The organism is Streptomyces sp. NPDC001056 (assembly GCF_053598955.1).
Genome location: NZ_JBSFLI010000021.1, coordinates 54,746 through 110,535 on the forward strand (window position 1 = coordinate 54,746; position 55,790 = coordinate 110,535).

The window sequence follows — 55,790 nt, forward strand, 5'->3', positions numbered from 1 at the left end:
CCTGGACGCGATGGTGGGTCACAGGTCCCGCCGCTACCGCCGCTTCGGCTGGGCGGCCGCGCGCCTGGACGACGTGGCCGGCTGGCCGGGGGCCCGGCTGACCGCCGTCCTCGCGGCCGCGGCCGGACCCGATCCGCGGGGCGCCGTACGGGCGTGGCGCGCGGACGCCCGCAGGCATCCGAGCCCCAACGCCGGTCCGGTGGAGGCCTCCTTCGCGGGCGCCCTCGGCGTGCGCCTCGGCGGCACCCTCTCCTACGGCGGACGCGTCGAGCACCGCCCGGTCCTCAACGGCGCCACCGGACGGGCCGTGCGGGTTCCCGACATCGACCGGGCGGTACGGCTGTCCCGCCGCGTCGGCCTGCTCGCGCTCGGCACCACGCTCGCCGCGCGCCTCCTCGTCAACGGACTGAAGGGACGCGGGAAGTGAACGGTGGTCTCCTCGTCGCCGGCACCACCTCCGACGCCGGCAAGAGCGTCGTGACGGCCGGGATCTGCCGGTGGCTGGTGCGCCGGGGCGTGAAGGTGGCGCCGTTCAAGGCGCAGAACATGTCCCTGAACTCCTTCGTCACCCGCGAGGGCGCCGAGATCGGGCGGGCCCAGGCCATGCAGGCCCAGGCATGCCGGATCGAGCCGACCGCGCTGATGAACCCCGTCCTGCTCAAGCCGGGCGGCGAGCAGAGCAGCCAGGTGGTGCTGCTGGGCAGGCCGGTGGGCGAGATGAGCGCGCGCGGCTACCACGGCGGGCGCCAGCAGCGGCTGCTGGGCACGGTGCTGGACTGCCTGACCGAGCTGCGGAGCCGGTACGACGCGGTGATCTGCGAGGGCGCGGGCAGCCCGGCGGAGATCAATCTGCGCCGGACCGACATCGTCAACATGGGGATCGCGCGGGGTGCCCGGCTGCCCGTGCTCGTCGTCGGCGACATCGACCGCGGCGGCGTCTTCGCCTCCTTCTTCGGCACCCTCGCCCTGCTCTCGCCCGAGGACCAGGAGCTGGTCGCCGGGTTCCTGGTGAACAAGTTCCGCGGCGACGTCTCGCTGCTGGAGCCCGGGTTGGACATGCTCCGGGGCCTGACCGGGCGGCGGACGTACGGCGTGCTGCCGTACCGGCACGGGCTCGGGATCGACGAGGAGGACGGGCTGCGCGTCTCCCTGCGGGGCGCGGTGCGCGAGTCGGTCGTCGCTCCCCCGCTCGGCGAGGACGTGCTGCGGGTCGCCGTGTGCGCGATCCCGCTGATGTCCAACTTCACGGACGTGGACGCGCTGGCCGCCGAGCCCGGTGTGGTGGTGCGGTTCGTGGACCGCCCGGAGGAGCTGGCCGACGCGGACCTGGTCGTCGTCCCCGGCACCCGGGGCACGGTGCGGGCGCTTCGGTGGCTGCGCGAACGGGGCCTCGCCGACGCGCTCGCCCGGAGGGCCGCCGAGCACCGGCCCGTTCTCGGCATCTGCGGCGGCTTCCAGATCCTCGGCGAGCACATCGAGGACGAGGTGGAGTCGCGGGCCGGCGCGGTCCCCGGGCTCGGGCTGCTGCCCGTGCGGGTGCGCTTCGCCCGCAAGAAGACCCTCACCCGCCCGTCCGGGCGGGCCCTCGGCGAGCCGGTCGAGGGGTACGAGATCCACCACGGCGTCGCCCGGGTCACCGGCGGTGAAGCCTTCCTGGACGGCTGCCGGGCCGGCCAGACCTGGGGCACCCACTGGCACGGCTCGCTGGAGTCGGACGGCTTCCGCCGGGCCTTCCTGCGCGAGGTGGCCGCCGCCGCGGGCCGCCGCTTCACCCCCGCGCCCGACACGTCCTTCGCCGCGCTGCGCGAGGAGCAGCTCGACCGGCTCGGCGACCTGATCGAACAGCACGCGGACACCGACGCGCTGTGGCGGCTCATCGAGTCCGGCGCGCCGCGAGGACTGCCCTTCATCCCACCGGGAGCGCCCGCATGAGCACAGTGTTGTTGTTGTCGACCGCCGACACGGATCTGCTGGCGGCCCGGGCCTCCGGCGCCGGCTATCTGATCGGCAACCCCACCCGCGTCGACGTCACCGGGGAACTGCCGCGGCTGCTGGAGCGCGCGGACCTCGCCGTCGTACGACTGCTCGGCGGCAGGCGCGCCTGGGAGGAGGGGCTGGCCGCGCTGAAGGCGTCCGGCGTGCCCGCGGTGCTGCTGGGCGGCGAGACGGTGCCGGACGCGGAGCTGATGGCCGAGTCCACCGTGCCCGCCGGCGTGGTGGCGGAGGCGCTGCGCTATCTGGTCGAGGGCGGACCCGACAACCTGCGCGAGCTGTCCCGGTTCCTGTCCGACACCGTGCTGCTGACCGGCGAGGGCTTCGAGGAGCCGCGCCGGATGCCGGAGTACGGCGTCCACGGCGCGTACGGGGTCCAGGCCGGCCGTCCGACCGTGGGCGTGCTCTTCTACCGGGCCCATGAACTCGGCGGCAACACCGCCTTCGTGGACACCCTGTGCGCGGCGATCGAGGCACGGGGTGCCAACGCCCTCCCGGTGTACTGCGGTTCGCTGCGGGGCGCGGACGCGGGGCTGTACGAGCTGCTGGGCCGGGCCGACGCGCTGGTCGCCACCGTGCTCGCGGCGGGCGGCACGCACGCGTCGGAGGCGTCGGCGGGCGGCGACGAGGAGGCCTGGGACATCGGGGCGCTGGCCGACCTCGACATCCCTGTCCTGCAAGGGCTCTGCCTCACCTCCTCGCGCGCGGCGTGGGACGGGTCGGACGCGGCCCTGTCCCCCATGGACGCCGCGATGCAGGTCGCCATCCCGGAGTTCGACGGCCGGCTGATCACCGTGCCGTTCTCCTTCAAGGAACAGGGCCCCGACGAGGTCCCGGTGTACGTCGCCGACCCCGAGCGGGCCGCGCGGGTGGCCGGGATCGCCGTGCGGCACGCGCGGCTCCGGCACAAGCCGAACGCCGAGAAGCGGGTCGCGCTGGTCTTCACCGCGTACCCGACCAAGCACTCCCGGGTCGGCAACGCGGTCGGCCTGGACACGCCCGCGTCGGCGGTCCGGGTGCTGGACGCGCTGCGGGACGCCGGGTACGCGCTCACCGCGTACCCCTCCGGCGGCGACGAGTTGATCCACCGGCTCATCGAGGCGGGCGGTCATGACGTGGAGTGGCTGACCGAGGAGCAGTTGGCCGCCGCGCCCGCGCGGGTGCCGCTGGCCGACTACCGGGCCTGGTTCGAGAAGCTGGACCCCGAGCTGCGGGCGGCGATGACCGAGGCGTGGGGCGAGCCGCCGGGCGACCTCTACGTGGACGGCGACGACATCGTGCTGGCGTCCCTCCGGTTCGGCAACGTGGTCGTGATGATCCAGCCGCCGCGTGGCTTCGGCGAGAACCCGATCGCGATCTACCACGACCCCGACATGCCGCCCTCCCACCACTACATGGCGGCCTACCGCTGGCTGGAGCACGGCTTCGGCGCGGACGCGATCGTGCACATGGGCAAGCACGGCACGATGGAGTGGCTGCCGGGCAAGGGCCTCGGCCTGTCGCGCGGCTGCGCGCCGGACGCGGTGCTCGGCGAACTGCCGCTGGTCTACCCGTTCATCGTCAACGACCCCGGCGAGGGCACCCAGGCCAAGCGACGCGGGCACGCCACGGTGGTGGACCATCTGGTGCCGCCGATGGCCCGCGCGGACACCTACGGCGACCTCGCCAAGCTGGAGCAGCTGCTGGACGAGTACGCGCTCGTCTCCGACCTCGACCCGGTCAAGGCCCCGGCCGTCCGCGCCCAGATCTGGACCCTGGTCAAGGCGGCCGAGCTCCACCACGACCTGCACGTGGACGAGCAGCCGGACGACGACGACTTCGACGAGTTCGTCATGCACATCGACGGCTATCTGTGCGAGATCAAGGACGTCCAGATCCGCGACGGGCTGCACATCCTGGGCGGCGGCCCGGTCGGCGAGCCCCGCGTCAACCTCGTCCTCGCCGTGCTGCGCGCCGCCCAGGTGTGGGGCGGCCGGGCGAACGCGCTGCCGGGCCTCAGGGCCTGCCTGGCGGCCCGTTTCGGGCTGGTGGAGAAGGAGTTGCTGGCCGAGCCGGGCGCGCCGGTGAAGGTGCCGGTGGAGCTGACGGACCTGGTGGACGGTCCGGCGCGGACGGCCGCCGACGCGATCGACCTGCTGGAGCAGTTGTGCCGCCGGGTCGCGGAGGGGATGGAGGAGCGGGGCTGGGAACGCCCGGCCGTGCGGGACGTCGTACGGGACGTGCTCGGCGGTGTCGAACCGGCGGAGGCGGTGGCCGTGCTGGAGTTCGCGTGCGACGAGGTCGTACCGCGCCTCGCGCGGACGACGGACGAGATCGGGCACATCCTGCGGGCGCTGGACGGCGGTTACGTCCCCGCGGGCCCTTCCGGCTCACCGACGCGCGGCCTGGTGAACGTCCTGCCGACCGGCCGCAACTTCTACTCCGTCGACCCCAAGGCGATTCCCTCCAGGCTGAGTTGGGAGGTCGGGCAGTCGCTCGCGGACTCGTTGGTGCAGCGGTATCTGGCCGACACCGGCGCGTACCCGAAGTCCGTCGGCCTGACGGTGTGGGGCACGTCCGCGATGCGTACCCAGGGCGACGACATCGCCGAGATCCTCGCCCTCCTCGGCTGCCGCCCGGTCTGGGACGACGCCTCGCGCCGGGTGACGGGCTTCGAGGTGGTCCCCCTGGACGAGCTGGGGCGCCCCCGCATCGACGTCACGGTCCGCATCTCCGGCTTCTTCCGGGACGCGTTCCCGCACGTGGTCGGGCTGATCGACGACGCGGTGCGCGCGGTGGCCGAGCTGGCGGAGCCGGACGAGTCCAACTACGTACGGGCTCACGTACGGGAGGACAGCGCCGGGCACGGCGACCGGCGCCGGGCGACGGCCCGCATCTTCGGCTCCAAGCCGGGGGCGTACGGCGCGGGGCTGCTGCCGCTGATCGACGCGCGGAACTGGCGGAGCGACGCGGACCTCGCCGAGGTGTACGCCGTCTGGGGCGGTTACGCGTACGGGCGGGGTCTGGACGGGCGGCCGGCGCGCGGCGACATGGAGACGGCGTTCCGGCGGATCGCGGTGGCGGCGAAGAACGTCGACACCCGCGAGCACGACCTGGTCGACGCCGACGACTACTTCCAGTACCACGGCGGCATGGTCGCCATGGTGCGGCATCTGACGGGGACCAACCCCGAGGCGTACGTGGGCGATTCGGCCGTGCCGGACCAGGTGCGGACCCGCACGCTCGGCGAGGAGACGCACCGCGTGTTCCGGGCGCGGGTGGTCAACCCGCGCTGGATGGCGGCGATGCGCAGGCACGGCTACAAGGGCGCCTTCGAGATGGCGGCGACCGTGGACTACCTGTTCGGGTACGACGCCACGGCGGGCGTGGTCGACGACTGGATGTACGAGCGGTTGTCGGCCGAGTACGTCTTCGACCCGGAGAACCGGGACTTCATGAAGAAGTCCAACCCGTGGGCCCTGCGGGGCATCACCGAGCGGCTCCTGGAGGCGGCGGACCGGGGCCTGTGGGCCGAGCCGGACGCGGACACGCTGGAGCGGCTGCGCGCCACCTATCTGGAGCTGGAAGGCGACTTGGAGGGCGACGACCAGTGACCACCCCCTTTCCTTTCACGGCCGTTGTCGGCCAGGACGATCTGCGGCTCGCGCTGCTGCTGAACGCCGTGTCCCCGGCGGTCGGCGGCGTGCTGGTGCGTGGCGAGAAGGGCACCGCCAAGTCGACGGCGGTACGGGCCCTGTCGGCGCTGCTGCCGCAGGTGGCCGTGGTGCCCGGGTGCCGGTTCTCCTGTGACCCGGGATCGCCGGACCCGGCGTGCCCCGACGGTCCGCACGAAGCGGGGCCGGGCGGCGAACGGCCCGCGCGGATGGTCGAGTTGCCCGTCGGCGCCTCGGAGGACCGACTGGTCGGCGCGCTGGACATCGAGCGGGCGCTCGCGGAGGGCGTGAAGGCGTTCGAGCCGGGCCTGCTGGCCGACGCGCACCGGGGCATCCTGTACGTGGACGAGGTCAACCTCCTGCACGACCACCTGGTCGACCTCCTGCTGGACGCCGCCGCGATGGGTGCCTCGTACGTGGAGCGCGAGGGCGTCTCCGTGCGGCACGCCTCGAAGTTCCTGCTCGTCGGGACCATGAACCCCGAGGAGGGCGAGCTGCGGCCACAGCTGCTGGACCGCTTCGGACTGACCGTGGAGGTCGCGGCCTCGCGGGAGCCGGAGCAGCGGGTGGAGGTCGTACGACGGCGGCTCGCGTACGACGACGACCCCGGCGGGTTCGCCGCGCGGTGGGCCGGCGAGGAGGCCGCCGTACGGCAGCGGATCGTGGCGGCACGGGAGCTGTTGCCGCGGGTGCGGCTGGGCGACGGGGCGCTGCGGCAGATCGCGGCGACCTGTGCGGCCTTCGAGGTGGACGGCATGCGCGCCGACATCGTGATGGCGCGTACGGCGACGGCGCTGGCCGCGTGGGCCGGGCGGACGGACGTGCTCGCGGAGGACGTACGGCAGGCGGCGCTGCTCGCGCTGCCGCACCGCAGGCGGCGCAACCCCTTCGACGCGCCGGGCCTGGACGAGGACAAGCTGGACGAGACGCTGGAGCAGTTCGCCGGGCAGGACGGCAAGGACGGCGAGGACGGGGACGGCGACGACGATCCCGACGGACCCGGCGGGGGCGGGCGGCCGGCGCCCGAATCCGGTCCCGAGGGCGGCGGGGACGCCGCGCAACGGCCGGAGGCCGGTGAGGGCGGGGAACCGCAGCCGGCCGGCGGGGGCGAGCAGTCGGCCGTACGCGCCGCCGAGCCGTTCCGGACCAAGGTGCTCAGCGTGCCCGGGATCGGGGAGGGTGCCGCGGGGCGGCGGTCGCGGGCGCGGACCGAGCACGGGCGGACCACCGGGGCGCGGCGGCCCCGAGGGGCCCTGACCAAGCTGCACCTGGCGGCGACCGTGCGGGCGGCGGCGCCGTACCAGCGGGCGCGGGGGCGGTCCGGGCCCGGACTGGTGGTCCGCCGGGACGATCTGCGGCAGGCGAGCCGGGAGGGGCGCGAGGGGAACCTCGTGCTGTTCGTCGTGGACGCCTCGGGGTCGATGGCGGCGCGGCAGCGGATGGGCGCGGTGAAGGGTGCCGTGCTGTCGCTGCTGCTCGACGCCTATCAGCGGCGGGACAAGGTGGGTCTGGTGACCTTCCGGGGTTCCGGTGCGCAGGTGGCGCTGCCGCCGACGTCCTCGGTGGACGCGGCGGCGGTACGGCTGGAGTCGCTGCCGACGGGCGGTCGTACGCCGCTCGCGGCCGGGCTGCTCAAGGCGCACGAGGTGCTGCGGGTGGAGCGGCTGCGGGATCCGGCGCGGCGGGCGCTGATGGTCGTGGTCACCGACGGCCGGGCCACGGGCGGTCCCGAGCCGGTGGCGCTCGCCGGGCGGGCGGCTCGGTTGTTCGCGGCCGAGGGGGTCGCCTCGGTGGTCGTGGACTGCGAGTCGGGTCCGGTGCGCCTCGGGCTCGCCGGGCGGCTGGCGGGTGAACTGGGCGGGGCGCCGGTCACGTTGGACGAGCTGCGGGCGGACTCGATCGCCGGTCTGGTGCGGGATGTGCAGGGGACGTCGAGGAGGGTCGCGTAATGCCGCAGGGACAGCCGAGTGTCGTACCGGACGACGGACTGACGACGCGTCAGCGCCGTCAGCGTCCGCTGGTCGTGGTGCACACGGGCATCGGCAAGGGGAAGTCCACCGCCGCGTTCGGGCTCGCGCTGCGGGCCTGGAACCAGGGGTGGCCCATCGGGGTGTTCCAGTTCGTCAAGTCGGCGAAGTGGAAGGTCGGCGAGGAGAACGCGCTGCGGGTGCTCGGCGCCTCCGGCGAGGGCGGGTCGGTCGCCTGGCACAAGATGGGCGAGGGCTGGTCCTGGGTGCAGCGGGACGCGCAGATGGACAACGAGGAGAAGGCGCGGGAGGGCTGGGAGCAGGTCAAACGGGATCTGGCGGCCCAGACGTACCGGCTGTACGTGCTCGACGAGTTCGCGTACCCGATGCACTGGGGGTGGGTGGACACCGACGAGGTCGTGGAGGTGCTGCGGAACCGGCCCGGCACCCAGCATGTGGTGATCACCGGACGCAACGCGCCGGCTCGGCTCGTGGACCTCGCGGATCTCGTGACCGACATGTCCAAGGTCAAGCACCCCATGGACGCGGGGCAGAAGGGCCAGAAGGGCATCGAGTGGTGAGGCCGTCGGTGCCCCGGCTGGTCATCGCCGCGCCGGCCTCCGGCAGCGGGAAGACCACGGTGGCCACGGGGCTGATGGCCGCGTTCGCCGCGCGGGGGCTCGCCGTGTCCCCGCACAAGGTGGGGCCGGACTACATCGATCCCGGGTATCACGCGCTCGCGACCGGGCGGGCCGGGCGGAACCTGGACGCGTACCTGTGCGGGCCGGAGCTGATCGCTCCGCTGTTCCTGCACGGGGCGCGGGGGTGCGACATCGCCGTGGTCGAGGGGGTGATGGGGCTGTACGACGGTGCGGCCGGGGAGGGCGAGCTGGCGTCCACCGCGCACGTGGCCAAGCTGCTGCGGGCGCCGGTGGTGCTGGTGGTGGACGCGTCGTCGCAGTCGCGCTCGGTGGCGGCGCTGGTGCACGGGTTCGTGTCGTGGGACCCGGAGGTGCGGGTCGGGGGCGTGATCCTGAACAAGGTGGGGTCCGACCGGCACGAGGAGTTGCTGCGGGAGGCGCTGGACGCGGTGGGGGTGCCGGTTCTGGGGGTGCTGCGGCGGGCTCCGCTGGTGGAGACGCCGTCCCGGCACCTGGGGTTGGTTCCGGTCGCCGAGCGGCGGGCTCTCGCGGTGGACGCCGTCTCGGAGATGGCGGCGTTGGTGTCCCGCGGCTGTGATCTGGCCGCGCTGGAGCGGCTGGCGCGTGCCGCGGGTGCCGTACCAGGGGCCGCCCCCTGGACCCCCGACTCGCCCGCCCACGACCACCCGTCCCGGTCGGCTCGGTCGGCTCGGTCGGCTGAAAGGCCGGAGGAGAAGTCGGCTCGGTCGGCCGAAGACGCGAAGCCGCGCGTCGCCGTCGCCGGTGGCTCCGCCTTCACCTTCTCCTACGCCGAGCACGCCGAGCTCCTCACCGCCGCCGGCGCCGAGGTCGTCACCTTCGATCCCCTGCGGGACGAGGAACTGCCCGAACACACCGCCGGGCTGGTCATCGGTGGCGGGTTCCCCGAGGTGTACGCCGCCGAGCTGTCGGCCAACGAGCCGCTGCGGAAGGCCGTGGCCGAACTGGCGCTGTCCGGGGCCCCGGTGGCCGCCGAGTGTGCCGGACTCCTCTACCTCTCCCGGGAGTTGGACGGCCGGCCGATGTGCGGGGTGCTGGACGCCGGCGCGCGGATGGCGGAGCGGCTCACGCTCGGGTACCGGGACGCCGTGGCCCTCGGGGACAGCGTCCTGGCCGGCGCGGGGACGCGGATGCGGGGGCACGAGTTCCATCGCACCGTGGTGGAGCCGGGCGCGGGGGCCGTGCCCGCCTGGGGGATCCGGGGCCGGGAGCGGCGGGTCGAGGGTTTTGTACAGCGGGGCGTGCACGCGAGTTATCTGCATACGCACTGGGCGTCCGAGCCCGGTGTCGCCCGTCGGTTCGTGGAGAGGTGCCGGACGTCATGAGCAGCAGGCTGATCGGGGTCGGGGTCGGGCCGGGCGACCCGGAGCTGGTGACCGTGAAGGGGGTCAACGCGCTGCGGGCGGCCGAGGCGGTCGTCGTACCCGTGATGGACACGGGTGAACGCGGGCGGGCCGAGGCGACCGTGGCGCACTACGTGCCCGGGGAGCGGATCGTCCGGGTGGTGTTCGCGCTGAACGAGCGGACCGACCGGGCGCGCCGGGAGGCCGCCTGGGACGCGGCGGGCGCGCGGGTCGCGGAGCTGCTGGGGCGGCACGGGTCGGTCGCGTTCGCGACCATCGGGGACCCCAACGTGTACTCGACGTTCACGTACCTCGCGCAGACCGTCGCGGAGCTGGTGCCCGGGGTCGTCGTGGAGACCGTGCCGGGGATCACCGCCATGCAGGACCTCGCGGCGCGTTCCGGTGCCGTGCTGACCGAGGGCACCGAGCCGCTGACGCTGGTGCCGGTGACGGCGGGCTCGGCGGTGCTGGAGGAGGCGCTGGCGGGGCCGGGGACGGTCGTGGCGTACAAGTTCGGGCGGCAGGCCGCCGAGGTGGCCGGGGCGCTGGCGCGGACCGGGCGGCTGGAGGACGCCGTGTGGGGGTCGGCGCTGGGGCTGCCGGAGGAGTCGGTGCGGCCGGCCGCCGAGCTGGACGGTTCGCCGTTGCCGTACCTGTCGACGCTGATCGCGCCCCCGCGGCGGGACCGCGGGCGGGGCGGGAAGCTGTGAACCGCGCGTGGCCGCCGGCGCGGTCAGCCGGAGACGCCGACCACGAGCCAGATGAACGCCGCCCCGGCCACCGTGCACAGCAGGGTGGAGCGGGCCGGGTGCTCGTGATGGGCCTCGGGCAGGATCTCGGCGGCGGCGAGGTAGAGCAGGACGCCGCCGAAGAGGCCGAGATAGCCGCCGAGCACCGGTTCGGGGATGTGGAAGAAGACGGTCGACAGCGCGCCCACCAGGGGTGCGCAGGCGTCGGCGAGCAGCATCCCGAGGGCGCGGCGGCGGGCGTTGCCGTACAGGCTGGTGATGGTGAAGGTGTTGAAGCCGTCGGCGAAGTCATGGGCGATCACGGCGAGCGCGACGGCCGTGCCCATGCCGCCGCCGACCTGGAAGGCCGCGCCGATCGCGACGCCGTCCATGGCGCTGTGGCCCACCATCGCGCCGGCCGCGGTGAGGCCGACCTCGGGCGCCCGGTGGTGGTCGTGCTCGTCCCCGCCGTGGGCGGCCTGGCGCGCGGCGAGGGTGCGTTCCACGAGGTGGGCGAGGAGGAAGCCGGCCACGAAGAGCAGCAGGGCGGCGGGTACGCCGAAGATCTCGCGGTCGGCTGCGCGCAGTGCCTCCGGCAGCAGGTCCAGGCCGACCACGCCCAACATCAGACCGCCGGCGAGTCCCAGGACGAGATGCCGACGGTCGGTCACTCGCTGAGCCGTCCAGCCGCCGGCCAGCGTCATCAGGAACGCGCCGAGCGCGACGAAGACCGCCATAGGCACTTGCTATCCGATGAAGGCGCCTTCGCGCACATCGGGTACCTCGCATATCGCCTCGCATCCTGACATTTCACCCCGCTACTGCCGTGTGCTTTCCGTACGAGAGGACTTTCCCGATGGCCGACGCCGCCACCGACGCCACTGCCGACGCCCTTGCCGACGACACCGCGGCCGACGGCACTCCTGTGGACGTCTCCCCCGGCAAGGTGACCTTCGTCGGCGCGGGTCCCGGCGCCGCCGACCTGCTGACCTTCCGGGCCGCGCGGGCGATCGCGGCGGCGGACGTGGTGATCTGGGCGGCCAGCCTGGTCCAGGCGGAGGTCCTGGAGCACGCGCGCGCGGACGCGGAGGTGCTGGACTCGGCGGCCATGTCCCTGGAGGAGGTCGTCGCCGTCTACCGGCGGGCGCGCGCCGAGGGCCTGAAGGTGGCGAGGATCCACTCCGGCGACCCGGCACTGTGGGGCGGCACGCAGGAGCAGCTGGACCGGTGCGCGGAGATCGGCATCGCCACCGAGGTGGTGCCCGGGGTGTCGTCGTTCTCCGCCGTGGCGGCGCTCGCCCAGCGCGAGCTGACGATCCCCGAGGTCGCGCAGTCCGTGGTCCTCACCCGGCTCGGCGGCGGCAAGACGCCGATGCCGCCCGGGGAGGAGGTGCGCGAGTTCGCCCGGCACGGCACCACCATGGCGGTCTTCCTGTCGGCGGCGCGCAGCGGGCAGCTGGTGCGGGAGCTGCTGGAGGGCGGGTACCCGACGTCCACGCCGGTGATCGTCGCCCACCAGGCCACCTGGCCGGAGGAGCTGGTCGTGCGGTGCACGGTCGGCACGCTGGAGGAGACGGTCAAGGAGCACCGGCTCTGGAAGCACACCCTGTTCCTGGTCGGCCCGGCGCTGGACGCCCGGGGCACCCGCTCGCACCTCTACCACCCGGGTCACTTCCACGGCTTCCGCAAGGCCGACCCGGCCGCCCGGCGGGCGCTGCGCGAGCGAGGGGCGGGCAAGTGATCACCGTCGTCGGTACGGGGACGGGGGCGCCGCTCCCCGAGGACGTCACGGCGGGTGCCGCGCTCGTCGTCGGCGGGCGGCGGCACCTGGACTCGGTACGGCTGCCCGCCGGGGCCGAGCGGGTCGTGCTCGGCCCGCTGGCGCCCGCCCTGGACACCGTCGCCGAGTACGTCGCCGAGGGGCTGCCGGTGCTGGTGCTGGCCTCCGGGGACCCCGGCTTCTTCGGGATCGTCCGCGCGCTCGCCGAACGCTTCGGCGCCGAGCGTCTTTCGGTGCGCCCCGGGGTCTCCTCGGTGGCCACCGCGTTCGCCCGGCTCGGGCTGCCCTGGGACGACGCGGTGGTGGTCAGCGCCCACGGCAGGGCCCTGCGCACCGCCGTGCACGTCTGCCGCGCCCACCCGAAGGTCGCCGTGCTCACGGGACCGGGCGCCGGTCCCGCCGAACTGGGCGCCGCGCTGGCCGACCGCGACCGGCTGCTCGTCGTGGCGACGGCGCTGGGCGACCCGTCGCGGGAACGGGTGGAGCGGGTGACCCCCGCCCAGGCGGCGTCCCGCGACTGGGGCACGACGGTGAGCGTGGTCCTGTGCCTGGTCCCGGGGCCAGGGCTGGGGCTGACGACAACTCCGGCGGGGGCGGCCGACCCGGAACGGGCAGACGACCCCGTGCGGACAGCCGACCCCGTGCAGGCCGTCGGCCTGGTACCGGCAGGTGCCCCGGCGCAGACGACGGACCCCCTACGGACGGCCGACCCGGGGCGGACAACCGCCCCGGCACGGACAACCGACCCGGCACAACCCGTCGGCACGGCACAACCCGTCGGCCCGGCGCGGACAGCCGGACCGGAACGGGCGGTCGACGCGCCGCCTGCGGGCGGCGCCGATCAGATGCCCGGTCCGGGTCGGTCGCCCGGCCCTGAGCAGGCGTCCGCCCCGCGAGGGGGAGCCGATCCGCTGCCGACGACCGATCGGACGCGGACACCCGCCCCGGGGCGGACGACCGCCCCGCACGAGGCGATCGGCCCCCTCCCCGCAGCCGACCCGACGCGGACGCCCGTCCGGGGACAGACGACCACCCCCGTCCGGACGCCCCGCCTCCGCCCGGCCGTCGGGCCCCTCCGCGCTCTCGCCGGGGCGGCGCCCGGCCCCACCCGGTGGGCCCTGGAGGAAGCCGCGTTCGCCCACCGGGACTCGATGATCACCAAGTTCGAGGTGCGGGCGCTCGCGCTGGCTCGGCTCGGGCCGCGGCTCGGGGACCTGGTGTGGGACGTGGGGGCCGGGTCCGGGTCGGTCGCGGTGGAGTGTGCGCGGCTCGGCGCGGCCGTCGTCGCCGTCGAGAAGACCGCGGCGGGGGTGGCCCTGATCAAGGAGAACGCCCGCGCCCACGGCGTCGAGGTGGACGTCGTGCACGGCACCGCGCCCGAGGCGCTGGCCGGGCTCGCCGACGACCCGGACGCGGTGTTCGTCGGCGGCGGGGGGCGCGAGCTGCCCGCCGTGATCCGGGCGTGCGCGCCGCGCGCGCGGCGGACCGTGGTCGTGGCCATGGCCGCCCTGGACCGGGTGCCCGCGGCCCGCGAGGCGCTCGCCGCCGCCGGGTTCGGCTGCGACGGCGTGCTGCTGCATTCCTCGCGGCTCGCCCCGCTGCCGGGCGATGTGACCCGGCTCGCGGCGACCAACCCTGTGTTCCTGCTCTGGGGCGTCAGAACCCCTTTTCCCACCGAAGGAGTTGACCAGTGATCGGCCTGATTTCCGCCACCGCGGCGGGGGCGGCGGCACGGGACCGGCTGGCCGCGGCCTGGCCGGACCGTACCCGGGTGTACGAGGGCCCGGTCGGGGAGGCGGTGCGGGCCGCGTTCGCCGAGTGCGAGCAGCTGGTGTGCTTCCTCGCGACGGGCGCGACGGTACGACTCCTCGCGCCGCTGCTCGCCGGCAAGGCGGCCGACCCGGGCGTGGTCTGCGTGGACGAGGCCGGCCGGTTCGCGGTGTCGCTGCTCGGCGGACACGCCGGCGGCGCCAACGAACTCGCCCGGGACGTCGCCGGGTTGCTCGGCGCCGAGCCGGTCGTGACCACCGCCACGGACGCCGCCGGACTGGCCGGCCTGGACACGCTGGGCCTGCCCTGCGAGGGCGCCGTCGCCGCCGTGTCCCGGGCCCTGCTGGACGGCGAACCGGTCGCGCTCGTCACGGAGTCGGCGTGGCCGCTGCCGCCGCTGCCGGTCTCGCCGCAGGGGTCGTACACGATCCGGCTCACCGACCGGGACGTCCGCCCCGGCCCCCGGGACGTGCTGTTGCGGCCGCCGTCCCTCGTCGTGGGGGTCGGCGCGTCCAAGGGCGCGCCGGTGGACGAGGTGCTCGGTCTGATCGAGAGGACGCTCCGGGAGGCGGGTCTGTCCCCCCGTTCCATCGCCGAACTCGCCACCGTGGACGCCAAGTCGGCCGAGCCCGGCATCCTGGGTGCCGCCGAGCGGCTGGGCGTGCCCGTGGTGACGTACTCCGCCGAGGAGCTGGCGTCGGTCGAGGTGCCCAACCCCTCCGCCGCGCCCCTCGCCGCCGTCGGCACACCCTCGGTCGCGGAGGCGGCCGCGCTGCTGCGGGGCGGTGAACTCCTCGTCCCCAAGCGGAAGTCGGACGCCTCCCCGGCGATGGCGACCTGTGCCGTGGCGCGGCGCCCGGGGCGCGGGCGGCTCGCGGTGGTCGGGCTCGGGCCCGGCGCCCGGGACCTGCTCACCCCGCGCGCGACGGCCGAGCTGCGCCGGGCCTCGGTGCTGGTGGGGCTCGACCAGTACGTGGACCAGATCCGCGATCTGCTGCGTCCCGGCACCCGGGTGCTGGAGTCGGGGCTCGGTGCCGAGGAGGAGCGGGCCCGCACCGCCGTCGCGGAGGCCCGGCGCGGGCACGCCGTGGCGCTGATCGGCAGCGGGGACGCGGGCGTGTACGCCATGGCCTCGCCCGCGCTCGCCGAGGCGTCCGACGACATCGACGTGGTGGGGGTGCCCGGGGTGACGGCCGCGCTGGCCGCCGCCGCGATCCTGGGGGCGCCGCTGGGCCACGACCATGTCTCCATCAGCCTCTCCGACCTGCACACGCCGTGGGAGGTCATCGAGCGGCGGGTGCGGGCCGCGGCCGAGGCGGACCTCGTGGTCACCTTCTACAACCCCCGTTCGCGGGGCCGCGACTGGCAGCTGCCCAAGGCGCTCGGCATCCTCGCCGGGCACCGGACGCCGTCGACGCCCGTGGGTGTCGTACGCAACGCCTCGCGCCCGGACGGGTCGAGCCGGGTCACCACCCTCGCCGGGCTCGACCCGGCGACGGTCGACATGATGACGGTCGTCACCGTGGGGAACACCGCGACCCGCACGGTCGCCGGGCGCATGGTGACGCCGCGCGGCTACCGCTGGCAGGCCCCATCGGCAAGCGGCTCCGCGGCGGGCCGGGAGGAGGCCCGGTGAACCGGATCGTGCACCCCATCGAGCAGGAGTCCTTCCGGCGGCTGCGCGCCCGCCTGGACACCTCGCGCTTCCCGCCGCTGACCCGCGCCGTGGTGGAGCGGGTCATCCACTCCGCCGCCGACCTGGAGTACGCGGACGACCTCGTCCTGGCGGAGGCGGACCTGGTCCCGGCGCATGCCGCGCTGCACGCCGGGGCGCCGGTCGTGGTGGACGTGGAGATGGTCGCGGCCGGCATCACCCGGCGGCGGACCGTGTGCCGGCTGAAGGACGCCACGTCCGGCCCGGGGCTCACCCGTTCGGCGCACGCGGTCAGGCTCGCGTACGAGGAGGTCGGGCCCGGTGCCCTGTGGGTGATCGGCTGTGCGCCGACCGCCCTGGAGGAGCTGCTGACCCTGGACGCCGCCCCCGCGCTCGTCATCGGCCTGCCCGTCGGCTTCGTCGGCGCGGCCGAGTCCAAGGCCGCGCTGCGCGCGAGCGGGCTGCCCGCCGTGAGCAACGTGTCCGAGAAGGGCGGCTCGGCGGTCGCCGCCGCCGCGCTCAACGCCCTGCTGTACCACCCGATCCCGTCCGAGGAGACCCTGTGACCACCCCGCCCGCCCTGCTGATCGCCGGCCACGGCACCCGTGACGACGCCGGAGCCGAGGCGTTCCGCGCCTTCGTACGGGAGCTGGGCCGCCGCCGTCCCGACCTGCCCGTCGCGGGCGGCTTCATCGAGCTGTCCCCGCCGCCGCTCGGCGACGCCGTGGCCGAACTGGTGGAGCGGGGCGTGCGCCGGTTCGCCGCCGTGCCGCTGATGCTGGTGTCCGCCGGGCACGCCAAGGGCGACATCCCGGCCGCGCTGGCCCGCGAGAAGGAACGGCACCCGGGCATCTCCTACACCTACGGCCGCCCGCTCGGCCCGCACCCGGCACTGCTCGACGTGCTGGAGCGGCGCCTTGAGGAGGCGCTCGGCGGCCAGGACCGGTCCGGGGTGACCGTGCTGCTGGTCGGCCGCGGCTCCACGGACCCGGACGCCAACGCCGAGGTGTTCAAGGCGGCACGGCTGCTGTGGGAGGGCCGGGGGTACGCCGGTGTGGAGACGGCGTTCGTGTCGCTCGCGGCGCCGGACGTGCCGAGCGGCCTCGCCCGGTGCGCGGCGCTGGGGGCGCGCAGGATCGTCGTGCTCCCCTACTTCCTGTTCACCGGCGTCCTGCCGGACCGGGTGCGGCGGCAGACCGAGGAGTGGGCGGCCGCGCACCCGGATCTGGAGGTGCGCTCGGCGGACGTCATCGGCCCGGAGCCGGATTTGCTGGACCTGGTCCTCGAACGGTACGAGGAGGCCGTCGAGGGCGACCTGCGGATGAACTGCGACTCGTGCGTGTACCGGATCGCGATGCCGGGGTTCGAGGACAAGGTCGGGCTGCCGCAGCAGCCGCACTTCCACCCGGACGACGACGATCACGGGCACCACCACCACGGCGGGCATGCCCACGACCATGCGCACTGAGCACTGCCCCGGGCCCGACCTGCGGCATCACGGGGACGCCGAGGTACGGGACGACGGCGCGGCGCTGGTCGACCTCGCCGTCAACGTACGGTCGGACACGCCGCCGCAGTGGCTGCGCGCCCGGATCGCCGAGTCCCTGGCCTCCCTCGCGGCCTACCCGGACGGGCGGGCCGCCCGCGCGGCGGTGGCGCGGCGCCACGGGCTGCCGGCCGCGCGGGTGCTGATGACAGCGGGGGCGGCGGAGGCGTTCGTGCTGCTCGCCCGCGCGCTCAAGATCCGCCGACCGGTCGTCGTGCACCCGCAGTTCACCGAGCCGGAGGCGGCGCTGCGCGATGCCGGGCACACGGTGGAGCGGGTGCTGCTGCGGCCGCGGGACGGCTTCCGGCTGGATGCGGCGCTGGTGCCGGAGGAGGCCGATCTGGTGGTGATCGGCAATCCCACGAACCCCACGTCGGTCCTGCACCCGGCCGAGGAGATCACCCGACTGGCCCGTCCTGGACGGGTGTTGGTGGTCGACGAGGCGTTCATGGACCCGGTGCCGGGTGAGCGGGAGGCGCTGGCCGGGCGGACGGACGTGCCCGGTCTCGTGGTGCTGCGCAGCCTGACCAAGACCTGGGGGCTGGCGGGTCTGCGCATCGGCTATGTGCTGGCCGAGCCCGGGATCATCGAGGAGTTGGCGCGGGCCCAGCCGCTGTGGCCGGTGTCCACGCCCGCGCTGACCGCCGCCGAGGCGTGCGTGTCCCCGCGCGCCCTGGCCGAGGCGAGGCACGCGGCGCACCACATCGCCGTGGACCGGGCCCATCTGATCGCGGGCCTGTCCGCGCTGGCGTCCCGCGGGGTGCGGGTGGTGGAGCCGGCCGAGGCGCCCTTCGTGCTGGTCCGCGTCCCGGAGGCGGCCGCCGTACGACGACGGTTGCGCGACCTCGGCTACGCCGTGCGCCGCGGGGACACGTTCCCCGGGCTCGGCGCCGACTGGATACGGCTCGCCGTCCGCGACCGGGCCACGACGACCGGCTTCCTGGCCGCGCTGTCCACCGCGCTGGGCTGACGAGGCGCCGGAGAACCGTTCACGGCGTGGCCTTCGGACGGGTGAGCCGGTCGGCCGCCCGGCCCCTCCCCTCGCCCGCCGCCGGCCGAGCGTATGGACGGGTACGCCGCTGGTGAGGGGCGGGAGGCGGCGCCGCGTCCGGGACGACAGCACCCCGCGACGCGGGCCCCCGGCCCGCCCCTCCCCCCTGCGTCAGCTCCTGCGGCGGCGCGCCATCATCACCGCGCCCCCGCCCACCGCCAGCAGCGCCACCGCGCCGCCCGCGATGTACGGCGTCGCCGGATCGCCTCCCGTCTCCGCCAGGTCGGCGTCCGAGGCGCCGCCCTGCGGCTTCACGTCGGAGGCCGGGGCGTCCTTGGAGGTGGTGCCGGACCCGGGGTTCGCGCCGGACCCCGGGTCGTGGCTCTGGACCGGGTGGCCGGCGGGCGGGGCCATCGGGGACTCGCACGTGGCCTTGGCCAGCGTGACCGTGCCCTCGACGTCCGCGACGTTGAGCTTCAAGGGGTTGACGGAGACCTTGAGCTGGAGCGCGGTCGCGGCGGCCGTGCGGGACGTCGTGCTGTGCTGGGCCAGGTCGAGGCGGACCTCGCCGACGCCGGGCACCTTGACCTCGGTCGGGCCCCCGGCGGTGACCGTGACGCGGCGGCCGAGGACGGTGACCGTGCCGAGGATCTTCGCGTCGGCGCTCGGCGCCCTGCCGACCGCGCAGGTGGCCCGCGCGGTGACGGTGTCGACCTCGATCAGGGACAGCAAGGGCAGGCCGGGGACGTGCAGCTTGGCGTGGACGAGGCGGACGGAGCCCTCGGCGCGCCGGTCGGTGACGGTGGCCCGGGACTGGGCCACGTCGGCGTCGAGGACCGTGAACGGGTTGCCGTTCGCCACCCCGTCGAGGCGGGCGGACAGGGCGGTCCTGTCGGCGCTCTGCGGTGCTTCGACCTCGTTGAGTGAGACGGCGAGCGGGACGTCGACGGACTTGTCGAGCAGGGACACGTCGAGCCCGGCGTGCAGGACGGCCGCGGTGGCACGGCCGGGGTTCTCGGTCGCGTGCGCGGCGCCCGCACCCAGGACGGCGGGCGCGGTGGCCAGCGCGGCGACGGTCGCCGCGGCGGCGAGACGGCGTACGGGCAGGCGGAAGTTGGTGCTGTTCAAGGCGGCGGGACCCCCCACTTGGAACTGCTTGGGACCCGTCAACCTTGTCGTCAGTGTGGGTGAACGGTCAGCAAACCAGGGTCACTTCACTCAAACGTGGAGATTACGCACACCTCTTCGAATAATCGTGCACACGCGTTCCCCCCGCACGCCGCGGGCCCCGCTCGCACCTCCCCTTACTCGACGATCTCCCCGTTCAGCACCACCCGGCGCGGCGCCGCCAGTACCCCCACGTCCGCCCGGGGATCACCGTCGTACACCACGAGGTCGGCCGGTGCCCCCTCCTCCAGGCCGGGGCGGCCGAGCCACGCGCGCGCGGACCAGCTCGTCGCCGCGAGGGCCTCGATCGGCGGGATGCCCGCCGTGACCAGTTCGGCGACCTCGGCCGCGACCAGTCCGTGCGGCAGCGAGCCGCCGGCGTCCGTGCCGACGAACACCGGGATGCCGGCGTCGTACGCGGAGCGCACGGTGTCGTAGCGCCGCTCGTGCAGCCGGCGCATATGGGCCGACCAGCGCGGGAACTTGGTGTCGCCGCCGGCCGCGAGCTGCGGGAAGGTGGCGATGTTGACGAGGGTCGGGACGATGGCGACGCCCCGCTCGGCGAACAGCGGGATCAGGTCCTCGGTGAGGCCGGTGGCGTGCTCGACGCAGTCGATGCCCGCCTCGACCAGGTCGCGCAGGGAGTTCTCGGCGAAGCAGTGCGCGGTGACCCGGGCGCCGAGCCGGTGGGCCTCGGCGATCGCGGCCTCGACGGCCTCGCGGGGCCAGCAGGGCGAGAGGTCGCCGAGGTCGCGGTCGATCCAGTCGCCGACCAGCTTGACCCAGCCGTCGCCGCGCCGGGCCTCCTGGGCGACGTAGGCGACGAGGTCGTCCGGTTCGATCTCCCAGGCGTAGTTGCGGATGTAGCGGCGGGTGCGGGCGATGTGCCGGCCCGCCCGGATGATCTTCGGCAGGTCGGCGCGGTCGTCGATCCAGCGGGTGTCCGAGGGCGAGCCCGCGTCCCGGATCAGCAGGGTGCCCGCCTCCCGGTCGATGAGCGCCTGCTTCTCGGCGGTGTCCGCGTCGACCGGGCCGTGCGCGTCGAGGCCCACATGGCAGTGGGCGTCCACCAGTCCGGGCAGCGCCCACCCCTGGACGGTCCGGACGTCCCGGGCCCCGGCGGGACGGTCGTACGACACCCGGCCGCCGACCACCCACAGCTCGTCGCGTACGTCCTGCGGTCCGACGAGGACCCTGCCCTTCACATGCAGCACCGGCTGATCGCTCATACCGGCACCTTAGAGGGCTACGCCCGGTCGGTACCCGCCCGGTCCGCGACCCCCTCCTCCACCTCGGCCATCGCCGGGTCGAGGAGGCGGGAGAGGAAGTGGCGGGTGCGCTCGTGCCGCGGGGCGCCGATGACCTGCTCGGGGCGGCCGTCCTCCACGATCACACCGCCGTCCATGAAGACGACCCGGTCGGCGACCTCGCGGGCGAAGGTCATCTCGTGGGTGACGACCATCATCGTCATGCCCTCCCGCGCGAGCCCCCGCATCACCGCGAGGACGTCGCCGACCAACTCGGGGTCGAGGGCGGAGGTCGGCTCGTCGAAGAGCATCACCTCGGGGCCCATGGCGAGCGCGCGGGCGATGGCGACGCGCTGCTGCTGGCCGCCGGAGAGGGCGGACGGGAAGGCGTCCGCCTTCTCGGCGAGGCCGACGCGGGCCAGGTTCTCGGCCGCGACGCGGGCCGCCTGCGCCTTGTCGCGCTTGAGGACCCGGCGCTGGGGCAGCGTGAGGTTCTCGGTCACGCTGAGGTGCGGGAAGAGGTTGAACTGCTGGAAGACCATGCCGATGCGGCGCCGGACGGCGTCGATGTCGACGTCCGGATCGGTGATCTCGGTGCCGCCGACGAAGACCCGGCCCTCGGTCGGTTCCTCCAGCAGGTTCACGCAGCGCAGCAGCGTGGACTTGCCGGAGCCGGAGGGGCCGATGACGCAGACGACCTCGCCCTGGCCGATCTCCAGGTCGATGCCGCGCAGGACGTGGTTGTCGCCGAAGGACTTGCGCAGGCCCTGGACGCGGATCTCGGGGGTGGTCACCTGATCTCCTTGAGGGCCTTGGTTTCCATACGGCGTACGACGAGGCTCAGCGGGACCGTGATCAGCAGATAGCACAGGCCCGCGACCAGGATCGGCGTGGAGTTGGCGGTCTGGCTGGCCAGGTCGTTGCCGAACTTGGACAGTTCGCGCTGCTCCAGGGTGACCCCGAGGAACAGCACCAGCGAGGAGTCCTTGAAGAGCAGGACGAGTTCGTTGGTCAGCGGCGGCAGGATGATGCGGAACGCCTGCGGCAGGACGATCGAGACCATGGCCCGCGCGGGCGAGAAGCCGAGCGAGCGGGCCGCCTCCGTCTGCCCCTTGGGCACGGCCTGGATGCCCGCGCGGATGGTCTCCGCCATGTAGGCGGCGGAGACCAGTCCGAGCGCGACGGCGACCTTGCCGTAGGTGCCGCCCGGGTACTGGACGTCCGGGAAGGCCAGGGGCACGCCGACGCCGACGAAGATGAAGATCAGCAGCGCCGGCAGGCCGCGGAAGATCTCGATGTAGACGCCGGCGAGCCAGCGGTAGGGGCCCACGGAGGACAGCCGCATCAGCGCGATGACCATGCCGAGGGCCAGGCCGACGACGAATCCGGACAGCGTGTACAGCACGGTGTTCTTCAGGGCGACCGTGATGAGGTCCGGGAACAGCTGCCTGGCGATGCCGGGCTGCGCGAACTGGTTCTGCAGCCGCCCCCAGTCCGCGGTGAGCGCGAAGGCGATCACCGCGGCGGCGAGGACGGCGTACTGGGCGCCGCGCGAGAGCCTTCGCTTCTGCGTGCGCGTCAAACCCGTGCGTTTCGGCTGGACGCCGGTGTCCGTGTCGGCCATGGGGTCAGGAGCCGGCCGGGGAGGCGACGGAGGAGTCGTACGGGCCGATCCACTTCTCGTAGATCTTCTTGTAGGCGCCGTCGGCCTTGGCGTCCTTGAGGGCCTTGTTGACGGCGTTCAGCAGGGGCTTGTTGCCCTTCTTGACCGTGAAGCCGTACTGCTCGCCGGTCTTCAGGTTGTCGACGACCTTGAACCTGTCCGCGTTGGCCCTGTCCTTGAGCCAGCCCTGGACCACCGGGTAGTCGATGACGACGGCCTGGACCTGGCCGGTGCGCAGGCCGTTGAGGACCGCGTCGGAGGAGGCGAAGGAGACCGGGTCGAGGCCCTTCTTCCTGGCGAAGTCCTCGCCGGTGGTCTGCGCCTGGGCGCCGACCTTCCTGCCCTTCGCGTCGGCGAGCGAGCCGATCCCGCTGTCCTTGCCGACCAGTACGGCCTGGGTGGCCTCGAAGTACGGGTCGGAGAAGTCGACGTTCTTCGCGCGCTCGGCGGTGATCGTCATACCGGCGGCGGCGAGGTCGCACTGGCCGGAGTTCAGGAAGGCGCCGGTCTTGAAGTTCTCGAACGGCGTGTCCACGATCTGCTGCTTGACGCCGAGGTCCTTGGCGACGAGGTCGATCAGAGAGACGTCGAAGCCCTGCACCTTGCCGTCGACCACCGACTGGAACGGCGGGTAGGGCAGGTGGGTGCAGGTGGTGAGCTGCCCGGCCTTGGCCAGGTGCACGCCGCCCGCCGCGGTCGCGCCGCTCCCCGAGTCGCCGGAGGAGCAGCCCGCCACGACGAGCACGAGACCGGCGGTCGCGGTGGTGGCAGCCAGAAGACGGGTCCGGCGTCCGAGGAGGGTTTTCATGGGGGAGGACTCCTGTGGGGGGAACGATAGGTTCCGATTATAAGGAAATGTTTGGGTCTCTCAAATCAAACCCATGGGCATGAGGCCCCTGGACCTAAGATCGGGGGGAGTGGACCCCCGTGAACCCTGCGAAGAAGAGAGAACACCGCCGTGACGCACCCCTTCCTCGACCTGCCCCCGCTGACCGCGCGACGCTTCGCCGCGATCGAGGACCGGGTGGCCCGGCTGCTGGACACCCGGCAGGACGTGCTGATCACCCAGGGCGAGGCGCTGCTGCCGCTGGAGGGCGCGATCCGCGCGGCCGCCGGTCCGGGCACGGTGGCGCTGAACGTGATCACCGGTCCGTACGGGCAGACCTTCGGCAACTGGCTGCGCGACGCCGGCGCGACGGTGTACGACATCTCGGTCCCCTTCCACACGGCGGTGCGGGCGGAGCAGATCCGCGCGGCGTTCGCCGAGCACCCGGAGATCGACTTCGTCTCCCTGGTGCACGCGGAGGCCGCGACCGGCAACACCAACCCGGTCGCGGAGATCGGTGAGGCGGTACGGGAGCAGGGCGCGCTGTTCTATCTGGACGCGGTCGCCTCGGTGGGCGCGGAGCCGGTGCTGCCGGACGCCTGGGGCGTGGACCTGTGCGTGATCGGCGCGCAGAAGGCGATGGGCGGCCCGGCGGGCGTCTCGGCGATCTCGGTCAGCGAGCGCGCGTGGGCCCGGATGGCGGCGAACCCGAACGCGCCGCGCCGCTCCTACCTCTCCCTGCTGGACTGGAAGGAGCGCTGGCTGGACGCCGGCCGCACCGCGCTGCCGCACGCCCCGGCCCAGCTGGAGATGCTGGCGCTGGACGCCTGCCTGGAGCGGATCGAGGCGGCCGGCCTGGACGCGGTGACGGCCCGCCACCGGCGTGCGGCGCAGGCCACCCGGGCGGGCGCACTGGCCCTGGGCGGCGGCCTGGAGCCGTACGTCCACGAGGCCTCGGACGCGGCTCCGGTGGCGACGACCCTGCGGGTGCCGCCGTCGCTCACCGCCTCCGACCTGGCGGCCACCGCCCTGGCCGCCGACTCCGCCCTCCCGCTGGCCGCGGGCGGCGGCGCCCTGGCCAAGGAGATGGTCCGCGTCAACCACTACGGCCCCGACGCCACCGAGGCCGCCGTCCAGTCCTGCCTGGCGGCACTGGGCGCGGCCCTCGCCGAACAGGGCGCGACGGTGGACCCGGCGGCCGCGCGGCAGGCCGCAGCCCGAGCCTGGCGGTAGCCGCCACCGGCCCCCGACGAACACGACGGCCCGCGCCGGACGGCGCGGGCCGTTGTCACACCCGGCTGCCATGCTGCCCCCATGACGACGGAACACAGCCCGCAGCGGCAGACCCTCCCCGACGGCCGGCCCGTTCCCCTGCTGACCGGCGCCGAGCGCCCCATGCTGGAGAGCTGGCTGGACTTCCACCGGGCCACGCTGGAGCTGAAGTGCCGCGGCCTGGACGACGGGCAGGCGCGGGCCGCCTCGGCGCGGCCGTCGGAGCTGACCCTGCTGGGACTGGTGCAGCATCTCGCCGAGGTCGAGCGGACGTGGTTCCAGCGGGTGCTGGGGGACCTGGACCTGCCGCCGGTGTTCGACGAGGAGTCGGGCTACGCCCTGGACCCGGCGCGCGGACTTGAGGAGGCGCTGACCGTCTGGCGGCACGAGATCGCACGTGGACGCGAGTTGTGCGCCGGGCGGTCGCTGGAGTCCACCGGGCGGATCGCCGACGGACCGATGGCCGGGGCGGAGGTCAGTGTGCGCTGGGTGCTGATCCATCTCATCGAGGAGTACGCGCGCCACAACGGGCACGCCGACATTCTTCGTGAACGAATCGACGGTGCCACCGGAGCTTGAATTCAATTTAGTTTCACAATTCCCGCCAATTTCCCGGACGACAGCTTCCCATACTCTTCTGCCCGCTTTTCTCGCGACTAAACGGGGCAGTTTTCCGGGAGATTTCTGACGGTTTCACACCTGTGACGCACTCCACAAACTGTACGCTTTGCCATGGTTTGCCACAGGTCATTTCCGGCATATCGCGCCCCATCCGTCGCCACACGGGAACCGTGGTCGTGCATTTCTTAATTCGGCTCGCTAAATTCGTGCCGCATGACTGCCGCACCCGCAGACCTGCTCATCGACCAGCCGGCGATGGCGGACGGAGCCACGCTCTGGCGCCTCGCCAAGGACTCGAAAACCCTCGATCTCAACTCGTCCTACAGCTATCTGCTGTGGTGCCGGGACTTCGCCGGCACCTCGGCGGTGGCGCGTGGTGCGGACGGCACGCCCGTCGGTTTCGTCACCGGGTACGTGCGGCCCGACCGCCCGGGCACCCTGCTCGTCTGGCAGGTCGCCGTGGACGACGCCCACCGCGGCCGGGGCATCGCCGCCGCCCTGCTGGACGGGCTGACCCGACGCCTCGCCGCCGAGCGCGGTGTCACCGACATGGAGACCACCATCACGCCCGGCAACACCGCCTCCGAGCGGCTGTTCACCTCGTTCGCGCAGCGGCACGGCGCGCACCTCACCCGCGAGGTGCTGTTCCCCGCCGAGCTGTTCCCGGACGGCCCGCACGACTCCGAAGTCCTCTACCGCATCGGACCGTTGACCGATTCCCCCGCCCACTGAGGAGCGCATCACCGTGACCATCACCCAGCCCGACCTCAGCGTCTTCGAAACCCTGGAGTCCGAGGTGCGCAGCTACTGCCGCGGCTGGCCCACCGTGTTCGACCGCGCGCAGGGCAGCCGGATGTACGACGAGGACGGCCACGCGTACCTCGACTTCTTCGCCGGCGCCGGATCACTCAACTACGGCCACAACAATCCGGTACTGAAACGGGCGCTGATCGACTATCTGTCCCGGGACGGGGTCACCCACGGCCTGGACATGTCGACCACGGCCAAGCGCTCGTTCCTGGGGACCTTCCAGAACCTGGTGCTGCGCCCGCGCGACCTGCCGTACAAGGTCATGTTCCCGGGCCCGACCGGCACGAACGCCGTGGAGTCGGCGCTCAAGCTGGCCCGGAAGGTGAAGGGCCGCGAGGCCATCGTGTCGTTCACCAACGCCTTCCACGGGATGTCCCTGGGCTCGCTCGCGGTGACCGGCAACGCCTTCAAGCGGGCCGGCGCCGGCATCCCGCTGGTGCACGGCACCCCGATGCCGTTCGACAACTACTTCGAGGGCACCGTCCCGGACTTCCTGTGGTTCGAGCGGCTCCTGGAGGACCAGGGCTCCGGCCTGAACAAGCCCGCCGCGGTGATCGTGGAGACCGTGCAGGGTGAGGGCGGCATCAATGTGGCCCGGCCCGAATGGCTGCGCGCGCTCAAGGAACTGTGCGAGCGACAGGACATGCTGCTGATCGTCGACGACATCCAGATGGGCTGCGGCCGCACCGGCGCCTTCTTCTCCTTCGAGGAGTCCGGGATCACCCCGGACATCGTCACGGTGTCGAAGTCGATCAGCGGCTACGGCCTGCCGATGTCGCTGTGCCTGTTCCGGCCCGAGTTGGACGTGTGGGAGCCGGGCGAGCACAACGGCACCTTCCGCGGCAACAACCCCGCGTTCGTCACCGCCACCGCGGCCCTGGAGACCTACTGGACCGACGGCTCGGCCATGGAGAAGCAGACCCGCGCCCGCGGGGAGCAGGTCGAGCAGGCGCTGATCTCCATCACGGAGGAGAACCTCGCCGACGTGAGGGAGTACCGCGGGCGCGGGCTGGTGTGGGGCATGGAGTTCCACGACAAGGACCGTGCCTCGCGCATCGCACGGCGGGCCTTCGAGCTGGGACTGCTCATCGAGACGTCCGGCCCGGAGAGCGAGGTCGTCAAGCTGCTGCCCGCCCTCACCATCACCCCGGACGAGCTGGACGAGGGCCTCAGCGTCCTCGCCCGCGCCGTCCGGGAGACCGTCTGAACCGCGGCGTCCGCCCACGGCGTCCGACCAGGGCGTCCGAACCCGAACGCCTGAACCCGAACGTCTGACCAGGAGGAAGCACCACCGTGATCGTCCGATCGTTCAAGGACATCGAAGGCACCGACCGGCACATCAAGTCGAAGTCGGGCACCTGGGAGAGCAAGCGGATCGTCCTGGCCAAGGAGCGGGTCGGCTTCTCCGTGCACGAGACCATCCTGTACGCGGGCACCGAGACGGCGATGTGGTACGCCAACCACATCGAGGCCGTCGTCTGCACCCGGGGCGAGGCCGAGCTGACCGACCGCGAGACCGGGAGGACGTACACCATCACGCCCGGCACCATGTACCTCCTGGACGGGCACGAGCGGCACACGCTGCGCGTCAAGGAGGACTTCCACTGCATCTGCGTGTTCAACCCGCCGGTCACCGGACGGGAGGACCACGACGAGAACGGCGTCTACCCGCTGCTCACCGAGCCCGAGCCCGAGGAGGTGTGAGAAACCATGACCACCGCCACCGTGAAGGACCTCTACCCGACCCGTGGCACCACCGAGGTGACCGTCCCGCGCCAGGACCCGGTCGTCTGGGGCTCCCCCCGCACACCCGGCCCGATCGCGACGGCCGACCTCCAGGCCTACGAGCGTGACGGCTTCCTCGCCGTCGACCAGCTGATCGGCCCCGCCGAGGTCGAGATCTACCGGCAGGAGCTGGACCGGCTGGTCACCGACCCGGCGATCCGCTTCGACGAGCGCTCCATCGTGGAGCCGTCGTCCCAGGAGATCCGCTCGGTCTTCGAGGTGCACCGGATCAGCGAGGTGTTCGCGGGCCTGGTGCGCGACGAGCGCGTGGTCGGCCGGGCCCGCCAGATCCTCGGCTCGGACGTGTACGTCCACCAGTCGCGGATCAACGTCAAGCCGGGGTTCGGCGCGAGCGGCTTCTACTGGCACTCGGACTTCGAGACCTGGCACGCCGAGGACGGTCTGCCGAACATGCGCACGGTGTCGGTCTCGATCGCGCTGACCGAGAACCACGACACCAACGGCGGTCTGATGATCATGCCCGGATCGCACAAGACGTTCCTGGGCTGCGCCGGCGAGACGCCCAGGGACAACTACAAGAAGTCGCTGCAGATGCAGGACGCGGGCACCCCGTCCGACGAGGCGCTGACCGAGCTGGCGGGCGAGTACGGCATCAAGCTGTTCACCGGCGGGCCCGGCTCGGCCACCTGGTTCGACTGCAACTGCATGCACGGCTCCGGCGACAACATCACGCCGTTCCCGCGCAGCAACGTCTTCATCGTGTTCAACAGCGTGGAGAACGCCGCGGTGGAGCCCTTCGCCGCGCCGGTGCGCCGGCCGGAGTTCATCGGCGCGCGGGACTTCACTCCGGTGCGCTGAACGCCGTGACCGGGTGAGCCGAGCAGCACCCCGACCACCGGGCCGGGGCCTCCACGTGTGGGACGGGAGGCCCCGGCCCGGTCATGTCCGGGCGCGCTCAGCCGGACAGCGCGTCGAGCAGCCGGTCCACGTCCGCGGCCGTGTTGTAGAGGTGGAAGGACGCGCGCAGATTGCCCGCGCGGTCGGAGACCTCGATGCCGGCGCGGCTCAACTCCGCCTGCTTCCGGCCGAGTCCGGGCACGGAGACGATCGCCGAGCCGGGCGCGGGCAGCGGCTCGTGCCCGAGCCGGGCGAGCCCCTCCCTGAAGCGGTCGGCGAGGGCCAGGTCGTGCTCGTGCACGGCGGCCACGCCCAGTTCCTCGATCAGCGTGAGCGAGCGGTACACCCCGCTGTAGGTGAACAGGCCGGGGCTGACGTCGAACCGGCGGGCGGAGTGGGCGAGTTCGGCGACCGGGCCGTAGCAACTGGACCAGGGATCCTCGGCCGCGACCCAGCCCGCGAGCAGCGGGGTCAGCTCGCCGAGGTCCTGGGGGACCACGAGGAAGGCGGCGCCGTGCGGGCCGAGCAGCCATTTGAAGGTGGTGGAGACGGTGTAGTCGTAGCCGTCCGCGTCGATGGGCAGCCAGCCGGCGGCCTGCGAGAAGTCGACGTAGGTGCGCGCCCCGTGGGTGCGGGCGGCCTCGCGCAGGGCGGGCAGGTCGGCGACCCGGCCGTCGGCGGACTGCGCGGCGCTGACCGCGACCAGCGCGGTGCCGGGGCGCACGGACTCGGCGAGCCGTTCCAGCGGTACGGCGCGCACCTTGAGGTCGCCGCGGACGTGGAAGGGGTTCACCACGGAGGTGAAGTCGTCCTCGGCGGTGAGGACTTCGGCGCCCGCGGGCAGGGCGGCCGCGATCAGTCCGGTCTGGGCGGCGACGGAGGGACCGGCCGCCACCCGCCCGGCCGGGACGCCGGCGAGGCGGGCGAAGGCGGCGCGGGCGTGTTCGACGTCCTCGAACAGCGGGTCCAGCGGGCGGCCCTCGGCCCGGATCGCCATCGCCTCCTGGAGGGCGGTGAGGGTGCGGGCCGGGAGCAGGCCGCTGGTCGCGGTGTTGAGGTAGGTGTTCTTCGGGCGGAACTCGGCGCGGACGAGGCTCTCGAAGGTCTCCATGAGCCCACTGTGCGGGCCGGGGAGGACCGCGTCCATTGCGCGTTTCTACGGGAACGACCCAAGGGGTTCTTATACGACGCCGCCGACCTGGCATTTCACCCTACGGCTTGCCACCCGGGCGTTCCGTCCGACGACCTCCGGAGCGGGAGTTCCATCCTGCGACCTCCGCCCCGAGGGCTCCGCCCGACGCCCTCCGCCCGGGGGGGCTCGCTCCGACGGCCTCCACACCGGGGTCCCGACCCGGGACTCGGTCCCGCAGTCCCGGCCTGGCGGCGCAGTCCCGCCGACCCGACCCGCGGCTCAGCCCCGCGGTCCCGACCCCGCGGCTCACCCCCGTGGCTCAACCCCGCGGCGGGACCGCGCAGCCGTCGGGGCCGCAGGCGTCGGCGTCGCCCTGGTCGACCAGCCGGAGCGGGGAGCGCTCGCCCCATGCCTGGGTGAGCGCCTGGGTGAAGACCTCGGCGGGCTGGGCGCCGGAGACGCCGTACGCGCGGTCGAGGACGAAGAAGGGGACGCCGGTCGCGCCGAGCCGGGCGGCCTCGCGCTCGTCCTCGCGGACGGCGTCGGCATAGGCCTCCGGATCGGCGAGCACCGCGCGTACCCGCTCGGCGTCGAGCCCGGCCCCGACGGCCAGCTCGACCAGCCGTTCGTCGCCCTCGGCGAACACGGACCGCTCCTCGGCGAAGTTGGCCCGGTACAGGGCCTGGATCAGCGCGTCCTGGCGGCCGTGCTCCTTGGCGAGGTGCAGCAGGCGGTGCATGTCGAAGGTGTTGCCGTGGTCGCGGCCCCGGGTGCGGTAGTCCAGGCCCTCGGCGGCGGCCTGGGCGCCCAGGTTGTCCTCCCCGGCCTCGGCCTGCGCCTCACTCATGCCGTACTTCCTGGTCAGCATGGTGAGCACGGACTCGACATCGCCCTTGGCGCGGCCCGGGTCCAGCTCGAAGGAGCGGTGCACCACCTCGACGTCGTCACGGTGCGGGAAGGCAGCGAGCGCCTTCTCGAAGCGGGCCTTGCCCACGTAGCACCAGGGGCAGGCGATGTCGCTCCAGATCTCGACGCGCATGTCTTCGGCTCTTTCCGGGTCGTACGGGTGCGGAGACGATCTCCGCCGAGTACGTGAACGTTCAAATGCCGGTGGTCATTCCCGTCCCGGCGGCACCGCGTACCGCAGGAACAGATGGTGGTCCCCCTCGGCCGGCGGGTTCTCCGGATCCGGCACCCATCCCTGCCGGGCGTAGAAACCCTGGGCCCGCCGGTTGTCCACATGGACGTCGAGCACGGCCGTCCGCCGCCCCTCGGCCCGCCACTCCCCCACGCAGGCCGCGTGCAGGGCCGTACCGACGCCGCCCCGCCAGCGGTCGGGGTCGACGTGGAACTGGAACAGCTTGACGGTGTCCGCGCCGGCTCCGTCCGGGGTGCGGAAGGAGGCGATGCCGACCAGCCGCCCGTCGAGCCGGGCGCACAGCACCCGCCCGTCCGGGCGCTCGATGGAGCCCCGCCACGCCTCGACCCAGTCGAAATCCGCCTGCGGCACCCCGTCGGGGTAGTACGTCGAGCGGGCCCGCAGGTGCAGCTCGGCGATGGCCCCGGTCTCGGCGGGCAGCGCGGCGCGGATCTCCAGGGCGGCGTCGTCGTCTCGTGAGCTGATCATGCGACGGAGGACGTCTGTGCCGTTCCGGCGGTTCCTACCGCTCCAGAACCCCGTTGTACCGCCGGGGGATTCCGAGGGTGTTGTCGTCGCGCAGCTCCGGGGGCAGCAGGGGCTGCGGGGTGTTCTGGTAGGCGACCGGGCGCAGCCAGCGCTCGATGGCCGTGCCGCCCACCGAGGTCGAGGTGGAGGTGGTGGCCGGGTAGGGGCCGCCGTGGTGCTGGGCGGGGGCGACGGCGACGCCGGTCGGCCAGGCGTTGACGACGACACGGCCCGCCAACGGGGTGAGCTCGGCGAGGAGTTCCACGCCCCTGCCCGCTCCGGCGGCCTCCTCGGCGGAGAGGTGGACGGTGGCGGAGAGGTTGCCCGGGAGGCGGGACAGGAGCGTCGTGGCCTCCGTCTCGTCCTCGTAGCGGGCCACCACGGTCACCGGGCCGAAACACTCCTCCAGCAGCAGGTCGTACGGCCCTTCGGAGGCGAGCCTGCGCGCCGGCACCGTCAGGAAGCCCGCGCTGACCATGTGGTCGCCGCACGCGCCCGGCGTCACCGGGCACTCCACGCCCGGGAGTTCGGCGCGTTCGCGCACCCCCGCGACGAAGGCGTCCCGGATACGGTGGTCGAGCAGGACCCCGGCCTCGGTGGAACTCACCGCGTCCGTCAGGGACTTCAGCACTCGATCCCCGGCCGCACCGGAGGGGACCAGCGCCAGGCCGGGCTTCACACAGAACTGGCCGACGCCGAGGGTCATCGAACCGGCGAGGCTGGCCCCGATCTCCTCCGCGCGCTCGGCGGCCGCCTCCTCGGTGACCAGCACCGGGTTGAGGGAGCCCAGTTCGCCGTGGAACGGGATCGGCACGGGACGCGCGGCGGCCGCGTCGTACAGGGCGCGCCCGCCGCGCAGCGAACCGGTGAAGCCCGCGGCGGCGACCAGCGGGTGCCGGATCAGCTCCACGCCCGCGTCGAAGCCGTGCACCAGGCCGATGACGCCCTCCGGGATGCCGTGCCCGGCGGCGGCCCGGCGCAGCACCTTGGCGACCAGTTCGGACAGGGCGGGGTGGTCCGGGTGGGCCTTGACGACGACCGGGCAGCCGGCGGCCAGCGCGCTCGCGGTGTCGCCGCCCGCGACGGAGAAGGCGAAGGGGAAGTTCGAGGCGCCGTAGACGGCGACGACGCCGAGCGGCACCTTCCAGCGGCGCAGGTCGGGCACGGGCGGGGTGGCGGTGGCATCCGGGTGGTCGATGACGACGTCCAGGAAGGCGCCCTCCTCGACGATGTCCGCGAAGGCCCTCAACTGGTAGGCCGTGCGGGCGAGTTCACCGGTCAGCCGGACCGGTCCCAGCGCGGTCTCGGCGTCGGCGGTCTCCACCAGGCCGTCCCGGGCCGCCTCCAGGCCGGCGGCGGCGGAGCGCAGGAACGCGGAGCGCACGGCGCGCCGGGCGAGGGCGCCGCGCGCGGCCTGCGCGGCCCGGACGACCGCGTCCACCTCCTCGGCCGTGGCCTCCACCGCGACCTGTTCCCGGCGCTTCCCCGTACGCGGGTCGACACTCCAGACTGTTGCTGCTGCCACCGCGGGTCCCTCCCATAAGGCCGCACTCGACCAGGTCAGCCTCAGCGGCGTTCTCTATACTGAACGCCGTCTGCGGTGCTGAACACTCTGCTCGGAGACTGTATATCTCAGGTCCTCGTCGAATCGAAGGGGTCAAGGGCGATGACGGCAGGCGAGGCGGGCGGCGGGGCACAGGTCAAGTCCGCGGTACGGACGGTCGAACTGCTGGAGTACTTCGCCGGCCACCCCGGCATGCACTCCCTCGCGGCCGTCCAGGAGGCCGTCGGCTACCCCAAGTCCAGCCTGTACATGCTGCTGCGCACCCTCGTGGAGCTGGGCTGGGTGGAGACGGACGCGACGGGCACGCGGTACGGCATCGGGGTGCGGGCGCTGCTCGTGGGTACCTCGTACATCGACGGCGACGAGGTGGTGGCCGCCGCCCGCCCGGCCCTGGACCGGCTCTCCGACGACACCGCCGAGACCATCCACCTGGCCCGGCTCGACGGCACCAACGTGGTCTACCTCGCCACCCGCCAGTCCCAGCACTATCTGCGCCCCTTCACCCGGGTCGGGCGCCGGCTCCCCGCCCACTCCACCTCGCTGGGCAAGGCGATCCTCGCCACGTACACCGACGAGCAGGTGCGCACGCTGCTGCCCCGGACGCTGCCCACGCTCACCGAGAACACCCTCACCGACCGGGAACGGCTGATCGAGGAGCTGCACCGGGTGCGGGAGCAGGGCTTCGCGGTCGACCGCGAGGAGAACACGGTGGGGCTGCGCTGCTTCGGCGTGGCGATCCCGTACCGCACCCCGGCCCGCGACGCCGTCAGCTGCTCGGTGCCGGTGGCCCGGCTGACCCCCGCCCACGAACAGACGATCAGGGACGCGCTGTTCGACGCGCGGGACCGGCTGACGCTGGCGACGCGCAGGCTCTGAGCGCGGCGCTGCGGCCGGGCGGTCGTGCCGTCGTAGTCTCGGGCCCCATGGAGATCGTGCTGCGGACCGTCGAGGACGAGGATCTGCCGGTGTTCTTCCGGCAGATGACCGACCCGGTGTCCCTCCGGATGGCCGCGTTCGGCCCCGAGGACCCGACCGACCAGACCGCCTTCGAGGACCGTCTCAAACGCATCCGTACCTCCCTCGCCGTCCTGCGCACCGTGCTGGCCGACGGGCGGGTGGCCGGCAGCGCGGCGGTCTACGGCGAACCCGGCGAGCGCGAGGTGACGTACTGGATCGACCGCGCCTACTGGGGCCGGGGGGTGGCGACGGCCGCGCTGCGCGCCCTGCTCACGGAGGTCCCCGAGCGGCCGCTCTACGCGCGGGCGGCGGCCGACAACGCCGCCTCGCTGCGAGTCCTGGCCAAGTGCGGCTTCCGCGAGTCCACCCGCGCCCGGGACTTCGCCAACGGCCGGGGTGAGGAGATCGAGGAGGTCGTGCTCGTCCTGGACGTCTGAAGCGCGGCAGGAGCGGGACCGCCCAGAATGAGCGGAAGATGAGAAATCCGGGCGTAGGGGAACGTCCTCCCCCGTCCCGAACGTCTTCCGTGCGGGATGAACAAGACGATCAGGCGGGCGTCCGTCTTCACGCTGCTGCTCGTGCTCGCCCTGCTGGCGAGGGCGACCTGGGTGCAGTTCTACGACGGCCAGGCCCTCGCGGACGACACGAACAACCGGCGCAACGCGATCGAGACGTACTCGCGGCCGCTCGGGAACATCATCGTGGCCGGGAACGCCATCACCGGCTCGGCGCGCACCGAGGGAGGCGACCTCGCGTACAAGCGGACGTACACGGACGGCGAGCTGTACGCGGCGGTGACCGGCTACGCCTCGCAGGCGTACGCGCCCACCCAGCTGGAGGGCATCTACGCGGACCTGCTCAACGGCACGGACCCGGGCCTGCGGACGGTGATGGACACCCTCACCGGCAAGCGGGCCGACCCCGGCGACGTGGTCACCACCATCGACCCGGCGGTGCAGAAGGCGGCCTACCGCGCCCTCGGGGACAAGAAGGGCGGGGCCGTCGCCATCGACCCCAGGACGGGCCGCATCCTCGCCGCCGTGTCGACACCGTCGTACGACCCCTCGGTCCTCACCGACGCCAACACGGCCGGCGCCGACTGGAAGCGGCTCAACGCGGACCCGGACAAGCCGCTGACCAACCGCGCGCTGCGCCAGCCGCTGCCGCCGGGCTCGACGTTCAAGCTGGTGGTGGCCTCGGCCGCGCTGGAGAGCGGGCTGTACAGGAACGTGGACGAACACACCGACAGCCCCGACCCGTACCGGCTGCCGGGCACGGTGCGCGACCTGGCCAACGAGAACCCCTCGGCGCCGTGCCGCGACGCCTCGATCCGGGTGGCCCTCCAGTACTCCTGCAACAACGTCTTCGCCAAGATGGCCGTGGACCTCGGCCAGGACAAGGTGCGGGCCATGGCGGAGAAGTTCGGTTTCAACGACGACCACCAGGACGTGCCGGTGCGCGCCTACACCAGCGTCTACCCGTCGGGCATGGACAGGTCCTCGACCGGGCTGACCGGCATCGGCCAGTACGACGTCACCGCGACCCCGCTCCAGATGGCCATGGTGTCCGCGGCGATAGCCGACGGCGGCGAGCTGGCCTCCCCGCACATGGTTTCCCGGACCGTCGACAGCGGCGGCGACGTGGTGCACGACTACGACGGCGACGCCGGCACCGAACGGATCGTCAGCTCCGAGACCGCCGCCCAGCTCCGGTCCGCCATGGAGACCGTGGTCAAGGACGGCACCGGCACCAACGCCCTGATCGACGGGGTGACCGTCGGCGGCAAGACCGGCACCGCGCAGCACGGCGAGAACAACAGCAAGACGCCGTACGCCTGGTTCACCTCGTTCGGCACGTCCGACAGCACCGGCAAGGAGGTGGCCGTCGCGGTGATGGTCGAGCAGTCGGACGCGGCGCGCTCGGAGGTCAGCGGCAACGGGCTGGCGGCGCCGGTGGCGCGGGCGATGATGGTGGCGGCGCTGAAGCGCTGAGGGGGCCGAAGGGGGCGTCGGCCCTGCCGTCCGGCCTGCGCCGCCTGCGCCGCCTGCGCCGTCGATGTCCTCCGCAACGCCCGACCCCCGCCACGGCGCCGGAGTGCGGCCGGTGGCGGGGGCGGGAGACGTCAGAGGGTCTCAGCGGACCCCGGACAGGTTCGAGTGGCCTCAGCCGACGAAGTACGTCGGGTTCGGAAGCTTGTACGTACGGCCCGAGTAGCCGCCGTCCAGGTCCGAGTACTGGTCGCCGAAGTCGGCGATGATCTTGTAGCCGAGGTCGTCCTCGATGTGCTTGCGGGTACCGGCCTTGTACTGGACGGTCGTGCACTTCCAGTCACCCGGGGCGGCGCAGTCCTCCAGGTAGGCCGGCGGGTTGGCCTTGTCCTTGAGGAACATGTGGCCGGCGTCGAGGTTGACGTCGGCGCCGACCTTCTTCAGGTTGGTGACCGCGGCGTCGCGCTGGGCCTCGGTCAGACCCGAGTTGTAGAAGACCGTGACACCCATGGACTGGGCGTACTGGACCAGCTCGGGGCTGCCGAACACGGCGGGACGGTCGGCCCGGTTGACGTAGTCGTTCCAGGTGGCCGAGCTGTAGCCGTAGTTGTTGCGCTTCTCGTAGTCGAGGCTCAGCAGCAGCGTGTCGTCGATGTCGAACATGACGGCGGGCTGCTGGTGGTGCGCACGCGCGGTGTGGGCGGCCCTGGCGATGTACTTCCGGGCGTCCGCGTCGATCTGCGCCAGGTCCTTGGCGTAGGGGCTGTCCGGGGACGCCTGGTAGACGCCGTTGCCGTCGACGGTGGTGCCGTAGTAGGTGTCGATGTCCTTCGTCAGGAGCCCGATGTTGTAGGGCTCGTGGGTGGAGTTGGCCGTCGACTGACCGGCCGTGGCCGCGCCCGCGCCGTACAGGGCGGCACCGGCGACGACGCAGGCGGCGCCGAAGGCGGCCGCTCTGAGGGACTTCCGCATGGATTCTCCGGATCTGGTGGCTGGAGTGAGTTACCAGGTCACGGATTGTCTACGCGCATAACAAGCCGTACCGCGAGGCCTGTTATCCGATCGATACGCGCGTCTTTTTCCGGCCAAGTCCGCACACCACGGCGGAACTTCTGGTTCCGGTACGGGAATGACGGCATCTCGGGATGTTTCGCTCGGGGGCGGGACCGGAGAGGACCGGCCCAGCGGCGCCGCCAGGGCGGCAGCCGGGCCGTGAGCGGGACGGGGACCGGGCACGGGGGCCGTGGACGAGCAGGGAGGAGATCCGCTCCCCGTCGGCGTGGCACCCGGGCGGACAACGGGAGCGGCAGGCGTCGCCGGCGAAGGCGAGGCCCACCGCGTGCAGGAGGGCGAGCCCGCCGGGCGGGGCCGCGAGGGCGGTGGCGACGGCCGGGGCCCCCAGGCGCCGCGCGGTCCCGCTCCGCGCGGTTCACCGGGGCCTGAACCGACGCGATGTGCTGTGCCGGTACGGTCCGGCGAACCGGCGCCGGGGGTACGGCCACACGGACGCGGGCCCTCGCGCGAAAGCCGTCGGGCTACTCGTCCCCGGCCCCGCCCGCTCGTCCGCCCTCGCCCGCGCAGCCGCTCCCGTCGCCGCTCCACGCCAGGATCTCCGCGGCGCCCCGGCGGACGGCCGCCCGCGGGTCTCGGGCGAGCCGTGCGCAGACCGCCGCGACCGCCGCCGCGTCCGGCTCCCCACCGGCTCCCGCGAGCGCGTCCCACATCCCGGTCCGCAGCCAGTCGGCCTGGTTGTCATCGGCCTCCGGCACGGCGCGCGCGAGCAGTCGCAGGGCGTCCACCGTGCCGGCCCGGACCAGGGCCTCGGCCGTCCGCCGGGTCACCGCGGTGTCGGCGGCGTCCAGCAGCAGCCTCGCCAACGCCTCTGCGGCTTCCGGTACTTCGGCGCTGCGCGCGAGGTCGCGTCCGGCGCGGGCGCGGCGCGACCACGAGGCGGAGCCGGCCTCGGCGAGGGCCGCGCGCAACGCGTTCGTCGTCTCCTTCTCCGGCACGGACGAACCATCTCACGCACCGGGCGAACCGCTCACACCCGGGTGAACCCCTCAGGGCGGAAGCCGAGCTTCTCAGGAACTCCCGGGCGAGTACCTACGGGGCGACCGGCCTACGGCCCGGTAGTCATCGGTGAATAGGGCATCCGACCGATCCGCGCGGACCCTCCTCAGACCCACGATGACGTGGTATGACGACCTCCCCGACCGTGCTCCGTGTGCTGCGCGACCGCAACGCGGGCCGGTATCTGACCGGCCTGGTGGTGAACGCCTTCGGCAGTTCCGCGCTGTGGCTGGCCTCCGGCATATGGGTGAAGGACCTCACGGGGTCCAACGGCCTCGCGGCTCTGTGCCTGCTCGCCCTGTGGGCCCCCACGCTGGCGGGCCCGGCCCTCGGCACCCTCGCCGACCGCTTCCGCCGCAAGCCCCTGATCATCACCGTGAACCTCGCCGTCGCCGCCCTGCTCCTCAGCCTCTTCGCCGTCGACTCCCCCGCCCGCCTGTGGCTGCTGTTCACCGTCCTCTTCCTGTACGGCACCGCCGACGCCGTCACCGGCGCGGCGGAGTCGGCCCTCGTCACCGCGGTCGTCCCCGCGGCCCTCCTCGGCGACTTCAACGGGCTGCGGATGACCATCACGGAGGGTATGAAGCTCGTCGCCCCGCTCACCGGCGCGGGCCTGTACGCGGCCTTCGGCGGCCCGGCCGTGGCCGCTCTCGACGCGGGCAGCTTCGCCGTCACCGCCGCGCTGTGCGCCCTGCTGCGCGTGCGCGAGGAGCGGCCGGCACCCCCGGACCGCGGTGGCTGGCGCCGCCGGACCGCCGAGGGCGTCCGGTACCTGTGGCGGCACGACGGCCTGCGCCCCCTGGTCCGGGCCGGCGGCACGACGCTGATGCTCACGTCCCTCGCCAGTGCCGCGCTGTACGCCGTGATCGACCGCCTCGGCCACTCCCCCGCCTATGCGGGCGTGCTGTACGCCGTCCAGGGCGCGGGCTCGGTGACGGTCGGGCTGCTCACCGGCCCCGCGCTGCGCCGGCTCGGCGAACGGCGGTTCGCGGCGGCGGGGATCGCGCTGACCGGTCTCGCGGTGATCACGCGGGCCGTCCCCTGGGACGTGGTGGCGCTCGTGTCCTCCCTGGCGGCCGGGCTGGGCCTGCCCTGTGTGCTGATAGCCGCGCTCACCGCCGTGCAGCGGGAGACTCCGGGCCCGCTGCTGGGCCGGGTGACGGCCACCGCGAACACGCTGATGTACACGCCGAACGTCATCGGGCTCGCGGCCGGCGCCGGACTGGTCGAACTGGCGGGCCCCGGGCTGCTGCTGCCCTGCTACGGCCTCGCCATGCTGGCGACCGCGGCCCCGCTCGTTCAGCGCGCCGCCAGCGCCTCGCGCACCGCCGCGAGATCCTCGTCCGATGCCAACCCGGCGTGATACAGCCGCAGTTCGGTCGCGCCGGCCGACTTCGCGCGGGCCGCGTCCGCGGCGAGGGTGCGGGGGCTGCCGCCCATCCCGGTGACGATGCCGAAGTTGGCCGCCAGCACGGTCCGTTCGCGGGCGTGCGCGGCGAAGGGTGCCAGCAGGTCCGTATCGCCGGTGCAGGGGACCACGACGCCGTCGGCCACGGAGAGGATGTGCGCGGGGTCGACGCCCGCGTTCGCGCCACAGTGCTCGGGGACGGGGTCGGCGTGCAGCAGGACCTGGAACCCCGCGGGCGCGGCGGCGCGCACGGCGGCCACGGCCTCCTCCTGGAGGGTGCGGGCGGCCGTGTCCCGCCAGGCCCGTACGGCGGCGGCCCGCTGCTCGCCGAGCACATCCGCCACCACCGGCAGGCCCCGGTCGGCCGTCGCGCCCCGCCACAGCGGCTCCAGCGCGGCCCGCACCGCCGAGGCCAACTCCTCCGCGTCCAGGCCCTGTTCACCGTAGCCCGTACGGCAGGAGGGACAGAAGCACAGGGACATCAGGTACTCCCCGGCCTCCCCGAGGGGCACGCCGGAGATCTTGTCGTGGGCGTGCAGGTGCGCCAGTCCGTACCAGCCGAGGGACTCCAGCTCGGTGCCCCGGGCGCCGGGGCGTACGGCGGCCTCGGCGGCGAGGTCGACGAGGTAGGCGCGGGTGCCCGGCTGCGCGATGCAGGGAGCCCACGGGTAGCGGTCGCCGTAGGCGTTGACGACGGAGGTGTCCGGATGGTCCGTGCCCAGGCGGGAGTTGTGGGCGAGCACCACCCAGGTGTACACCGCGAGCCCGGCGTCGGCGAGCGCCCGCGCGGCCTCGCCGTGGGCGTCGCCGGGGGCCCAGGGGCCGGCGGAGCGTGGGCGGAGAGCGCGGCCCGTCCAGCGGTCGCCCGGCGGGTAGAGGACGGCCGCGTGCTCCGCGGTGACGATGCGGTGGCGGGGGTGGCGCGGGGTCAGGGCACGGGTGGAGTGGTAGGCGGCGGCGAGGGTCACCTGCGCGACACCGAGCCCGGCGATGCGGGCGGGAGCGCCGGGGTCCCCGTTGACGTCCCAGGGGTAGACGAACGCGGCGGCCTTCACGCGGACTCCTCGTGCTCACGGGGCGGTGGCCCGCACGCCCTGCGCCGGGCCTGCGCACGCGCCCTCGCCCTCGCCCTCGCCCTCCGACGGGCGTACATTCTCCTGACCGATGTCCATATTCATGAACGGGCCTCACGCTAGGCGCCTCACGTGGGGCGGTCAAGGAGCATGGACCGGGGGACCCCGTCCCCTCAAGCGCCCACGCCCCACGCGTATCGACCCCGAGGAGACCGAGGATGCCCGCACCCCGCACCGTCCTGCTCACCGGCGCGGCCGGCCGGATCGGCACTCTGATGCGCTCCCTGCTGCCGGAGTACGGCTACGGCCTGCGCCTGTTCGACGTCCGGCCCGTCGAGGACGCGCCGGACGCGATCACCGCGGACCTCACGGACACGGAGGCGCTGCGCGAGGCGGTGCGGGGCGTGGACGCGGTGCTCCATCTGGCGGGCATCTCCCGGGAGGCGACCTTCGAGAAGATCCTGAAGTCGAACATCGAGGGCACCTACCGCCTGTACGAGGCCGCGCGCGAGGCGGGCGTGCCCCGGATCGTGTTCGCCTCCTCCCACCACGCCGTCGGCTACACCCCGGTCCCGCGCCCCGGCGAGCCGGCGATCCTCGTCGAGGCGCCGCACCGCCCGGACACCTTCTACGGCCTGTCCAAGTGCTTCGGCGAGGACCTGGCCCAGTTCTACTGGGACAAGCACGGCCTGGAGACCGTCTCGGTGCGCATCGGCTCCTGCTTCCCGGAGCCGAACAGCGTGCGCGCCCTGTCGATCTGGCTCAGCCCGGCCGACGGCGCCCGGCTCTTCCACGCGGCCCTGACCGCCGAGGGCGTCGGCCACACCGTGGTCCACGGCTCCTCCGCCAACACCCGCCGGTGGTGGGACCTCGGCGGCGCGCGGGCCCTCGGCTACGAGCCGCGGGACGACTCGGAGCCGTACGCCGCGAAGCTCCTCGCCGAGCAGGGCGAGCCGGACCCCGCGGACCCGGCCCAGCGCCTGCTGGGCGGCCGCTTCGTCACCGACCCGCCGATCTGGCCGTACTGAAACGGGCGGGCGGGCGCCGAACGGGCCCGCCCGCCGCCGTATCCGGGCACGCGGGACGCCCGTTTCCACCCCGCCGCGCGCCGCCGCGCAGGTCCGCGGCGGGCACGTCCGCGGGGAAACGGGCCCAAGCGGGCAGCATCGGGCGGGCAACAGGCCTGGTCAGGGTGGCACCCCGGCGGTACAACTTCCCCCATGGGCCCGAACGGGCAGTTCTTTCCTCCAGTTCGGGGTCGCCGACTACGCCACCCGGGTGACGATCGACCCGTACCGCGTCTACAACCAGGAGATCACCATCACCGGTTCGATGGCGGTGCTGCACAGTTACGAGCGGGCGGCGGAACTCTTCGCGAACGGCGTCCTCGACCCGCGGGTCTTCATCAGCGACCGGATTCCGCTGGAGCGGTACCCGCAGGCGCTGGAGCAGTTCGCGGCGGGGGTGGGGCGGAAGATCGTCGTGGTGCCGTGAGGGGACGGGCCGGGGTGCCGTGAGGGACCGGTGAGGCCGTGCGGGTGGTAAGGGAACGGTAAAGCGGTTTCGTTCGTTACCCCCCACATGACAGCTATGACCCCTGGCTCGAACATCCCGCTCTCCGCCGCGCGCGTCACGGTGGACGTGGCCGCTCCCGTGCGGCTGGACGTCTCGGGCCTGCTGCTCACGGGCGACGGCAAGGTGCGCTCGGACGACGACTTCATCTTCTACAACCAGCCGGCCGGACCGGGCGTGACCTACCGCTCCGGCGGCGGTACCGCGCCCGACGCGATCACGGTCGACACCGCGGCCGTGCCGCCGGGCATCGAGAAGATCGTGGTCACCGCCAGCCCGGACGCGGCGGGCCAGACCTTCCAGGGCATCGAGCCGACGGCCACGATCCGCGACGCGGAGGGCGGCGCGGTACTGGCCACGTTCACGCCCCCGCAGCTCGGCACCGAGACCGCGCTCGTCGTGGTGGAGATCTACCGCCGGGGCGGCCAGTGGAAGGCCCGCGCGGTCGGCCAGGGGTACGCGAACGGGCTCGCGGGCATCGCGACGGACTTCGGGGTGACGGTGGAGGAACCGGCCGCGGCGCCGGCGGCGCCCCCGCAGCCGACGGCACCGCCGGTGGCCCCGCCGGTGCCCGCGGCGCCGCCGGCCCCGGCCCCGGGCGCGGGGAAGATCAACCTGGACAAGGGCCGGGTCAGCCTCCAGAAGAACCAGACCGTGTCGCTGGTCAAGGGCGGCCGACCGCTGCTCTCCCAGGTGCGGATGGGGCTCGGCTGGGAGCCGGCGTTCCGGGGCGGCGACATCGACCTCGACGCGTCGGTCATCGCCTACGGTCCGCGACGCAACCACGTCGACAGCTGCTACTTCGGCAAGCTGACGATCCTCAAGGGCGCGGTCAAGCACTCGGGCGACAACCTCACGGGTGAGGGCGCGGGCGACGACGAGGTGATCGCGGTCGACCTCGGCCGCATCCCCCAGGAGGTCACCGGCCTCGTCTTCACGGTCAACTCCTTCTCCGGCCAGAAGTTCACCGATGTCGCCAAGGCCTACTGCCGCCTCGTCGACGCCGCGACCGAGGAAGAACTGGTCCGCTTCGACCTCACCCAGGCCGAACCGCAGACGGGCGTCATGATGGCCAAGCTGATCCGCCAGTACTCGGGCGAGTGGGAGATGACGGCCCTCGGCGACTTCGTGAAGGCGAGGACGGTCCGCAACATGGTGGACCCGGGCGCGAAGGCTCTGTGACCGCGGGGGACTCGCCGTGGCGCCGCGGGCAGGCCTCGACCGCGGGCGCGTCGGGGCCGTTCGCACGGCTCCCGGCGCCCCCTTCGGGGCACTGCCCGGTTCACGACTCCCAGGGCCACCGCGCGTCCCGTGCCGCCTCCAGCAGCGGCACCATGCGGAACGCCGCGTCCGACAGCCCCCCGAAGGTGTGCCGGTGCGCCGAACCGGACGGCCCGTGGCCCGCCCGGTACCCCTCCAGGTTCCACGTGTAGACCGGCACGTCCGCGGGGATCTGGTCCGTCGGTTCGCCATGGCGGTTGGCGGCGTGCTGCTCGTCCGTCACGATCACCACCCGGTCGTGCCCCCGGTAGTGCTGCCGGATCGCCCCGGCCGTATCCGTCCCCCCGAGGTTCCCGAACCGCTCCAGGATCTTCAGCACGGACTCCCCGCGCCGGAACGCCACCCCGGCGCTCGTCGACCCGAACTCCACCAGATCCGCGGACGCCGCCCGCACCGCCACCGCCGTCCCGAAGATCGCCGCCGCGTCCGCGCGGGTCAGCTGGGAGCCGGCCCCGGACGCCGCCCAGAACATGGACCCGGACCGGTCGACGAGCACGAGCGTCCGCCCCGGCAGCGCCGGCACGTTCGCCAGCGAGTGGCCGAGCGCCCGCTCCAGCGGATACGCCCACCGCAGTGAGGGCACGTGCTGGTACGCGGCGAGGTAGCGGAAGGGGAACTGCCGCGACCGCGCCACCTGCTCGGGATCGCTGATCCGCGCGGCGACCCGCTCGGCCACCGGGTCGGAGACGCCCGCCTCGTCGAAGTTGCGCAGGTTCCGCACGAGCGCCATCACGCCCATGGACGGGATCACCGCCTCCCAGGCCGCCTTGTCCATCGGCCCCTGGAGCCACCCGGCCAGCGCCTCCCAGGTGATCCCGGCCGCCGCGAGCCGCTCGGCGCCGCCCGGGGACGTGACGACCGCCCGCCGCTCGGCGACCGGCAGCGCCATCAGTTCGCGGCGCGCGGTGAGCAGCGGCAGCGCGGCGGGCGGCACGGCCGTCGCCGGGTGGTGCCGCCGGTCGAGCGCGTACCGGAACAGCTCGCCCTGCCAGGGCTTGTCCGGGTCCGGGGACGCGTGCACGAGGTTGAGGATGTCGCCGAAGCGGTAGCCCTTGGCAGCCGTGTCGTACTTCAGCAGCGCCTTGGGGTGGTACAGGCGTCGCACGGCGTCGGCGATCCCGCGCTTGACGGGCTTGGGGACGGCGCGGCCGTACCGCGACATCCAGTACGCGAGCAACTCGCCCGGTTCATCGGGCCGTTGCAGTACGTGGTCCACGACCTGACGGTTGGCGGGTCCGCCGGTGGCGCCCGCGGTCAGCCGCGCGTGCACGTACTCGGCGGCGCCCACGATCGACGCGGTGCGCATGTTGCCCTCGCCGCGCAGCCAGCCGAGCAGCCCCGCGGTCCACTCCGGGTCGCGGACGGCGAGGTCGCGCACGAGCCGGGCGAAGCGGTCGTCGCGGTCGTCACCGGTCTCGTAAAAGGTTTTCTGCGAGACGAGGTTGGAGACGGCGAGCAGGAAGAGCTCCGAACGCGCGTCGCGCTCATGGCCGTTGCCGCCCTCGTGCGTGCGCAGGGTGCGGCCGTTCGTGGTCACCGCGGACTTCGGCGATGCCTTGGCGGCACGCGTGTTGAATCGCGCCATGGTGAATTCCCCCGAATCCAATGGTCACTTCGGAGGGAGGCATGCCAGAGGGAAGGGACCCGGGAGCGGGCCGGGCACCCACCGTGTGGCACGCCTCCCGAGATCAGGGTGGGCTGCGGCGCGGAATCTCATACGAAAGAAGGAGCCGCCGCCCGGCGCACCGGGAGGTGCGTGAAGAAGTACGGTGTCCAGAGATCGAGGGCGGCTGAACCGACGGTTGGTGCTCTGCCACTGAGCTACACCGGCCCGTTGGTACCGGTGGCGGGAGTCGAACCCGCGGCCTCCCCATAAGAGTGGAAGTAGGTCCTGCCTGTCGCACCTGGACAGGCATCACTCTAGGAGGACGGCCGCGGGTCGGGCGAGCGAATTTACTCCTTCTTCTGGCGCTTCCAGGGCCCGGTGATCGCGAGCATGATGCCGGGCGTCTGGATGTTGGCGTACAGGGTCCGCCCGTCGGGCGAGAAGGTGACGCCGGTGAACTCGCTGTACTCCGGCTCCTCCTCGGTGCCGATGTTCAGCTCGTTGCGCGCGATCGGGTACGTGCGGCCGCTGTCGGTGGCGCCGAACAGGTGCTGCACGCCCTCGCCGTCCTCGGCGATGACCAGACCGCCGTACGGCGAGACGGTGATGTTGTCCGGGCCGTCGAACGCGCCGTCCTTCGCCGGGTCCGGGTTCACGCCGATCAGCACCTTGAGGGTGAGGGTCCGGCGCCGGGGGTCGTAGAACCAGACCTGGCCGTCGTGCTGGACCGGGCTCTCCGCGCGGGCGAAGGAGGAGACGATGTAGACACCGCCGTCGCCCCACCACATGCCCTCCAGCTTGCGGGCGCGGGTGATCTGGCCCTCGCCGAACTGCTTGCGCGTGGAGACCTGCTGGGCGTCGCGGTCGGGCACGTCCACCCAGTCGACGCCGTACACCGTGCCGGTCCTGGTGGCGCGGGAGAGGTCGTCCACGAACCGGCCGCCGGAGTCGAAGCACTTGAAGGCCTGGAGGGCGCCCGCGTCGTCGGCGAGGGTACGCAGCTTGCCGCGGCCGTGGCGGAAGCCGGCCGGCGGGGTCCAGCGGTAGAGCAGGCCGTTGGGGCCCGCGGCGTCCTCGGTGAGGAAGAGGTGGCCGCGCCCGGGGTCGACCACGACGGCCTCGTGGGCGTAACGGCCCAGCGCCTTGATCGGCTGGGGGTCGCGGTTGGCCCGGTGGTCGGCCGGGTCCACCTCGAAGACGTAGCCGTGGTCCTTGGTCATGCCGTTGCGGCCGGCCTTGTCCTCGGTCTCCTCGCAGGTCAGCCAGGTACCCCACGGAGTCTTGCCGCCCGCGCAGTTGGTGGAGGTTCCGGCGATGCCGACCCACTCGGCGACGTGGTCGCGGCGCACCTCGACCACGGTGCAGCCACCGGCCGCGGCGGGGTCGTACACCAGGCCCTCGGTGAGCGGCACCGGGTACGTCCACTTGGCGCGCGGGCCCGCCAGCTCGTGGTTGTTGACGAGGAGGGTAGTGCCCCGGGGTCCCTCGAAGGTGGACGTGCCGTCGGGGTTGGACGGCGTGAACTCGCCCGACTCCAGGCGGGTCCTACCGCTGTAGGTGATGATCCGGTAGCTGAAGCCCGCGGGCAGGGCGAGGATGCCGTGGGGGTCGGACTCCAGCGGACCGTAGCCGACGCTGGAAGGACCGTGATCGTGGCCCTGGGCCGACGCGGCGTCCGGGTGCGCGGCGTCGGTCTCCGTGGACGCGAGGGCGTTCGGCGCGGTGGCCAGCACGCCGGCGCTGCCCGCCAGGGCGATCCCGGCGCCGGTGATCGCGGAGGTTCTGGCGAAGTCCCTGCGGGTGAGCGACATGGTGTCTCCTGAGACGGGTGGGTGTGCCGTGGAGGGCGGCGGACCTCGTTCGGCGCACACGCTCCCGCCGTTGCCTGAACGCCGGTTGAACACGGGGCTGCACCCAGGACCCTTGTTCAAGAATCCGTCTACGCATTCCCATGGCAATCCCAAGCGCCGGCCACCCCCCGCGCGCTCAGCCCCCCTGCTGCGAGCGCGCCTTGAAGGCCGCCTTCCGGGCCTCCTTCGCCACCTTCTTGTCCGGGTGCAGGCGTCCCATCGCCTCCAGCACATCGGCCGTCGCCGGATGGTCCACCCGCCACGCCGCCGCGAAGAACCCGCTGTGCTGCTCGGCCAGCCCCTCCACCAGGGCCCGGAGTTCCTCGGAGTTGCCCTCGGCGGCCAGTTGCGCGGCGACGGTGTCGACGGTCAGCCAGAACACCAGGTCCTGGGACGGCGCGGGCACCCCGGTGGCGCCCCGCTCGCTGAGCCACACCCGGGCGAGTCCGCCGAGTTCGGGATCGTCCAGCACCTCCCGCAGCGCGGGCTCCGCCTCCCCGCCGACCAGGGACAGCGCCTGCTGGCAGCGCAGCCGTCGCAGCGGCCCCCCGGCATCCGCGCCCCGGGCCGCGGACAGCAACTCCCGTGCGGCGGCGAGCGGTTCGTGCCGGGCCAGCCACAGCTCGGTCTCGGCGAGGGCGGCCGAGGGGCCGAACGCGGCGGTGCCGTCGAGCAGTGCGTCCGCGCCCTTGTCGGCGAGTTCACCGACCACCGGGGCCTCGAAGCCGGCCTCCACCAGCCGCGCCCGCAGCCCGTAGGCGCCGAGCGGGGTGAGCCGCACCATGCCGTAGCGGGTGACGTCGGTCTCCTCCACCGGCGCGGCGAACTCCTCGTCGCCGTCCGCCATCAGCGCCTCGTCCACGGGCCGGTACTCGACGAGTCCGATCGGCTCCAGCGTCCGGAACTGGTCGTCGAGCCGCATCATCGCGTCGGAGACCTGCTCCAGCACGTCGTCGGTGGGCTCGCCCATGCCGTCCGGCACGATCATCGACGCGGCGAGCGCGGGCAGCGGAACGGGGCCCTCCCCGGCGCCGTCCTCACTCACCGTCAGCAGATAGAGGTTGCCGAGGACGCCGTCGAGGAACTCGGCCTCGCCCTCGGGGTCCCAGTCGAGTGACGAGAAATCGATCTCGCCGCCCTCGTCCAGCGCGTCCACCAGGTCGTCCAGATCGGGCACGCTCGCATCGGCCAGCACGGTCTCCAGCGCGGCGAGCCACACGGTGAGCACCTCGTGCGGGGAGCCGGTGAGCAGCGCCAGGGCCTCGCCCGCCCGGACCGTCCCCGTCTCCTCGTCGGCGATCTCGACCAGTCCGGAGTCCAGCGCGACCCGCCAGGCCTCGGCGGCGTGGGCGGCCGCGTCGTCGCCGGTGAGCCCGAGCCGGCCGGCGGCGGCCGGCAACTGCTCCTCGACCAGGCTGCCGCCCGCGTCCACCCGGGTGCCGGGGCCGGCCCAGCGGGCGAGGCGGGCCGCCCGGGAGAGCAGGGGCGTGGACAGCGCGGCGTGCGCCAGCTCCGCTTCGGGGTGCAGCCGTACGGGCGGCAGGGGCGAGCTGTCTGACATCGGCTGGATCTCCTCGGACCGTGAAACGTGCTCAGCCCCTCAGCCTAGACGGATTTCCACCCATGCCGACCGGTTCATCTCCTCGTCGCCCCCGGTACATGGCCGAAACCTTGACAAGTCCCGTGCGCAGGCTGGAGATTGACGCGCGTAGAAGTCGGGGGACGGCCGTTCACCCGGCTCTGCGCGTGTCACGGAGGGCAACGGCCCCCACACGCACCCGTTCCGCCTCGTCCCGGCGCCCCGTAACATCCCCGGAGGGATCCCTTGCCGAGCAGGTCCACCGCGCGTCTCGCCGCGCTCACCGTCGCCGCCGTATGCTCCGCCGCGTCGGCCGTCGTCCTCACCTCCCCCGCGCACGCCGACGCGGTGCGCATCCACGACATCCAGGGCACCACGCGCCTCTCGCCGTACGCCGGGCAGAAGGTGACGGACGTGCCGGGCATCGTCACCGCCACGCGCGGCTACGGCTCGTCCAAGGGCTTCTGGATGCAGGACACGACGCCGGACGACGACCCGGCCACCAGCGAGGGCATATTCGTCTTCACCAGCTCCGCGCCGAAGGTCGCCGTCGGCGACTCGGTGACGGTGACCGGCACGGTCTCCGAGTACGTCCCGGGCGGCGCCGCGTCCGGCGGGCAGTCCGTCACGGAGATCACCAAGCCGACGATCGCCACCGTCTCCACCGGCAACGCCGTCCCGGCGCCGGTCGTCATCGACGCGCAGTCGGTGCCGGACCAGTACACGCCGCAGGGCGACACCGCCGACGGTGGCTCGATCAACAACCTGCCGCTCCGGCCCGACACGTACGCCCTGGACTACTACGAGTCCCTTGAGGGCATGAACGTCCAGGTCGAGGACACCCGCGTGGTGACCGCCACCGACCGGTACGCCGAGCTGTGGGTCACGGTGAAGCCGGACGAGCACCGCAACAGCCGCGGCGGCACGGTCTACGGCTCCTACGACTCGCAGAACACCGGCCGGCTCCAGATCCAGTCGCTGGGCGCCACCGCCGACTTCCCGAAGGCGAACGTGGGCGACACGCTCACCGGCACCACCACCGGCCCGATGGACTTCAACCAGTACGGCGGCTACACCCTGGTCGCCGGCCGGCTCGGGACGCTCCAGAGCGGCGGCCTCCAGCGCGAGACCACCGAGAAGCAGACCGGCAGGCAGCTCGCGGTCGCGACGTACAACGTCGAGAACCTCGACCCGTCGGACAACACGTTCGCCCAGCACGCCGCGGCGATCGTGAACAACCTGCAGTCGCCCGACATCGTGTCCCTGGAGGAGATCCAGGACGACAACGGCGCCACGGACGACGGCACGGTGGACGCGAGCGTCACCGTGAACAAGCTGATCGACGCGATCGTCGCGGCGGGCGGCCCGACGTACGACTGGCGCGCGATCGACCCGGTCAACGACAAGGACGGCGGCGAGCCGGGCGGCAACATCCGCCAGGTGTTCCTGTTCAACCCCGCGCGAGTGTCCTTCGTGGACCGCGCGGGCGGCGACTCCACCACCGCGGTGGGCGTCACCAAGGAGTGCGGCAAGGCCCAGCTGACCGTCTCCCCGGGCCGGATCGACCCGTCCAGCGCCGCCTGGGAGAACAGCCGCAAGCCGCTGGTCGGCCAGTTCGTCTTCCGGGGCAAGACCGTCTTCGTGATCGCCAACCACCTGACCTCCAAGGGCGGCGACCAGAACCTGACCTCGCAGTACCAGCCGGTGACGCGCAGCTCGGAGATCCAGCGCCACGCGCAGGCGCAGGAGGTCAACGCGTTCGTCAAGGACATCCTGAAGGTCCAGAAGAACGCGGAGGTGCTCGCCCTCGGCGACATGAACGACTTCGAGTTCTCCGGCACCGCGAAGATCCTCGAAGGTGACGGCGAACTGTGGTCGGCGATCAAGTCGCTGCCCGCGAGCGAGCGTTACACCTACGACTACCAGGGCAACTCGCAGGTCCTGGACCAGATCCTGATCAGCCCGGCGGTCCGCCGCGACGACTTCGCGTACGACAGCGTGCACATCAACTCGGAGTTCAACGACCAGATCAGCGACCACGACCCGCAGGTGCTGCGCTTCCGCCCCTGACCCGAAGGGGTCCGGGACCGGCCGAACACCCCGTTCGGCCGGTCCCGCGCTCACCCGGCCGCCCGGCCCGCCACACGTTCACCGGGGTGCCTTCCGGGTGTTCAGCGGCCGCGCCTGCGACGCAGCACCCCGGCCGCGATCAGGGCGGCCAGACCGACGGCGCCCGCCATCAGCACCGGGCGGGGCACCCCTCGTAGACCTTCGGCCGCCTTGTGGGCGGGCGGCGCGAGCCGGCGCTGGGCCACGGCGGCCTTGTCCTGCACGAGGTGTCCGGCGTCCAGGGCCCTGCTCTGGGCCTGGTGCCCGGCCGCCATGGCCCGGTCGCGCAGCGGCTGCCCGTCAGGGGACGCACCGTGCCGGGCGACCCGGTGCTGGAGCGTGTGCCCGGTGCGCGCGGCCGTCCCCTGCACGGCATGACCCGCCTGCGCTGCCCGCCCCTTCATCGCCTGGGCCGCGTGCGTGGCCCTGCCCTGGGCGCCCTGTCCGGCGTGCGCGGCGCTGGAGCGCAGCTGCACGGTCATGGCACCGGCCTTGTCCATCAGGTCGGCGGCCCGGGCCCGCGCGCGGCCCTTCACATCGGCGCGGCCCACCAACTGGGCCACGGTGTCGCCGAGTTGGTTCCTGGTCTGCTCGATCTGGTGCCGCAGTTCGTCGGGGCCCTTGGCACCCGAGCCGTGGGGGGTCCTGTGGGTCATCGATGTGCCCTTTCCTTGATCACGTCGACATCGGCCCGGACGCTGCCGAGGGTCTCCTCGGGCATGGGCGATCCGGCGCGGCGCAACTGGGCGCGTCCGGTGGCGGCCAGCGCGGCGGCGGCGGCGAACAGCACGGCCGCGACGATCAGCGCCGCCGCCCACAGGGGCAGCACCAGGTCGAGGGCGGCGGTGGCCGCGCCGGCCAGCACGATCAGTCCGACGTAGCCGAGGGCGCCCGCGGCGCCCAGCAGTCCGCCGCCGCGTCCGGCGCGCCTGCCCTTCTGGGCCAGCTCCGCCTTGGCGAGGGCGACCTCCTGCCGCAGCAGCAGGGAGAGCTGCTCGGCGGCGCGATTGACGAGTTCCCCCGTGGAGGGGTGCCCGTCGAGTGCGGGGCGCGTGTGCGGTCGCGTGTGCGAGGTCATGGTCACGGTGTCCCGCCTCCTCTCTGTACGGAACATCCGGGTACCCGGACCGGGGAGCGTCAGCCCTTGTCCGCGCCCCCGGTCCCGCGGTCGCCGAGACGCGCGAGCTGCGACTGGAACCAGTCGAGCCGCGCCTGCAACAGAGCGGCCTCGGCGACCAGTTCGGGCACACCCAGCTCCTCGTCCGCCGTCGGTCCGAGGACCGTCCCGGCCCCGATGCCGCCGTCCGCCCGCACCCGCAGGCCCTCCCCGGCGAGCCGGGCGAACTCCGCGAGGGTGACGGACGTACGGCCGCGCGCGCAGCCCGCGCAGCCGGGGGCGAGGGCACGCCAGCCGGGGCGGCCCCAGCCGGCGTCGGCCAGCAGGGCCGCGGTGGCACCGCAGGCGCAGGGGCCCGCGACGGCGGTGCGCACCCGCTGCCGGGCGTAGCGGAATCCGCGCTCGAAGCGGATGTAGGCGCCGAGCACGGAGACTTCGAGCAGAAGCGCGGTGCGGTGCTCGGCGGTGCAGCGCAGGGCGTCGGCGGCGGCACGGTCGTGGACGCAGTGGAAACCGCAGTCGCACAGCCGCGCCGGCGGGCGGTGCCTGCGGCCGTAGACACAGGACGCCTCGGCGAGGACCCCGTACGGAAGCGCACCGCCGAGCGACACTCCGGTGAACCCCGCCCGGGTGCCGTCCACGGACAGCACCGGGTGGGCGATCTTGTAGCCGGTCGGCGGCTCCGTGGGGCGTTCCGCCGGGAGCCGCAGTCTCATCGGGCGGCCGGAACCTCTTCGCGGGCCGGCTCGGCCGGTGCGGTGCGGGCGGCCTCGACGGGCTGCCGGGTCTCTTCCTCGTGGACCTGCGGCCGCTCCTCGGCGACCCCGGTGGCCAGTGCCTTGCCGAGCTTCATGGTGCCTCCATGACTGACGTCGGTGATGACCCTTCGCCCATAGTGACCCATGAGGGGCCGAGTTGGACACACGACCTTGCGCCACACCCGAACAGGTAAGCAAACTTACCGATACTCTGAAGAAGAATTAAGTAGAGCTACATCGAAGACCTGCCGACACTTACGTGCATGACGATCACACACAGGTCCTCCCCCTTCGGCCGCACCCTCTGCGCGATGATCACCCCGTTCACCGAGGAGGGCGCGCTGGACCGGGCGGGCGCGCAGGAACTGGCCGCCCACCTGGTGGCGGAGGGCTGCGACGGCCTGGTCCTCAACGGCACCACGGGCGAGTCGCCGACCACCACGGACGCCGAGAAGGCGGAACTGATCACGGCCGTACGGGAGGCGGTCGGCGACCGGGTCCCCCTGATCGCGGGGATCGGCACCGCCGACACCCGGCACACCACCGAACTGGCCCTCGCGGCACAGAAGGCGGGCGCCGACGCCGTCCTGGTCGTGGCGCCGTACTACAGCAGGCCGCCCCAGGACGCCGTGGCCGCCCACTTCCGCGCCGTCGCCGACGCCGGCGGCCTGCCGGTCCTCCTCTACGACATCCCCGGCCGCACCGGCACCCGCATCGCCCCCGAGACGATCCTCCACCTGGCCGAACATCCCCGGATCGTGGGCGTCAAGGACTGCTCCTACGACTTCCTGGGCACCCAGAAGGTCCTGTCCCGGACGGACCTGGCCTACTACGCGGGCTGCGACGAACACAACCTCGCTCTCTACGCCGTCGGCGCGGCCGGCTGCATCAGCACCGTCGCCAACGCGGCCCCCCGCCACATCGCCGCCGTCCTCGACGCCTACGACGCCGCGGACACCGCCCGAGCGGCACAACTCCAGCTCCGCGCGACCCCGTTGATCGAGTCCATGATGTCCGCGGGCCTTCCGGGAACGGTCACCGCCAAGGCCCTCCTGGCCCGACTCGGCCTCCCCGCGGGGCCGGTCCGCGCCCCGCTGCTCCCCGCCTCCCCCGACGTGACGGCCGAACTGCGGGCGCGGTACGAGGAGCTGACCGGCTCCTGATCCCCGGCCGGACCGCCTGCCGTACGGTGTCCCCGTGAGCCGCCCTCCGCTGTTCCTGGACGTCGACGGTCCCCTGAACCCGTACGCGGCCCAGCCGGAGCGCCGGCCCGAGGGCTACACCACGATCCGGGTGCCCCTGCGCTCCCGCCGCCCGCCGCGGGTCTGGCTGAATCCGGCCCACGGCCGCGAACTGCCGTCCCTCGGCTACGAGCTGTGCTGGGCGACGACCTGGATGGCCGAGGCCAACCGCTGGATCGCCCCCCTCGCCGTGGGACGAGGGGCGCTACCGGCGTGCGCGGCAGGTCAGTTGTGGCTGTGCAGGATGTCGTTCAGGCCGCCCCAGACCGCGTTGTTCGGGCGGGCCTCGACCGCGCCGGTGACCGAGTTGCGGCGGAAGAGGATGTTGGAGGCGCCGTTGAGGTCGCGCGCCTTGACGATCTGTCCGTCGGGCATGGTGACACGGGTGCCGGCGGTGACGTAGAGGCCGGCCTCGACCACGCACTCGTCGCCGAGGGCGATGCCGACGCCCGCCTCGGCGCCGATCAGGCAGCGCTCGCCGATGGAGATGATCACGTTGCCGCCGCCGGACAGGGTGCCCATGGTGGAGGCGCCGCCGCCGATGTCCGAGCCGTCGCCGATGACGACACCGGCGGAGATGCGGCCCTCGACCATCGAGGTGCCGAGGGTGCCGGCGTTGAAGTTGACGAAGCCCTCGTGCATCACGGTGGTGCCCGCGGCGAGGTGCGCGCCCAGGCGGACCCGGTCGGCGTCGGCGATGCGGACGCCCTTGGGGACGACGTAGTCCGTCATGCGGGGGAACTTGTCGATCGAGGTGACCTGGAGGTGCAGGCCCTCGGCGCGGGCGTTCAGCCGCACCTTCTCGATGTCGTCCACGGCGACCGGGCCGAGCGAGGTCCAGGCGACGTTGGCGAGGTGGCCGAAGACGCCGTCCAGGCTCAGGCCGTGCGGCTTGACCAGGCGGTGCGACAGGAGGTGCAGGCGCAGGTAGGCGTCGTGCGCGTCCAGCGGCTTCTCGTCCAGCGAGGCGATGACCGTACGGACCGCGACCACCTCGACGCCCCTGCGGGCGTCCGGGCCGGTCGCCGCGGTCGCGCCGCCGCTCAGCAGCTCCGCCGCGCGCTCGGCGGACAGCCGCTCGGTGCCGGCCGGGCCCGGCTCCGCCACCAGCTCGGGCGCGGGGAACCAGGTGTCGAGGACGGTGCCGTCGGAGGCGATCGTGGCGAGGCCGGCGGCGACGGCGCCGGTGGTACGGGAAGCAGTGTCGGTCATGGGAAAAACCTAACGTGGCACGGGGTGCGGGAGCGAACCGTGTCTCATGTGCCGGTCGGGGGTCCCCCTCAGCCGATCACCCGCCCGAGCGCCTCCCGCGCATACCCCTCGTCGTACACCCCACCCGTGAGCAGCACCTGAAGGCAGATGCCGTCCATCAGCGCGAGCAGCGCCCGTGCCGTCACCGGGTCGACACGGGCGGACAGGCGCGCGGTCGTCTCCTCGGTCCACCGGGCGGCCACGGGCCGCAGGGCCGGGCGGCGCAGCGCGGCGAGGTACAGCTCGTACTCCAGCTCCGCGCCGGGGCGGTCGCCGTTCAGCCAGTCGCCGAGGACCCGGGCGAGTCCGGCCGCGAGGTCGCCGCCGTCCAGTGCCCCGCTGCCGTCGAGCACCGCGGCGAACCCCTCGTTCGCCTGGCACAGGGCGGCCACCAGCAGGTCGTCCAGGGTGGCGAAGTGGTACGTGGTGGAGCCGAGCGGCACATCCGCCTCCGCGGCGACCGTGCGGTGGCTCAGCCCCGCGAGTCCGTCGCGCCCGGCCACCCGGATCGCCGCGTCGATGATCCGCTGCCGCCGGTCGGGGTCGTAGCGCCGGGCCATCAGTGGCTCGTTCCGCCGAGGTTCAGCACCACCACTCCCCCGATGATCAGCAGGATCCCCGCGACCTTCACCGCGCTGAGCCCCTCCCCGAACAGCAGCAGCCCGAGCACGGCGATGGCCGCGGTGCCCACCCCGGACCAGATCGCGTACGCGGTGCCGATCTGCACCGTCTTCAGCGTCTGCGCCAGCAGCAGGAAGGACACCAGATACCCCAGCGCCGTCAGCAACGAGGGCCCGAGCCTGCTGAACCCCTGGCTGTACTTCATCGCTGTCGTGGCGGTCACCTCGGCGGCTATGGCGCCGGCGAGCGTCAGATATCCCATGTGTACGAGCGTACACATGATGTGTACGCTCGTACACAAACGGGTCCGCGGCGAGGCGCGTCCAGGCGGACGACCGTGCGTCCGGGCATGCGAAAGGGGCCACGGCATCACTGCCCTGGCCCCTCGCTCACGCCGGATGCGGTCGGACGTCAGACGTTGAAGCCCAGCGCCCGCAGCTGCTCGCGGCCCTCGTCCGTGATCTTGTCCGGACCCCACGGCGGCATCCAGACCCAGTTGATCCGCAGCTCGTTGACGATGCCGTCCGTGGCCGACTTGGCCTGGTCCTCGATGACGTCCGTCAGCGGGCAGGCCGCGGAGGTGAGGGTCATGTC

Annotated in this window: 50 protein-coding genes and 4 pseudogenes (2 of these 54 running past the window's edge); 30 read left to right on the forward strand and 24 right to left on the reverse strand. The window is 73.3% G+C overall.

Annotation, left to right across the window (positions count from 1 at the left end):
* The 7 genes in view from ACWDD7_RS24075 to cobI are tightly spaced (each overlapping or abutting the next) and all read left to right on the forward strand, a layout consistent with a single transcriptional unit that may run on beyond the window.
* A protein-coding gene (locus ACWDD7_RS24075) for a cobalamin biosynthesis protein (RefSeq protein ID WP_351865412.1) crosses the window boundary here: on the forward strand, nucleotides 1–427 show its 3' portion. Its footprint begins 527 nt before the window's first position; the window shows 427 of its 954 coding nt (coding positions 528–954); its start codon lies beyond the left edge, outside the window; its stop codon occupies nucleotides 425–427.
* Nucleotides 424–1,932, forward strand: coding sequence for a cobyric acid synthase (locus ACWDD7_RS24080; protein ID WP_450458864.1), 1,509 nt, complete (start codon nucleotides 424–426; stop codon nucleotides 1,930–1,932). The genes ACWDD7_RS24075 and ACWDD7_RS24080 overlap by 4 nt, the downstream gene beginning before the upstream one ends.
* A complete protein-coding gene (gene cobN, locus ACWDD7_RS24085; protein WP_450458866.1) occupies nucleotides 1,929–5,585 on the forward strand; it encodes a cobaltochelatase subunit CobN in 3,657 nt (1,218 codons plus the stop codon). The genes ACWDD7_RS24080 and cobN overlap by 4 nt, the downstream gene beginning before the upstream one ends.
* Complete coding sequence (locus ACWDD7_RS24090; protein ID WP_450458867.1) at nucleotides 5,582–7,594, forward strand: putative cobaltochelatase; 2,013 nt, start codon at nucleotides 5,582–5,584, stop codon at nucleotides 7,592–7,594. The genes cobN and ACWDD7_RS24090 overlap by 4 nt, the downstream gene beginning before the upstream one ends.
* Nucleotides 7,594–8,193, forward strand: coding sequence for a cob(I)yrinic acid a,c-diamide adenosyltransferase (gene cobO, locus ACWDD7_RS24095; protein WP_351865401.1), 600 nt, complete (start codon nucleotides 7,594–7,596; stop codon nucleotides 8,191–8,193). Before ACWDD7_RS24090 ends, cobO begins: the two co-directional genes overlap by 1 nt.
* On the forward strand, nucleotides 8,190–9,617 hold the full coding sequence (locus ACWDD7_RS24100) for a cobyrinate a,c-diamide synthase (RefSeq protein ID WP_450458909.1): 1,428 nt from the start codon (nucleotides 8,190–8,192) through the stop codon (nucleotides 9,615–9,617). Before cobO ends, ACWDD7_RS24100 begins: the two co-directional genes overlap by 4 nt.
* Complete coding sequence (cobI, locus tag ACWDD7_RS24105) at nucleotides 9,614–10,345, forward strand: precorrin-2 C(20)-methyltransferase (protein ID WP_392211421.1); 732 nt, start codon at nucleotides 9,614–9,616, stop codon at nucleotides 10,343–10,345. Before ACWDD7_RS24100 ends, cobI begins: the two co-directional genes overlap by 4 nt.
* A gap of 23 nt (nucleotides 10,346–10,368) precedes the next feature.
* On the opposite strand, the gene ACWDD7_RS24110 is transcribed toward cobI, so the two are convergent.
* The gene (locus ACWDD7_RS24110) at nucleotides 10,369–11,100 is read right to left on the reverse strand and encodes a ZIP family metal transporter (protein WP_351865396.1); all 732 of its coding nucleotides are present in this window, start codon (nucleotides 11,098–11,100) and stop codon (nucleotides 10,369–10,371) included.
* Nucleotides 11,101–11,219: 119 nt separating this feature from the next.
* Between ACWDD7_RS24110 and cobM the strand changes: the two genes are divergently transcribed.
* From cobM to cobC, 7 genes and pseudogenes are all read left to right on the forward strand, one after another.
* Nucleotides 11,220–12,104, forward strand: a complete 885-nt coding sequence (gene cobM, locus ACWDD7_RS24115; protein ID WP_450458869.1) for a precorrin-4 C(11)-methyltransferase — start codon at nucleotides 11,220–11,222, stop codon at nucleotides 12,102–12,104.
* Nucleotides 12,101–12,736, forward strand: a pseudogene (gene cbiE, locus ACWDD7_RS24120) (precorrin-6y C5,15-methyltransferase (decarboxylating) subunit CbiE); the annotation flags it as partial. The gene cobM and the pseudogene cbiE, both read left to right, overlap by 4 nt.
* Before the next feature lie 468 nt (nucleotides 12,737–13,204).
* A pseudogene (gene cbiT / locus ACWDD7_RS24125) lies at nucleotides 13,205–13,837 on the forward strand (precorrin-6Y C5,15-methyltransferase (decarboxylating) subunit CbiT); the annotation flags it as partial.
* Complete coding sequence (gene cobJ / locus ACWDD7_RS24130) at nucleotides 13,834–15,549, forward strand: precorrin-3B C(17)-methyltransferase (protein ID WP_450458870.1); 1,716 nt, start codon at nucleotides 13,834–13,836, stop codon at nucleotides 15,547–15,549. The pseudogene cbiT and the gene cobJ, both read left to right, overlap by 4 nt.
* A complete protein-coding gene (locus ACWDD7_RS24135) occupies nucleotides 15,546–16,133 on the forward strand; it encodes a precorrin-8X methylmutase (protein ID WP_351865389.1) in 588 nt (195 codons plus the stop codon). Before cobJ ends, ACWDD7_RS24135 begins: the two co-directional genes overlap by 4 nt.
* Nucleotides 16,130–17,035 (forward strand): sirohydrochlorin chelatase, encoded by a 906-nt coding sequence (locus tag ACWDD7_RS24140; RefSeq protein WP_450458871.1) that lies wholly within the window; start codon nucleotides 16,130–16,132, stop codon nucleotides 17,033–17,035. The genes ACWDD7_RS24135 and ACWDD7_RS24140 overlap by 4 nt, the downstream gene beginning before the upstream one ends.
* The gene (gene cobC, locus ACWDD7_RS24145; RefSeq protein ID WP_450458872.1) at nucleotides 17,013–18,083 is read left to right on the forward strand and encodes an Rv2231c family pyridoxal phosphate-dependent protein CobC; all 1,071 of its coding nucleotides are present in this window, start codon (nucleotides 17,013–17,015) and stop codon (nucleotides 18,081–18,083) included. Before ACWDD7_RS24140 ends, cobC begins: the two co-directional genes overlap by 23 nt.
* 192 nt (nucleotides 18,084–18,275) lie before the next feature.
* Here the strand turns inward: cobC and ACWDD7_RS24150 are convergent, their stop codons facing one another.
* From ACWDD7_RS24150 to ACWDD7_RS24170, 5 genes are all read right to left on the reverse strand, one after another.
* Nucleotides 18,276–19,232 (reverse strand): SCO1860 family LAETG-anchored protein, encoded by a 957-nt coding sequence (locus tag ACWDD7_RS24150; RefSeq protein WP_450458873.1) that lies wholly within the window; start codon nucleotides 19,230–19,232, stop codon nucleotides 18,276–18,278.
* A 176-nt stretch (nucleotides 19,233–19,408) separates the two neighbouring features.
* Nucleotides 19,409–20,500 carry an amidohydrolase family protein gene (locus ACWDD7_RS24155; protein ID WP_450458874.1) on the reverse strand — a complete coding sequence of 364 codons (1,092 nt, stop codon included), beginning with the start codon at nucleotides 20,498–20,500 and terminating at the stop codon, nucleotides 19,409–19,411.
* Nucleotides 20,501–20,517: 17 nt separating this feature from the next.
* The gene (locus ACWDD7_RS24160) at nucleotides 20,518–21,312 is read right to left on the reverse strand and encodes an amino acid ABC transporter ATP-binding protein (RefSeq protein ID WP_351865374.1); all 795 of its coding nucleotides are present in this window, start codon (nucleotides 21,310–21,312) and stop codon (nucleotides 20,518–20,520) included.
* A complete protein-coding gene (locus ACWDD7_RS24165) occupies nucleotides 21,309–22,142 on the reverse strand; it encodes an amino acid ABC transporter permease (protein ID WP_351865371.1) in 834 nt (277 codons plus the stop codon). Before ACWDD7_RS24165 ends, ACWDD7_RS24160 begins: the two co-directional genes overlap by 4 nt.
* A gap of 4 nt (nucleotides 22,143–22,146) precedes the next feature.
* Nucleotides 22,147–22,989: a basic amino acid ABC transporter substrate-binding protein gene (locus tag ACWDD7_RS24170; protein WP_450458875.1), complete on the reverse strand. Its 843-nt coding sequence runs from the start codon at nucleotides 22,987–22,989 to the stop codon at nucleotides 22,147–22,149.
* 150 nt (nucleotides 22,990–23,139) lie between these two features.
* Between ACWDD7_RS24170 and ACWDD7_RS24175 the strand changes: the two genes are divergently transcribed.
* The 6 genes from ACWDD7_RS24175 (at nucleotide 23,140) to thpD (ending at nucleotide 28,314) form a co-directional block, all read left to right on the forward strand.
* Entirely contained in the window at nucleotides 23,140–24,240 is a 1,101-nt protein-coding gene (locus ACWDD7_RS24175) for a pyridoxal-phosphate-dependent aminotransferase family protein (protein ID WP_450458876.1), read from the forward strand.
* Nucleotides 24,241–24,321: 81 nt separating this feature from the next.
* Nucleotides 24,322–24,858, forward strand: a complete 537-nt coding sequence (locus ACWDD7_RS24180) for a DinB family protein (RefSeq protein ID WP_450458877.1) — start codon at nucleotides 24,322–24,324, stop codon at nucleotides 24,856–24,858.
* A gap of 255 nt (nucleotides 24,859–25,113) precedes the next feature.
* Complete coding sequence (gene ectA / locus ACWDD7_RS24185; RefSeq protein WP_351865360.1) at nucleotides 25,114–25,632, forward strand: diaminobutyrate acetyltransferase; 519 nt, start codon at nucleotides 25,114–25,116, stop codon at nucleotides 25,630–25,632.
* 13 nt (nucleotides 25,633–25,645) lie between these two features.
* Nucleotides 25,646–26,917, forward strand: coding sequence for a diaminobutyrate--2-oxoglutarate transaminase (gene ectB / locus ACWDD7_RS24190; protein ID WP_351865357.1), 1,272 nt, complete (start codon nucleotides 25,646–25,648; stop codon nucleotides 26,915–26,917).
* A gap of 86 nt (nucleotides 26,918–27,003) precedes the next feature.
* A complete protein-coding gene (locus tag ACWDD7_RS24195; protein WP_450458878.1) occupies nucleotides 27,004–27,414 on the forward strand; it encodes an ectoine synthase in 411 nt (136 codons plus the stop codon).
* A 6-nt stretch (nucleotides 27,415–27,420) separates the two neighbouring features.
* Nucleotides 27,421–28,314: an ectoine hydroxylase gene (thpD, locus tag ACWDD7_RS24200; RefSeq protein ID WP_450458879.1), complete on the forward strand. Its 894-nt coding sequence runs from the start codon at nucleotides 27,421–27,423 to the stop codon at nucleotides 28,312–28,314.
* 97 nt (nucleotides 28,315–28,411) lie between these two features.
* Here thpD and ACWDD7_RS24205 read toward each other — a convergent pair whose 3' ends face one another.
* The 4 genes from ACWDD7_RS24205 to ACWDD7_RS24220 all read right to left on the reverse strand — a co-directional run bounded on the left by ACWDD7_RS24205 (nucleotide 28,412) and on the right by ACWDD7_RS24220 (nucleotide 32,676).
* Entirely contained in the window at nucleotides 28,412–29,464 is a 1,053-nt protein-coding gene (locus ACWDD7_RS24205; protein ID WP_450458880.1) for an aminotransferase class V-fold PLP-dependent enzyme, read from the reverse strand.
* A 340-nt stretch (nucleotides 29,465–29,804) separates the two neighbouring features.
* On the reverse strand, nucleotides 29,805–30,524 hold the full coding sequence (locus ACWDD7_RS24210) for a DsbA family oxidoreductase (RefSeq protein ID WP_351865346.1): 720 nt from the start codon (nucleotides 30,522–30,524) through the stop codon (nucleotides 29,805–29,807).
* Nucleotides 30,525–30,599: 75 nt separating this feature from the next.
* A complete protein-coding gene (locus ACWDD7_RS24215) occupies nucleotides 30,600–31,112 on the reverse strand; it encodes an N-acetyltransferase family protein (RefSeq protein ID WP_450458881.1) in 513 nt (170 codons plus the stop codon).
* Between the two features lie 34 nt (nucleotides 31,113–31,146).
* Nucleotides 31,147–32,676, reverse strand: coding sequence for an aldehyde dehydrogenase (NADP(+)) (locus ACWDD7_RS24220; protein ID WP_450458882.1), 1,530 nt, complete (start codon nucleotides 32,674–32,676; stop codon nucleotides 31,147–31,149).
* 141 nt (nucleotides 32,677–32,817) lie between these two features.
* On the opposite strand from ACWDD7_RS24220, the gene ACWDD7_RS24225 reads away from it, so the two are divergent.
* The 3 genes from ACWDD7_RS24225 to ACWDD7_RS24235 all read left to right on the forward strand — a co-directional run bounded on the left by ACWDD7_RS24225 (nucleotide 32,818) and on the right by ACWDD7_RS24235 (nucleotide 35,663).
* Entirely contained in the window at nucleotides 32,818–33,591 is a 774-nt protein-coding gene (locus ACWDD7_RS24225) for an IclR family transcriptional regulator (RefSeq protein ID WP_450458883.1), read from the forward strand.
* Nucleotides 33,592–33,638: 47 nt separating this feature from the next.
* Entirely contained in the window at nucleotides 33,639–34,109 is a 471-nt protein-coding gene (locus tag ACWDD7_RS24230) for a GNAT family N-acetyltransferase (RefSeq protein WP_351865335.1), read from the forward strand.
* A gap of 96 nt (nucleotides 34,110–34,205) precedes the next feature.
* A complete protein-coding gene (locus ACWDD7_RS24235) occupies nucleotides 34,206–35,663 on the forward strand; it encodes a peptidoglycan D,D-transpeptidase FtsI family protein (protein ID WP_450458885.1) in 1,458 nt (485 codons plus the stop codon).
* 171 nt (nucleotides 35,664–35,834) lie between these two features.
* On the opposite strand, the gene ACWDD7_RS24240 is transcribed toward ACWDD7_RS24235, so the two are convergent.
* Together ACWDD7_RS24240 and ACWDD7_RS24245 are read right to left on the reverse strand one after the other, a co-directional pair.
* Nucleotides 35,835–36,632, reverse strand: a complete 798-nt coding sequence (locus ACWDD7_RS24240) for an HAD family acid phosphatase (protein ID WP_450458886.1) — start codon at nucleotides 36,630–36,632, stop codon at nucleotides 35,835–35,837.
* A gap of 563 nt (nucleotides 36,633–37,195) precedes the next feature.
* The gene (locus ACWDD7_RS24245) at nucleotides 37,196–37,669 is read right to left on the reverse strand and encodes a HEAT repeat domain-containing protein (protein ID WP_450458887.1); all 474 of its coding nucleotides are present in this window, start codon (nucleotides 37,667–37,669) and stop codon (nucleotides 37,196–37,198) included.
* A gap of 188 nt (nucleotides 37,670–37,857) precedes the next feature.
* On the opposite strand from ACWDD7_RS24245, the gene ACWDD7_RS24250 reads away from it, so the two are divergent.
* Entirely contained in the window at nucleotides 37,858–39,093 is a 1,236-nt protein-coding gene (locus ACWDD7_RS24250) for an MFS transporter (protein ID WP_450458888.1), read from the forward strand.
* Here the strand turns inward: ACWDD7_RS24250 and ACWDD7_RS24255 are convergent.
* Nucleotides 39,030–40,193, reverse strand: coding sequence for a hypothetical protein (locus tag ACWDD7_RS24255; protein ID WP_450458889.1), 1,164 nt, complete (start codon nucleotides 40,191–40,193; stop codon nucleotides 39,030–39,032). The genes ACWDD7_RS24250 and ACWDD7_RS24255 overlap by 64 nt on opposite strands.
* Before the next feature lie 236 nt (nucleotides 40,194–40,429).
* Between ACWDD7_RS24255 and ACWDD7_RS24260 the strand changes: the two genes are divergently transcribed.
* The 3 genes and pseudogenes from ACWDD7_RS24260 (at nucleotide 40,430) to ACWDD7_RS24270 (ending at nucleotide 42,965) form a co-directional block, all read left to right on the forward strand.
* Entirely contained in the window at nucleotides 40,430–41,239 is an 810-nt protein-coding gene (locus tag ACWDD7_RS24260) for an NAD-dependent epimerase/dehydratase family protein (RefSeq protein WP_450458890.1), read from the forward strand.
* A 211-nt stretch (nucleotides 41,240–41,450) separates the two neighbouring features.
* Nucleotides 41,451–41,705, forward strand: a pseudogene (locus ACWDD7_RS24265) (alcohol dehydrogenase); the annotation flags it as partial.
* 96 nt (nucleotides 41,706–41,801) lie between these two features.
* Nucleotides 41,802–42,965, forward strand: coding sequence for a TerD family protein (locus tag ACWDD7_RS24270; protein WP_450458891.1), 1,164 nt, complete (start codon nucleotides 41,802–41,804; stop codon nucleotides 42,963–42,965).
* 100 nt (nucleotides 42,966–43,065) lie between these two features.
* Here ACWDD7_RS24270 and ACWDD7_RS24275 read toward each other — a convergent pair whose 3' ends face one another.
* The 3 genes from ACWDD7_RS24275 to ACWDD7_RS24285 form a co-directional block, all read right to left on the reverse strand.
* Nucleotides 43,066–44,649: a TROVE domain-containing protein gene (locus tag ACWDD7_RS24275; RefSeq protein WP_450458892.1), complete on the reverse strand. Its 1,584-nt coding sequence runs from the start codon at nucleotides 44,647–44,649 to the stop codon at nucleotides 43,066–43,068.
* 368 nt (nucleotides 44,650–45,017) lie between these two features.
* Complete coding sequence (locus ACWDD7_RS24280; protein ID WP_450458893.1) at nucleotides 45,018–46,481, reverse strand: alkaline phosphatase PhoX; 1,464 nt, start codon at nucleotides 46,479–46,481, stop codon at nucleotides 45,018–45,020.
* A gap of 175 nt (nucleotides 46,482–46,656) precedes the next feature.
* A complete protein-coding gene (locus ACWDD7_RS24285) occupies nucleotides 46,657–48,081 on the reverse strand; it encodes a hypothetical protein (protein WP_450458894.1) in 1,425 nt (474 codons plus the stop codon).
* Between the two features lie 264 nt (nucleotides 48,082–48,345).
* On the opposite strand from ACWDD7_RS24285, the gene ACWDD7_RS24290 reads away from it, so the two are divergent.
* Nucleotides 48,346–50,169 carry an endonuclease/exonuclease/phosphatase family protein gene (locus tag ACWDD7_RS24290; RefSeq protein ID WP_450458895.1) on the forward strand — a complete coding sequence of 608 codons (1,824 nt, stop codon included), beginning with the start codon at nucleotides 48,346–48,348 and terminating at the stop codon, nucleotides 50,167–50,169.
* A 101-nt stretch (nucleotides 50,170–50,270) separates the two neighbouring features.
* On the opposite strand, the gene ACWDD7_RS24295 is transcribed toward ACWDD7_RS24290, so the two are convergent.
* From ACWDD7_RS24295 to ACWDD7_RS24310, 4 genes are read right to left on the reverse strand one after another with little or no spacing between them, the layout of a single operon-like run.
* Entirely contained in the window at nucleotides 50,271–50,864 is a 594-nt protein-coding gene (locus tag ACWDD7_RS24295) for a DUF3618 domain-containing protein (protein WP_351876678.1), read from the reverse strand.
* A complete protein-coding gene (locus ACWDD7_RS24300; protein ID WP_450458910.1) occupies nucleotides 50,861–51,286 on the reverse strand; it encodes a phage holin family protein in 426 nt (141 codons plus the stop codon). Before ACWDD7_RS24300 ends, ACWDD7_RS24295 begins: the two co-directional genes overlap by 4 nt.
* A 59-nt stretch (nucleotides 51,287–51,345) precedes the next feature.
* A complete protein-coding gene (locus tag ACWDD7_RS24305; protein ID WP_351876679.1) occupies nucleotides 51,346–52,041 on the reverse strand; it encodes a hypothetical protein in 696 nt (231 codons plus the stop codon).
* A complete protein-coding gene (locus tag ACWDD7_RS24310; protein WP_285553606.1) occupies nucleotides 52,038–52,178 on the reverse strand; it encodes a hypothetical protein in 141 nt (46 codons plus the stop codon). The genes ACWDD7_RS24305 and ACWDD7_RS24310 overlap by 4 nt, the downstream gene beginning before the upstream one ends.
* A 168-nt stretch (nucleotides 52,179–52,346) precedes the next feature.
* Here ACWDD7_RS24310 and dapA point away from each other — a divergent pair, with 168 nt between their 5' ends.
* Nucleotides 52,347–53,246, forward strand: coding sequence for a 4-hydroxy-tetrahydrodipicolinate synthase (dapA, locus tag ACWDD7_RS24315; protein ID WP_450458896.1), 900 nt, complete (start codon nucleotides 52,347–52,349; stop codon nucleotides 53,244–53,246).
* Between the two features lie 34 nt (nucleotides 53,247–53,280).
* Nucleotides 53,281–53,553 (forward strand): annotated as a pseudogene (locus ACWDD7_RS24320) (hypothetical protein); the annotation flags it as partial.
* On the opposite strand, the gene dapD reads toward ACWDD7_RS24320, so the two are convergent.
* From dapD to ACWDD7_RS24340, 4 genes are all read right to left on the reverse strand, one after another.
* Nucleotides 53,550–54,536, reverse strand: coding sequence for a 2,3,4,5-tetrahydropyridine-2,6-dicarboxylate N-succinyltransferase (gene dapD, locus ACWDD7_RS24325; protein WP_450458897.1), 987 nt, complete (start codon nucleotides 54,534–54,536; stop codon nucleotides 53,550–53,552). The pseudogene ACWDD7_RS24320 and the gene dapD overlap by 4 nt on opposite strands.
* 68 nt (nucleotides 54,537–54,604) lie before the next feature.
* Complete coding sequence (locus ACWDD7_RS24330; RefSeq protein WP_351876682.1) at nucleotides 54,605–55,135, reverse strand: TetR/AcrR family transcriptional regulator; 531 nt, start codon at nucleotides 55,133–55,135, stop codon at nucleotides 54,605–54,607.
* On the reverse strand, nucleotides 55,135–55,458 hold the full coding sequence (locus ACWDD7_RS24335) for a DMT family transporter (protein WP_351876683.1): 324 nt from the start codon (nucleotides 55,456–55,458) through the stop codon (nucleotides 55,135–55,137). The genes ACWDD7_RS24330 and ACWDD7_RS24335 overlap by 1 nt, the downstream gene beginning before the upstream one ends.
* A 149-nt stretch (nucleotides 55,459–55,607) precedes the next feature.
* Nucleotides 55,608–55,790, reverse strand: the 3' portion of a protein-coding gene (locus ACWDD7_RS24340; protein WP_037656710.1) for a metal-sulfur cluster assembly factor. It continues 150 nt past the right edge of the window; the window shows 183 of its 333 coding nt (coding positions 151–333); its start codon lies off the right edge, out of view — the gene reads right to left on this strand; its stop codon occupies nucleotides 55,608–55,610.

What these genes read in the sequence shown, in the direction of transcription:
- ACWDD7_RS24260 (WP_450458890.1), top strand. Translation starts at nt 40,430, where the DNA reads ATGCCCGCACCCCGCACCGTCCTGCTCACCGGCGCGGCCGGCCGGATC.
- ACWDD7_RS24215 (WP_450458881.1), bottom strand. Translation starts at nt 31,112, where the DNA reads ATGATCAGCTCACGAGACGACGACGCCGCCCTGGAGATCCGCGCCGCG.
- ACWDD7_RS24285 (WP_450458894.1), bottom strand. Translation starts at nt 48,081, where the DNA reads ATGTCAGACAGCTCGCCCCTGCCGCCCGTACGGCTGCACCCCGAAGCG.
- ectA (WP_351865360.1), top strand. Translation starts at nt 25,114, where the DNA reads ATGACTGCCGCACCCGCAGACCTGCTCATCGACCAGCCGGCGATGGCG.
- cobI (WP_392211421.1), top strand. Translation starts at nt 9,614, where the DNA reads ATGAGCAGCAGGCTGATCGGGGTCGGGGTCGGGCCGGGCGACCCGGAG.
- ACWDD7_RS24155 (WP_450458874.1), bottom strand. Translation starts at nt 20,500, where the DNA reads ATGAGCGATCAGCCGGTGCTGCATGTGAAGGGCAGGGTCCTCGTCGGA.
- ACWDD7_RS24305 (WP_351876679.1), bottom strand. Translation starts at nt 52,041, where the DNA reads ATGAGACTGCGGCTCCCGGCGGAACGCCCCACGGAGCCGCCGACCGGC.
- cobC (WP_450458872.1), top strand. Translation starts at nt 17,013, where the DNA reads ATGCCCACGACCATGCGCACTGAGCACTGCCCCGGGCCCGACCTGCGG.
- cobO (WP_351865401.1), top strand. Translation starts at nt 7,594, where the DNA reads ATGCCGCAGGGACAGCCGAGTGTCGTACCGGACGACGGACTGACGACG.
- ACWDD7_RS24180 (WP_450458877.1), top strand. Translation starts at nt 24,322, where the DNA reads ATGACGACGGAACACAGCCCGCAGCGGCAGACCCTCCCCGACGGCCGG.
- cobN (WP_450458866.1), top strand. Translation starts at nt 1,929, where the DNA reads ATGAGCACAGTGTTGTTGTTGTCGACCGCCGACACGGATCTGCTGGCG.
- ACWDD7_RS24225 (WP_450458883.1), top strand. Translation starts at nt 32,818, where the DNA reads ATGACGGCAGGCGAGGCGGGCGGCGGGGCACAGGTCAAGTCCGCGGTA.
- ACWDD7_RS24250 (WP_450458888.1), top strand. Translation starts at nt 37,858, where the DNA reads ATGACGACCTCCCCGACCGTGCTCCGTGTGCTGCGCGACCGCAACGCG.
- ACWDD7_RS24210 (WP_351865346.1), bottom strand. Translation starts at nt 30,524, where the DNA reads ATGCGCGTCGAGATCTGGAGCGACATCGCCTGCCCCTGGTGCTACGTG.
- ACWDD7_RS24280 (WP_450458893.1), bottom strand. Translation starts at nt 46,481, where the DNA reads ATGTCGCTCACCCGCAGGGACTTCGCCAGAACCTCCGCGATCACCGGC.
- ACWDD7_RS24165 (WP_351865371.1), bottom strand. Translation starts at nt 22,142, where the DNA reads ATGGCCGACACGGACACCGGCGTCCAGCCGAAACGCACGGGTTTGACG.
- dapD (WP_450458897.1), bottom strand. Translation starts at nt 54,536, where the DNA reads ATGACCGACACTGCTTCCCGTACCACCGGCGCCGTCGCCGCCGGCCTC.
- thpD (WP_450458879.1), top strand. Translation starts at nt 27,421, where the DNA reads ATGACCACCGCCACCGTGAAGGACCTCTACCCGACCCGTGGCACCACC.
- dapA (WP_450458896.1), top strand. Translation starts at nt 52,347, where the DNA reads ATGACGATCACACACAGGTCCTCCCCCTTCGGCCGCACCCTCTGCGCG.
- ACWDD7_RS24240 (WP_450458886.1), bottom strand. Translation starts at nt 36,632, where the DNA reads ATGCGGAAGTCCCTCAGAGCGGCCGCCTTCGGCGCCGCCTGCGTCGTC.
- ACWDD7_RS24275 (WP_450458892.1), bottom strand. Translation starts at nt 44,649, where the DNA reads ATGGCGCGATTCAACACGCGTGCCGCCAAGGCATCGCCGAAGTCCGCG.
- ACWDD7_RS24310 (WP_285553606.1), bottom strand. Translation starts at nt 52,178, where the DNA reads ATGAAGCTCGGCAAGGCACTGGCCACCGGGGTCGCCGAGGAGCGGCCG.
- ACWDD7_RS24235 (WP_450458885.1), top strand. Translation starts at nt 34,206, where the DNA reads ATGAACAAGACGATCAGGCGGGCGTCCGTCTTCACGCTGCTGCTCGTG.
- cobM (WP_450458869.1), top strand. Translation starts at nt 11,220, where the DNA reads ATGGCCGACGCCGCCACCGACGCCACTGCCGACGCCCTTGCCGACGAC.
- ACWDD7_RS24295 (WP_351876678.1), bottom strand. Translation starts at nt 50,864, where the DNA reads ATGACCCACAGGACCCCCCACGGCTCGGGTGCCAAGGGCCCCGACGAA.
- ACWDD7_RS24300 (WP_450458910.1), bottom strand. Translation starts at nt 51,286, where the DNA reads ATGACCTCGCACACGCGACCGCACACGCGCCCCGCACTCGACGGGCAC.
- ACWDD7_RS24230 (WP_351865335.1), top strand. Translation starts at nt 33,639, where the DNA reads ATGGAGATCGTGCTGCGGACCGTCGAGGACGAGGATCTGCCGGTGTTC.
- ACWDD7_RS24205 (WP_450458880.1), bottom strand. Translation starts at nt 29,464, where the DNA reads ATGGAGACCTTCGAGAGCCTCGTCCGCGCCGAGTTCCGCCCGAAGAAC.
- ACWDD7_RS24330 (WP_351876682.1), bottom strand. Translation starts at nt 55,135, where the DNA reads ATGGCCCGGCGCTACGACCCCGACCGGCGGCAGCGGATCATCGACGCG.
- ACWDD7_RS24335 (WP_351876683.1), bottom strand. Translation starts at nt 55,458, where the DNA reads ATGGGATATCTGACGCTCGCCGGCGCCATAGCCGCCGAGGTGACCGCC.
- ACWDD7_RS24270 (WP_450458891.1), top strand. Translation starts at nt 41,802, where the DNA reads ATGACCCCTGGCTCGAACATCCCGCTCTCCGCCGCGCGCGTCACGGTG.
- ACWDD7_RS24170 (WP_450458875.1), bottom strand. Translation starts at nt 22,989, where the DNA reads ATGAAAACCCTCCTCGGACGCCGGACCCGTCTTCTGGCTGCCACCACC.
- ACWDD7_RS24110 (WP_351865396.1), bottom strand. Translation starts at nt 11,100, where the DNA reads ATGGCGGTCTTCGTCGCGCTCGGCGCGTTCCTGATGACGCTGGCCGGC.